Raw genomic sequence first — 57,671 nt, 5'->3', positions numbered from 1 at the left:
AGGGCGAGGACCTCCAGGAGCAGATCCAGCACTTCATGGATGACACGATCGACGCGTACGTCGCCGCCGAGACCGCCGAGGGCTTCCCCGAGGACTGGGACCTGGACCGGTTGTGGGGCGCCTTCCGGCAGCTGTACCCGGTGAAGATCACCGTCGACGAGCTGGAGGAGGCGGCCGGCGACCGCGCGGGCCTGACCGCCGAGTTCCTCTCGGAGTCCATCAAGGAGGACATCCACGAGCAGTACGCCTCCCGTGAGGCGCAGCTCGGCTCCGAGATCATGCGGGAGCTGGAGCGCCGGGTCGTGCTGTCGGTCCTGGACCGCAAGTGGCGCGAGCACCTCTACGAGATGGACTACCTCCAGGAGGGCATCGGTCTGCGCGCGATGGCGCAGAAGGACCCCCTGGTCGAGTACCAGCGCGAGGGCTTCGACATGTTCACCGCCATGATGGAGGGCATCAAGGAGGAGTCCGTCGGCTACCTGTTCAACCTGGAGGTCCAGGTCGAGCAGCAGGTCGAGGAGGTCCCGGTCGAGGAGCCCCTGCCGGTCGGCGAGGGCGTGCACGACACGGTGCCGGCGCAGGCGGGCGCGCGTCCCGAGATCCGCGCGAAGGGGCTGGACGTTCCGCAGCGGCGGGAGCTGCACTTCTCCGCGCCGACCGTGGACGGTGAGGGCGGCATCGTCGAGCGTGACCTGGAGGACGAGGAGCCGGTGCGGTCCGAGTCGGACGGGCTCACCCGCGCCGAGCGCCGCCGGCAGGCCAAGGGCGGACGCCGCCGCAAGAAGTGACGCCGATTGCTCGAAGCGGGCCGGATCCCTCCGGGGGTCCGGCCCTTCGCGTTGCCGCGCGGGTACGAGGGTGAGGGAGCGTGGGGGTGGGTGTCGGGTGCGGGTGCGTGGGGGTTGAGCGCGCGGTTCCCCGCGCCCCCGGGGGATCGCGGTCGACGTCGTCCCCATACAGCTGGGCTCGGCTGTGGCCCCCAGGGGCGCGGGGAACCGCGCGACCGGCCCACCGCACCCGCACCCGCACAACGACCCCCCGCCCCCCCGCAGGGCTACCGCGGGCCCGTTTCCACGGCTGTGCAGCGCCAGCGGAGGTCCTTGCCCCGTTCCAGGCGGAAGGCCAGGGCGCGGAACCGGTCCCCGGCGCTGACGCGGGCGAAGACCTCGAGCGCGCCTTCGCTGGGGACGTAGTAACCGATGTCGTGGACGACCGGGCGGGGGCCGAGCGTGCGCAGGGGGCTGTGTTCGGCGAGGCGGGCGAGGTCGTCGTAGGCGCGGCCCGCTGTGTGGCGCAGCATCCAGTGGACGGGCCGCTGACCGCTCAGGACGGCCAGCAGACGGTCGGCGAAGAGGTCCGTCGGGCGAGGGGGCCGTACGGTCGGCACCGGCCCGACGGGAGGCTCCTGCGGGACGGTGAGGGCGGCTGCCGGCCGGCTGGGCGTGCGGGGCGGCGCACCCCCGGGGCGGCGGGAGTCGCGGCGGTTCGGCGGGCGGTGCCGCGGCCGGGGCTGGGCGGCGGCGCGGTTCATGACCTTGTTCATGGGGGTCCCCGTTCGGCGGGCCGGTTGATACCGGGCGGTAACTAGCTGGTGGGGATCTTGTACGGGCCGCGGCGGGCACGGGCAAGGAAGTGGCGGCGGGCGGGGCGGGGGCCGCGAGGTTCACCTATCCGAGGGAGGCGAGGGGCCGCGCACCGCGTCGGGACGCAGCGGGGGAGGGTGAACCGGCGGACGGGAGTGGACGCTCCGGCGGTGTCGGGCAGGGGCCCGAAAGGGGACCGGGCGCACGTATCCTGAAGGCCCGCCGGGAGGCGCGCCAGCCGCTTCCTCCCGGGGCCCAGCGGAGCCTTTGACCAGGAAAGAGCGGCCAGCATGCGCGTCTACGTCCCCCTGACCCTCACCGCTCTCGCCGAGGCGCACAAGACGGGTGAGCTGGGCAGCGGGCCCCTCGTGGCGTACGCCGTCACCCCCGCGCTGCGCGAGTGGTACCTCTCCGACGACATCGAGGAGCTGGAGTACGCGGCGCTCGGCCGGGCCGCCGCCGCCTCGCTGCGGCTGCTGGCGGCCGATCCGGGCGCGGTGCGGCGCCGGGTCGTCGTCGCCGTGGACGTGCCCGACGGCGCCGCGAGCGCCGACCCCGACCGCGGGCTCGACCCGGCCGCCCTGGGCGAGGTGACGGTGCGGACGGCGGTGCCGCTGGCGAAGGCCGCCGCCGTGCACCTCGACGCGGACGACGCGGAGCGGGACGTGCGCGCGGCGGCGGACGCGCTCGCGGCGGCGGACGGCGGCGACGACGACGCGCGGTTCGTGGTGGACGGCGCGGACGACCACGAGCTGCTGTGGTACGCCACGCAGGAGATCCCCAACCTGGTCGGACGGGGCTGACCTGGGCAGGAGCCGTGGCTGTCAGTGGCGGCGGGTACGGTTTTCGACATGGGGACGCAGGCAAGCGCGCACATCGTCTGGGACTGGAACGGAACGCTGTTCCACGACAACGACGCGATCATCGGGGCGACGAACGCGGCCTTCGCCGAGCTGGGCCTCGCGCCGATCACGCTGGAGCAGTACCGCTCGCTGTACTGCGTGCCGGTGCCGAAGTTCTACGAGCGGCTGCTCGGCCGGCTGCCGACGGGTGCCGAGTGGGAGCTGATGGACGCGGTCTTCCACCGGCACTACGCCGAGCACCGGGTGCGGTGCGTGCTCACCGAGGGCGCGGCGGAGCTGCTCGCCGGGTGGCGGTCGGCGGGACACAGCCAGTCGCTGCTGAGCATGTACGGGCACGAGGACCTGGTGCCGTTGGTGCGGGGCTTCGGGATCGAGGCGCACTTCCTCCGGGTCGACGGGCGTAGGGGTCCGTCCGGTGGCAGCAAGGCCGAGCACATGGTGCGGCATCTGGAGGCGCTGACGGGGCGGGTGGCGCCGGAGCGGACCGTGGTGATCGGGGACGCGGCGGACGACGCGGTCGCCGCGCTGCACGTGGGTGCGCGGGCCGTGCTGTACACCGGGGGCTCGCACAGCCGGGCCGGTCTGGAGGCCGTCGGGGTGCCGGTGGTGGACACGCTGGCCGAGGCCGTGGCGGAGGCGCGGAGGATATCGGCGTAGCCGGGCGGTGGCACCGGTGGCACCGGTGGCCCGGAGCCGGGCCGCTCCGGGCCGTATGCGGTGCCGTCGGTCACGCCGGCGTGGCCGGTGCCTTCGTGCGCAGGATCTTCAGGAACTCCCGCATCCACGCCGGGTGGTCCGGCCACGCGCGGGCGGAGACCAGCGTGCCGTCCACGACCGCCTCGGTGTCCTGGAAACCCGCGGCGGCGGCCTGCATGTCGGGTTCCAGCGCGGGGTAGGCCGTGACCCGGCGGCCCTGGAGGGAGTCGATCGCGGCGGTGAGCAGCGGGCCGTGGCAGATCTGGGCGACCGGCTTGTCCGCGTCGAAGAAGGCCTTGAGGATCTTGCGGAGCTCGGGGTCGTTGCGCAGGTACTCGGGGGCCCGGCCGCCGGGGATGACCAGGGCCGCGTACCGGCCGGGGTCGACCTCGGCGAAGGCCAGGTCGGCGGGCCAGGTGTACCCGGGCTTCTCGGTGTAGGTGTCGTAGCCGGGTTCGAAGTCGTGGACGACGAAGCGGAGGGTCTTGCGGGTGGGGGCCGCGATGTGGACGTCGTAGCCTTCCTCGCGCAGCCGCTGGTAGGGGTAGAGGACCTCCAGGGACTCCGCCGCGTCGCCGGTGACGATCAGGATCTGGGTGGGCATGGTCGGCTCCTCCGGGCAGACTCCGGGCACACCGGGCAGCGTCCCCCCGCCGGAGGCGCTTGCCAAGGGGGCCCGGTGTCTCTCAGGGTGCGTCCGCGGGAGCGGGGGCGCGACCGGATCGCCGGTTACGCCACCTGGACGGATACCGCCGCTGTGCAGAACGTCAAACTTCACCCCTCGGTTTTGTACACATACGGCTCATGACGGGTCCCGGGTGCGGGGCGATAGCCTTGTGGCGTGATCAGCGCGATATCCCGCGGGGGCGATGCCGCTCCTGCCCTGCGCCCGGGCCGCACGGAATACCTCCGTGACCGGGCGGCGATCGCCGATCTTCGCGGGCGGGACGGGGGCACCGGTGCCCCCAGGACGCCGAGGACGCTCCGGGACACGGCGGTGCCGAGAGCAGCGTCACAGTCGACGGGCGTGCCGGAAATGGCCGAATACCCCCCACGAATCTCACTTCGCGGCATAGCGTCGGAACGGACCGGAGACCCCGGGCCGTGGCGTCGAGCCGGGAGGAAAGAGACCGTACTTCCTTCTACGTCACGCAACGGCGCGCGACAGGAGCCAGAGGACAATGCAGACCAAGCTGGACGAAGCCAAGGCCGAGCTGCTCGAACGGGCCGCCCGGGTAGCTGAGAACAGCCCGGTCGGGGGGCACCTACCGACCGGGACGACGAGCGAGGGCGGCTCCGGCACCCCGGACGGCGAATCCCTGCTCACGTTCCTCCAGCGCTACTACCTGCACACCGCGCCGGAAGACCTCGCCGACCGCGACCCGGTCGACGTCTTCGGCGCCGCGGTCTCGCACCACCGTCTCGCCGAGACCCGCCCGCAGGGCACCGCGAACGTCCGGGTGCACACCCCGTCCGTGGAGGAGAACGGGTGGACCTGTAGCCACACCGTCGTCGAGGTCGTCACCGACGACATGCCCTTCCTCGTCGACTCGGTCACCAACGAGCTGACCCGGCAGGGACGCGGCATCCACGTCGTCATCCACCCGCAGTTCGTGGTCCGCCGGGACGTGACCGGCAAGCTGATCGAGGTGCTGGCCGGCCCGCCCGTCGGCGACCTCCCGCACGACGCGCACGTCGAGTCCTGGATCCACGTCGAGATCGACCGGGAGACCGACCGCGCCGACCTCAAGCAGATCACCGCCGATCTGCTGCGCGTCCTGTCCGACGTCCGTGAGGCCGTCGAGGACTGGGAGAAGATGCGGGACACCGCGGTCCGCATCGCCGACGGCCTGGTGGGCGAGCCCGCCCCCGCCGACCTGGCGAAGCCCGAGATCGAGGAGGCCCGCGAGCTGCTGCGCTGGCTGGCCGACGACCACTTCACCTTCCTCGGCTACCGCGAGTACCAGCTGCGCGACGACGACACGCTCGCCGCCGTGCCCGGCACCGGTCTGGGAATACTGCGTTCCGACCCGCACCACGCCGAGGAGGACCGGCACCCGGTCAGCCCCTCCTTCGAGCGGCTCCCGGCCGACGCCCGGGCCAAGGCCCGCGAGCACAAGCTGCTGGTGCTGACCAAGGCCAACAGCCGGGCCACGGTGCACCGGCCGTCGTACCTGGACTACATCGGCGTCAAGAAGTTCGACGCGGACGGCAACGTCGTCGGCGAGCGCCGCTTCCTCGGCCTGTTCTCCTCCGCCGCCTACACCGAGTCCGTGCGCCGCGTCCCGGTGATCCGCCGCAAGGTCGAGGAGGTGCTGGCGCGCGCCGGGTTCTCGCCGCACAGCCACGACGGCCGCGACCTGCTCCAGATCCTGGAGACCTACCCGCGCGACGAGCTGTTCCAGACGCCGGTCGCCGAACTCCAGGCCATCGTGACCAGCGTGCTCTACCTCCAGGAGCGCCGCCGGCTGCGGCTGTACCTGCGCCAGGACGAGTACGGCCGCTACTACTCGGCCCTCGTCTACCTCCCGCGCGACCGCTACACCACCGGCGTCCGCCTCAGGATCATCGACATCCTGAAGGAGGAGCTGGGCGGCATCAGCGTCGACTTCACCGCCTGGAACACCGAGTCGATCCTGTCCCGGCTGCACTTCGTGGTCCGGGTACCGCAGGGCACCGAGCTGTCCGAGCTGTCGGACGCCGACAAGGAGCGCATCGAGGCCCGTCTGGTCGCGGCGGCCCGTTCCTGGGCCGACGCGTTCGCGGAGGCGCTGACCGCCGAGTGCGGCGAGGAGAGCGCGGCCGAGGTGCTGCGCCGCTACAACAACGCCTTCCCCGAGGGGTACAAGGCCGACCACCCGCCGCGTGCGGCGGTCGCCGACCTGGTGCACCTGGAGCAGCTGGGCGAGGACAAGATCTTCTCGCTGAGCCTGTACGAGCCGGTGGGCGCGGCTCCCGAGGAACGCCGCTTCAAGATCTACCAGAAGGGCGGTTCGGTCTCCCTGTCCCAGGTGCTGCCCGTGCTCAGCCGCCTGGGCGTCGAGGTCACGGACGAGCGGCCGTACGAGCTGCGCTGCGCCGACCGCACCACGGCCTGGATCTACGACTTCGGTCTGCGCATGCCCAAGTCGCTCGGCGGCTCCGCCGGCGACTACCTGGGCGGCGACGCCCGTGAGCGGTTCCAGGACGCGTTCGCCGCGACCTGGACCGGCAAGGCCGAGAACGACGGCTTCAACGCCCTCGTGCTGAGCGCCGGGCTCACCTGGCGCCAGGCGATGGTGCTGCGCGCCTACGCCAAGTACCTGCGGCAGGCCGGTGCGACCTTCTCGCAGGACTACATGGAGGACACCCTCCGCAACAACGTCCACACCACCCGGCTGCTCGTCTCCCTGTTCGAGGCGCGAATGTCGCCGGAGCGGCAGCAGGCGGGCCTGGAGATCACCGACGCCCTGCTGGAGGAGCTGGACGCGGCCCTGGAGCAGGTGGCCAGCCTGGACGAGGACCGCATCCTGCGGTCGTTCCTGACCGTCATCAAGGCGACCCTGCGCACGAACTTCTTCCAGGAGGCGCTCGGCGGCGAGCCGCACGCGTACGTGTCCATGAAGTTCGACCCGCAGGCCATCCCGGACCTGCCCGCGCCCCGCCCGGCGTACGAGATCTGGGTGTACTCGCCGCGTGTGGAGGGCGTGCACCTGCGGTTCGGCAAGGTCGCGCGCGGTGGTCTGCGCTGGTCCGACCGGCGGGAGGACTTCCGGACGGAGATCCTCGGCCTGGTCAAGGCGCAGATGGTGAAGAACACCGTCATCGTGCCGGTGGGCGCCAAGGGCGGCTTCGTCGCCAAGCAGCTGCCCGACCCGGCCGAGGACCGGGACGCGTGGCTCGCCGAGGGCATCGCCAGCTACAAGACGTTCATCTCGGCGCTGCTCGACATCACCGACAACATGGTCGCCGGTGAGGTCGTGCCGCCGCAGGACGTGGTCCGGCACGACGGGGACGACACCTATCTGGTGGTCGCGGCCGACAAGGGCACCGCGACGTTCTCGGACATCGCCAACCAGGTCGCCGAGACGTACAACTTCTGGCTCGGTGACGCCTTCGCCTCCGGCGGCTCGGCCGGGTACGACCACAAGGGCATGGGCATCACCGCGCGCGGCGCCTGGGAGTCCGTGAAGCGGCACTTCCGCGAGCTGGGCGTGGACACGCAGTCCGAGGACTTCACGGTCGTCGGCATCGGTGACATGTCCGGTGACGTGTTCGGCAACGGCATGCTGCTGAGCGAGCACATCCGCCTGGTCGCCGCCTTCGACCACCGGCACATCTTCATCGACCCCACCCCGGACGCGGCCGTCTCCTACGCCGAGCGCCGCCGCCTGTTCGAGCTGACCCGCTCCAGCTGGGCCGACTACGACACCAAGCTGCTGTCGGCGGGCGGCGGGATCTTCCCGCGCAGCGCCAAGTCGATCACGCTCAACAGCCACATCCGGCAGGCACTGGGCATCGAGGAGAAGATCTCCAAGATGACCCCGGCCGACCTGATGAAGACGATCCTTCGGGCGCCGGTGGACCTGCTGTGGAACGGCGGCATCGGCACGTACGTGAAGTCGTCGGCGGAGTCCAACGCCGATGTCGGCGACAAGGCCAACGACGCCATCCGCGTCGACGGCGCCGACCTGCGCGTCAAGGTCGTCGGCGAGGGCGGCAACCTGGGCCTGACCCAGCTCGGCCGCATCGAGTTCGCCCTGCACGGCGGCCGGATCAACACCGACGCGATCGACAACAGCGCCGGCGTGGACACCTCCGACCACGAGGTGAACATCAAGATTCTGCTGAACAGCCTGGTCACGGACGGCGACATGACCGTCAAGCAGCGCAACAAGCTGCTCGCCGAGATGACCGACGAGGTCGGTGTCCTGGTGCTGCGCAACAACTACGCGCAGAACACCGCCCTCGCCAACGCCCTGTCCCAGGCCAAGGACATGCTCCACGCCCAGCAGCGGTTCATCCGCCACCTGGTGCGCGAGGGCCACCTGGACCGGGCGCTGGAGTTCCTGCCCACCGACCGCCAGATCCGCGAGCGTCTCGGCCAGGGCCAGGGCCTGACCGGCCCGGAGACGGCCGTGGTGCTGGCGTACACGAAGATCACGGTCGCCGATGAACTGCTGCACACCTCGCTGCCGGACGACCCGTACCTGCGCGCGCTGCTGCACGCGTACTTCCCGACGGCCCTGCGCGAGCGCTTCGCCGACGCGATCGACAACCACCCGCTGCGCCGCGAGATCACCACGACCGTGCTGGTCAACGACACGGTCAACACGGGCGGTACGACGTATCTGCACCGTCTGCGCGAGGAGACCGGCGCCTCGCTCGAGGAGATCGTGCGCGCCCAGACCGTGGCCCGCAGGATCTTCAGCTCGGCGGCGGTGTGGGACGAGGTGGAGGCCCTGGACAACCGGGTCGAGGCCGGCGTCCAGACCCGCATCCGGCTGCACTCGCGGCGCCTGATCGAGCGCGGCACCCGCTGGCTGCTCAACAACCGGCCGCAGCCGCTCCAGCTCGCCGAGACGGTGGAGTTCTTCGCCGAGCGGGTCGAGCGGGTCTGGCAGGAGCTGCCGAAGCTGCTGCGCGGCGCGGACCTGGAGTGGTACCAGCACGTGTACGACGAGCTGTCCGAGGCCGGTGTCCCGGACGAGCTCGCCACCCGGGTGGCCGGCTTCTCCTCCGCCTTCCCGGCGCTGGACATCGTCTCGGTGGCCGACCGCATGGGCAAGGAGCCGCTGGACGTCGCCGAGATCTACTACGACCTCGCCGACCGGCTCGGCATCACGCAGCTGATGGACCGCATCATCGAGCTGCCCCGCGCCGACCGCTGGCAGTCCATGGCCCGCGCCTCCATCCGCGAGGACCTGTACGCGGCCCACGCGGCGCTCACCGCGGACGTCCTCGCGGCGGGCGACGGCACCTCGACGCCGGAGCAGCGGTTCACGGCGTGGGAGCAGAAGAACACCGCGATCCTGGGCCGTGCCCGCACCACCCTGGAGGAGATCCGCGGCTCGGACTCCTTCGACCTCGCCAACCTGTCGGTGGCGATGCGCACGATGCGGACGCTGCTGCGGACGCACTCGTAGCCGTACGGCGGTGAGGGCGCCCCGGGCCGGTGACGGCCCGGGGCGCCCTCACCTTTCCCGCCGGGCCCGGGACGCAGGGGTCAGGTGGCGCAGCCGGCCGGTTCCCCGGTGGTCCGGTCGCCGCCGGGGGCGGTGGGTGCCGTGCCTCCTCGCCGCCACAGCCGTTCCAGGGCGAGGGGCAGGCCGATCACTGGGATGAGCCAGACCTGGACGTAGAGCCGGTCCTGTTCCACGGCCAGCGGATGCGCGGCCATGGTCGCGAATCCGGTCAGGCCGGTCGCGAGGACGCACAGGGCCACCGGCACCGAGCGTTTCCACAGCCCCCACGCGCCGGCCGCGACGAGGGTGAGCAGCAGCGGGGCGAGGGCCTCCTGCTGGAGCCACTGCCACCAGTAGGAGACGTTCAGCCGGAGCAGGGACCGCCACGGGCCGGCGACCTCGGGATAGGTCCAGTGCAGGGTGAACATGTCCTGCAACGAGTCGGTCATGCCGGGCAGCCCGAACGCCCTGCTGACGACGAGCAGGGCCACGGTGCCGGCCGTCGAGAGCCCGGCCAGCACCCAGGTGCCGCGATGCCGTGCGCGCCGGACCAGGACCAGCACCGTGCAAGCGGCCGCCGCCAGGAACGGCCCCACGATCAGGAAGCTGGAGTACTTGACGGCGGACCCCAGGGCGAAGGCGCAGGCGAAGAGCACCGCGCCCCGTGTGACCCGGCCGCGCAGCAGCCAGACCGCGGCGAGCAGCAGGGCCGTCATCATGGCGATCACCGGCCCTTCGGACAGGGGGCGCCCGCCCCACCGCGCGAGCGGCGTGACGTAGTACAGGACCTGGCCGAGGACGGCGGCCGGCGGCGGGGAGCGCAGCGCGCGCAGCAGCAGGTACACGAGCCATCCGGCGGCCGTGGTGAAGGCGAGCGCCACCGCGGTCAGGCCCGCCTTGGTGCCGAGCAGTGCCACGAACGGGGCGGCCATCAGCGGGTAGCCGGGCCGGGTGCGGAAGATCCGCTCGTACTTCGGGCTGGTGGGGGTGAGGCCGTCGCGGTACTTCGTCTCGCAGGTGTGCCGGTACGCCGCCTCCCGTCCCGGCCCGCGGAACTTTCGCTGGTCCAGCAGCCGGTTGCGGTGCACGAGCCGGGCGGTGTCCGCGCAGTAGGCGGCGACGGCCTTCTGCCTCGCCTGCCGGGGGGAGTCGCCGAGGAACCGGTAGGCCTCGCGGGCGTAGCGGTAGGAGTCGTTGGAGAACCGGGTCGCCGGATAGGCGAAGACGTGCAGGACGAGGAAGACCACGGCGGCGAGCAGGGGCAGCGCCCGCAGGCGGGCGAGGTGAGCCGTTCCGCCGTCCAAGGGTCCCTCCAGTCCGGTCGGTGCGGGAACAGGAATCGGCAGGGCCGAGCGTGACGATCCAGCGTATAGCGGGATGTTGTCGGCGTACCGGACGTCAGGGGGCGGGCCGGAACAGCGCGAGCAGCCCGGCCCCGTACCAGCCGGCGAACACCGTGCCGCTCCCGTACACCATCCAGCGCACCTCCCGCCGGGCCCGGGCCAGGGCGGGCGCCGGCGACAGCAGCAGGACGGGCAGGAACGGCAGCATGAAGCGGGGCTTGGAGAACGGCGCGCCGTTCACGCCGACCATCAGCAGCCAGGCGCCCGCCACGAGCAGCACCAGAGGCCAGGGCACCCGCCGGTCCAGCGCCAGGGCGACGGTCCCGACGGCGACGGCGGCGATCGCCGTCAGCACGGCCACGTACCGCATGTCGGAGGAGTGGTGCCCGGCCGCGTGGCGCAGGAAGTGGAGGGTGCCCCGGCCGAGGTCGAAGGACTGGCCCCAGGCCTGCTGCGCCTCGAACCAGCCCGCGACCGAGCCGATCCGGCTGCCGAGGTACAGCCAGCTGCCGACCAGGCCGAGCGGCGCCAGCACCGTCGCGGTCAGGGGCCGCAGGCCGTCACGGCGGCCGGCCAGCGCCGCCAGCCCCGTCAGGGCGGTGACCGCGACCAGTACCGACGCGGTGGGACGGACCGTCCCGGCCAGCGCGCACAGGAGCCCCGCCGTCACCCACCTGCGGGCGAGCAGGGCCACGAGCGCCCACATCAGCACGGCGGTGAACACGGCCTCGGAGTACGGGATCCAGAGCACGAACGCGTACGGCGAGCACGCCCACAGTCCCACGCAGACGAGGGCGGCGCGGTGGCCGACGACGGCCCGCGCCAGGGTGTGCGCCCCGCTCGCCGCGACCGCTCCGGCCACCCAGGAGACCAGCACACCGGCGTGGGCGAACGTCAGCCCGGTCACCGCGTGCACGGCGCGGATCAGCCCGGGGAGCAGGGGGAAGAAGGCGAGCGTGCTGTAGCCGGGCACCCCGTCGGCCCGGAAGGGGAGCCGGTCGGGGTAGCCGTGCGCGGCCACGGACAGGTAGTGGGCCGCGTCCCAGCGGCTGAATACACCCGTCACGCCGTGGCCGAGATGCCGGTTCAGCACCAGCAGCACGGCGAATCCGAGGAGGGACAGCGTCAGCTGGAGGGCGACGGCACGGTAGGTCTCGCGCGGGACGAACGCGACGTGCACGGGCTGCCGGCGCACCGCCTCGCGCAGCCGGGCCCGCAGGCTGCCGGGCGCGCCGGGCGGCCGGCCGGAGGCGACGGCCGACGGAGGGACCAGTTGGGCCACGGTGACTCCACGGGGATGCGGTGCGGGTACGGCTCGGCGGAACGGCGCCCTGCACCCGACTCACCTCAGCAGGCTCGCCACCAGCCGGGCGGCGCTGCGGACCCGCGGCCGGGCCACGTGCCGCACCACCGGCCCGATCACCCGCGCCGTCACCCCCACCGGGCGCCAGCACAGCTGGAGACGGCCGGGGTCGCGGCCCTCCGGTTCGAGGACGATCTCGTGCGGGGTGACGCCGGAGCGGTAGGGCACGCGGATCCGGTGCGCGGGGAAGTCCAGCGGAGCCAGCAGCAGCCCGGTGTGGGACAGGCCCTGCTGGTCCAGGCGGACCAGCGGGTGCCGTACGCCCTCGAAGCCGGGGAGGGGCAGCCGGGCGGCGGCCAGGTCGAGGCGGACGGTGCCTTCGAACACGCCGGGCCGGACCGGGTCCAGCCGGAAGGGGACCGTGAGGCGGTGCCCGCTGGGGGAGAGCACCAGGCAGGCGCGCTGCGGGCCGACCGGGAGGCGCAGTCCGGGGTCGTAGGTGCGCACGGTGAGGGCCAGGGACGCCCCGGGGCCGGGGGCCAGTGCCGTGATCTCGTGGCGGAACTGGGCCGTGGGGAAGGGCCGGGTGTCCAGCTCCAGCTCGGACAGGTCCAGTTCACGGCGGGCACGGTCGGTGGCGGGGACGGTGTCGCCCCAGTACGGGCCGCCCGCCGCGTCGGCGGTGACCCGCCTCGGCGCCACTCCGTGCCCCAGTCCGCGCGCCGCCAGCCGGACCTCGGGCAGCCGGCCGTCGCGCAGCAGCTCCAGCACCACCCGCTCGGCGCGGGGCAGCCGGGCGTACGCCTCGGGGGCCAGCGTGTCCAGGTAGGGGTTCACGAGGCCGGCGAAGGACGTCAGCCACTCCTCGTCGCGGTACGGCAGGTCGCCGGCGTACATCCGGAAGTCGTGCTTGAGGAACTTGTAGTCCTTGTCCGCCCGCAGCCCGGCGTGCCCGCTGCTCACCAGGAAGTCGTCGATGAGGTGCTGGACGTGGACCCGGTCGCGGACGTTGGCGATGCGGTGCCGCTGGTTGGAGATGGAGGCGGAGGCCGCGTCGGCGAACGGCTCGATGTACCAGACGTACACCGGGTCGGGGATGATCGTGAACGCCGTCGCCAGGCAGTACGCCTGCGCCGAGAACAGCTGGTCCTCGTAGTGGATGCCCTCGGGGAAGCGGAGCCGGTGGCGGTCCAGGAAGGAGCGGGCGTACATCTTGCCGGTCGACAGGTGTTCGAAGAACAGCCGCGGGTCCGCCGCGATGCCCTCCACCGTGCGGCGCTCGGCGACCAGGTGCGGCATCCACGTCGACTCCTGGCCGGTGTCCACCCGGATCCGGCGGACCGCGCCCATGGTGAAGTCGACGTCCCGTTCGCGGTGGGCCGCGAGCAGCGACTCGACCGACCGCGGCGGGAGTTCGTCGTCGCTGTCCAGGAACATCAGGTACGGCGCCCGGGCGATGTCCACGGCCCGGTTGCGCGGGGCGCTGCACCCGCCGCTGTTGCGGGGCAGGCGGAGGTAGCGGATGCGGTGGTCGCGGGCCGCCAGCTGACGGGCCACGGCCGGGGTGTCGTCCTCGGAGTGGTCGTCGCTGATGACGATCTCGATGCCGGGGTGGGTCTGCGCGCGCACCGACTCGACCGCGCGGGGGAGGCGGGCGGCGTCGTTGTAGACGATGACCGTGACCGTGACGTCGGGGCGGGTCATGCCGTGGCCTCCTCGGGGGTCGGGGCGGGGGTGCGGTCCTCGAGCGGGAGCACCGGCGGCAGCGACTCCTCCGGTTCGCCCAGGAACACCCGCCGTACGACCCGCTCGGCGGCGCGTCCGTCGTCGTACTCGCAGAACCGGCGCCGGAACGCCGCCCGCGCCTTCGCCGCGCTCTCGTCGCGCCAGGCACCGGAGGCGAAGATCTCGGCCAGTTCCTCCTGGGTGCGGGCGACCTGGCCGGGGTGTTCGGCCATCAGGTCGAAGTAGACGCCCCGGGTGGTCCGGTACGTCTCCCAGTCGTCGGCGTGGATCACGATCGGGCGGTCCAGGTTGGCGTAGTCGAACATGATCGAGGAGTAGTCCGTGACCAGCACGTCGGCGGCCAGGCACAGTTCCTCGACGGGGTCGTAGGAGGAGACGTCGATGATCCGGCCGGAGCGGCGCAGGCCGGTCAGCGGGGAGGCCGCGCCGCCGTAGAAGTAGTGGGCGCGCACGAGGAGGACCGTGTCGTCGCCGAGGCGGTCGGCGAGGGCGGCGAGATCCAGGCGGGGGGTGAAACCGGCCTCGTAGTCGCGGTGGGTGGGGGCGTACAGGACGGCCGTGGTGCCGGGCGCGATGCCGAGGCGGGCGCGGGCCGCGCGGACGTCGGCCGCCGTGGCCGCGTAGTAGACGTCGTTGCGCGGATAGCCGTGGTCCAGGGACGTGTAGCGGGCCGGGTAGGCGCGCTCCCACATGCGGGTGGAGTGGCTGTTGGCGCTGACGCTGTAGTCCCACCTGTCGATCCGGGCCAGCAGGGCGGCGAAGTCCAGGCCCTTCGCGGCGGCCGGATGGTCCATCTGGTCCAGGCCCATGCGCTTGAGCGGGGTGCCGTGGTGGGTCTGGAGGTGGATCTGGCCGGGGTGTTTGACGACCGCGTTGGGGAAGTTGACGTTGTTCGTCAGATACGTGGCGGTGGCCAGGGTCTCCCAGTAGCGGCGGGTGCCGGGGACGACGTGGTCGGTGCCGGGCGGCAGCAGGGCCGCGTTCCGGCCGGTCACCACCCACACGGGGTGGATGTGCGGGGCGAGTTCGGCGAGTTTCGCGGCGATCGCGGCCGGGTTGCAGGCGACCCCGCGGTCCCAGTACGCGGCGAACACGGCGAGGTCGGGGCGCAGCGGGCGGCTCAGGGCGCGGCGGTACTGGTGGTCGCGGACCTTCGCGCCCAGCCGCCGCTTGTGCGTCCGTACCGCCTTGCGGGCCGCGCGGCGGGTGCGGTTGGCGGCCTGGAACGCCCGGTACCGGTGGTACGCGCCCTCCTCCAGCAGCGCATGCCGGACGCCCTCCAGGCCCGCCGGCCGCTGACGGCCCTCGGGGCGCCAGCGGAGCGCCGCCAGGGAGGCGCGCCGGAAGAACTCGCGGGCCACGGGGTCGGGCAGGTCCTCGCGGGCGAAGGTGCGCAGCAGGTCACGCACCATCAGGTCGTACAGCACCGTGCGGACGGCGCGGCGCTCCCCGGTGAGCGGGAGCAGCGACTCGTAGCGGTCGACGAGCGCGAGCCGGTCCTCGGGGGCGTGCGGCGGCAGGCTCTCGGGGCGCAGCACCCGGTTCTCGTACGCCGCCTGGTTCAGGCAGGCGACGCGGCCGGCGCACAGCAGGGCCGCGTGGGCGGCGCGCGGCTCGTCGTCGGTGGTGAGCCGCTCCTCGTGCGCCCGCCAGAACGCGGCGCGCAGCGCGCGGTCGCCGAGCAGCGGGGTGAGGCGCAGCAGATGGGGGGCTCCGGCCAGGAGCAGGGGGGCGCGGCCGACGGCGGCGAGGTGGCGGCCGTCCCGGGAGGGGGTGGCGGCGGTCTGCCAGGTCGTGGTGACGTGGTCGAAGAGCAGCACGTCGACGGGGGTGTCCGGGTCACCGGGAGCACCGGGGACGGCACCGGTGGCGTCCAGCTCGGCGGTCCGTTCGGCGATCAGGCGGGGCGCGCCGGCGGGCAGGCCGTCCTTGGCGTGCACGAAGTGCAGCCAGCGGCCGGACGCGCGGGCGGCGCCGGCCGCCCGCGCCGCCGCGTCACCGGTGCCCTCCGGCAGGGCGACGGTGACCGTGTCCGGGGCGTGGTGCTCGGCCGTCTCCCGCGCCCACGCGCCGACCGCGACGACGATCACCTCGGCGTCGGTGAGCGGGTGGGCCTCCAGCGAGTCGAGGAGTTCGGTCAGATGCCCCTGGGTGTTCGGCCCGTAGACGATCACGCTCAACTGGGGCATCGCGGTGGACTCCTTCGGCTCGATGTCTCCGGGCACACCCTCCATAACATACTGTCATTAAACAGATAAAAGGGATGAGTGTGCCCGGTGTAGGAGCCCGTCCGGGGCCGGTCAGCTCTTGGCAGCCGGTTTGGCAGCCGGTTTGGCGGCCGGCTTCTTCTCGCCGGTGAAGGCCTCGTACTCCTTCATGACCTCCTCCGTCGGCCCGTCCATGCGCAGCTCGCCGCGCTCCAGCCACAGGACCCGTTCGCAGGTGTCACGGATCGACTTGTTGTTGTGGCTGACCAGGAACACCGTGCCCGCGTGCTGCCGCAGCTCGCGGATCCGCTGCTCGGAACGCTTCTGGAAGGAGCGGTCACCGGTGGCCAGCGCCTCGTCGATCAGCAGGACGTCGTGGTCCTTGGCGGCGGCGATGGAGAACCGCAGCCGGGCGGCCATGCCGGAGGAGTACGTGCGCATCGGCAGGGTGATGAAATCGCCCTTCTCGTTGATCCCGGAGAAGTCGACGATGTCCTGGTAGCGCTCCTTGACCTGCTCCCGGGACATGCCCATCGCGAGGCCGCCGAGGTGGACGTTGCGCTCGCCGGTGAGGTCGTTCATCAGGGCCGCGTTGACGCCGAGCAGGGAGGGCTGGCCGTCGGTGAAGATCTGGCCGTTCTCCACCGGCAGCAGCCCGGCGACCGCCTTGAGCAAGGTGGACTTGCCCGAACCGTTGGTGCCGATGAGCCCGATCGCCTCGCCCTTGTACGCGACGAACGACACCTTGCGCACCGCGTGCACCCGGCGCACACCGGCCGCCTGCTCGGTCTGCCGGCGGCGCAGAATGCGGTTGAGGGCGGCGGTGGCGGAGCCGCGCCCCGCGCCGGTGCCGTTGACCCGGTAGACGATGTCGACGCGGTCGGCGACGACGGTGGGAACCTTCCCGGCCGCCCCGCCGGTCCCGGTCGTCCCGGCGGTCTCGATGGTCCCGGTCGTCCCGGGGGTCTGCTCAGCCACGGCCGTACGTCTCCTCAGCCTTCCAGAAGTAGATGAAACCGCCGATGCCGGCGAGCAGGGCCCAGCCGGTGGCCGCCGCCCACACGTGCGGGGGCAGGGACCTGGCGTGGAAACTGTCGATCAGGGCGAACCGCATCAGGTCGATGTAGACGGCGGCCGGGTTGATCTGGAGCAGGACGGTCACGACGTGCGGCAGGTGGTCATGCTTGGTGATCTTGTCGATGCTCCACATCACGCCGGACACGTACATCCACGTGCGCAGCAGGAAGGGCATCAGCTGGGCGATGTCCGGCGTCTTGGCACCCATCCGGGCCACGATCATCGACACGCCGGCGTTGAACGTGAACTGGAGCACGAGCGCCGGGATCGCCAGCAGCCAGGAGACGGAGACCGGTACGCCGAAGCAGAGCAGGATGACGACCAGCGCGGCCATGGAGAACAGCAGCTGCTGGAGCTGCTGGAGCGCGAAGGAGATCGGCAGCGCGGCGCGCGGGAAGTGCAGGGCGCGGACCAGGCCCAGGTTGCCGGAGATCGCCCGGGTGCCCGCCATGATCGAACTCTGTGTGAAGGTCCAGATGAACACGCCCGTGACCAGGAAGGGCACGTAGTCGGGCACGTGCTGCTTGGTGTTCAGCAGGACACCGAAGATGAAGTAGTAGACCGCCGCGTTCAGCAGCGGGTTCATGACCTGCCACACCTGGCCGAGCTTCGCCTGGCTGTACTGCGCGGTGAGCTTGGCGGTGGCGAACGCGCCGATGAAGTGGCGCCGCGCCCACAGCTGGCGGACGTACTCCGGCAGGGTGGGGCGGGCGCCGCTGACCGACAGGCCGTGCCGGGCGGCCAGGGCCGCGAGGTCGTCGTCGGTCCGGGCCCGGGTGGGGGGCGGTGTGTGGAGGACCTGGCTCACATCCGCTGCTTTCGCTCGGGGGGGGAGGGGGCTGCTGCGTCCGGCTGCCGCCGGGGTCGCCGCGTCCGTGTCCGTGTCCCGTCGTCCGGCGTTTCCCCGCGTTTCTCTTTACGTTCTTTACGTCGGGACGGGACCGTATCGTCGCAACGCGAGCGTAGGCCCAATCCACGTCGGAACGCAACCGTTTCGTCGCTACGGCCTATGCTGTGCGGCATGACGACGAACGCCGTGCCCGCCGACGAGCCGCCGGCGCGTCCGCGCCGCCGGGCCCCCGCCGGGGCCGCCGTCCTCCGCGAGGACGTGACCGAGGCCATCCGCGCGGCCGTCTTCGAGGAACTGGCGGCGGCCGGGTACGCGCGCATGTCCATCGAGGGCATCGCGCGGCGGGCGGGCGTGGGCAAGACGGCGGTGTACCGGCGCTGGCGTTCCAAGCTCCACCTGGTCCTGGACGTCGTCTCGGCCATGGCGGTGACGGGCTTCCCGGTCCCCGACACCGGCTCCCTGGAGGGCGACCTGCACCTGCTGTACGAGGTCACCTCCCGCGCCCTGCGGCACCCGGTCGCCTCGCAGGTCATCCCCGACCTCCAGGCCGAGGCCGCCCGCAACCCCGACCTCGCCGAGGCGTTCCAGAAGGCGCTGCGGGACGGCCAGGAGGGCGTGGCCAGCAGGATCGTCGCGGCGGCGGCGCAACGCGGCGAACTCCGCGCCGACGTCGATCCCGACCTCGCCCTCGACCTGATCTCCGGCCCCCTGTACTGGCGCTCGGTCGTCATCCGCTCCCCGAAGCCCCCCAAGGGCTATCTGGCGAAGCTGGCACGGGCCACAGCGGCGGCGCTCAGGGCGCTGTGAGTCCGTGCCCCGGCCGGCGCGCCCGGCCGGGGGCCGCGTTCCCTACGAGCGCGCCGCCTCCGGATGGCTGCGGACCCAGCCCTCCCACGCGGAGGTGATCATGTCCTGGACGTCGTACTTGGCCTGCCAGCCCAGTTCCGTGGCGATGCGGGCGGCGGAGGCGACCACGCGGGCGGGGTCGCCGGGGCGGCGGGCGGTGACGGTCGGGGGGCGGTCGTAGCCCGTGACCGCGTTGACGCGGTCGATCATCTCCCGGACGGAGACCCCCTCGCCGCGGCCGATGTTGAGCGTCAGGCCGGTGCCTGGCGCGGAGGCGAGGGCGCGGGCGACGGTCACGTGGGCCTCGGCCAGGTCGGCCACGTGGATGTAGTCGCGGACGCAGGTGCCGTCGGGGGTCGGGTAGTCGTCGCCGAAGATACGGGGCCGCGCGCCCTCGGTGAGCCGCTCGAAGACCATCGGGACCAGGTTGGACACGCTCGTGTCGGCCAGTTCGGGCGTGGCCGCGCCCGCCACGTTGAAGTAGCGCAGCGAGGCGGTGGCGAGGCCGGTCGCCCGGCCCGTGGCGCGCACCAGCCATTCGCCGGCCAGTTTGGTCTCGCCGTAGGGGGAGAGGGGGCGGCAGGGGGTCTCCTCCGTGACCAGGTCGACGTCGGGCATGCCGTAGACGGCCGCCGAGGAGGAGAAGAGGAAGGAGGGGATCTCCGCCGCCGTCACCGCCGCCAGGAGGACGCGCAGGCCCTCGACGTTCTCCCGGTAGTACTCCAGCGGCCGGTCCACCGACTCGCCCACCTGCTTCTTCGCCGCCAGATGGACGACCCCCGTGACCCCGTGCGCGGCGAGCGTGCGGGCCAGCAGTTCCCCGTCCAGGGTGGAGCCGCGCACCAGCGGCACCTCGTCCGGCACCCGCTCGGCGAGCCCCGTGGACAGGTCGTCGTAGACGACCGCCCCCTCGCCCGCCTCGGTCATCGCCCGGACGACGTGCGCCCCGATGTATCCGGCACCGCCGGTGATCAGCCAGGTCATGTGCGGCCGTCCCCTCGTCAGCTCGTCGGTTGGCCCGGGTCCCAGTGAAGCAGGCGGCGGCGGAGCCGGCCGCGGGCCACGGCGAGTACGCCGCGCGCACCGCTCGCCACGCGCACTGCCAGTGCGCCGGAGTGCGTGGCGTACGGGTGCGCCAGGAGTACGCCGTGTGCGGCGCTCGGCAGGGCGCGTCGGCGCAGTCGGCCGGCGCCCGTCCGGGCGTGCGCCGTGACCGTCCGCCGCCCGCCGTCCGCGAAACGGAGGGTCAGGCGCAGGTCCCAGACGCCGGAGCCGAGTCCGGCCAGGTCCACGGGCACCTCTGCCGACCAGACGGCGGGCCCGGAGGGCGTGAGCGCGGCCCTCGTGCGCCCGCGCGCGCGGCCGTCCTCGCGCCCGTGCCAGGCCACGTCCACCTCGACCGGGGCCGCCGCGGCCACCCTGCCGTACAGCTCGTGCAGCCGCAGACGCAGCGGCGAGGCACGCGCGCGCGGGCGCAGCTCCGCGTCCACCGCGAGGGGGAGCACGGGGACGGGGCGGGTCAGGAGCGGGCCCAGGGATACCTGGGGGAGGTCGGGGGACCAGACCGGGACGCCGTCGGCGGTGCGGGCGTAGGGCGGGAGCAGGCGCGCCGGGCGGGCGGCGAGTTCCCTCAGACGGGGCAGGTCGCGGGGCTCGGGGGACGCCAGCAGGACCCGCGCGAGCAGCCGGCCGGGGGCGACGGCGTCCGGCTCCCGGTCGGCGTCGTCGTAGCGCGCCAGGTACTGCCGGGTGAGCGTCCACCACGCGCGCCGGTGGTCCGCGTCGCGCAGGCCCAGCTCGCGCGCGTACATGCGCAGGTCGTGGTCGAGGAACTTGGCACGCGCCGCCCGGGCCAGTTCCTTCTGCCCGGCGCCCAGCAGGATGTCGTACGCCAGCGCGCAGGCCTCGACGCGCGCCGCCCAGTTCTCGACGCGCTCCCGGTCCAGCGAGAGCGACAGCCGCCCGGCCGACCGGCGCACCTGCCACACGTACACCCGGTCCGGTACGAGCACGACGCGCGGGCTCGCGGCCAGGACGCGCGCGGTGAAGACGAAGTCCTCGTAGCGGAAGCGGCCCTCGGGGAAGCGGATGCCGTGGTCGCGCAGGAAGCCGGTGCGGTACAGCTTGTTGACGCACAGGGTGTCGTGGACCAGCCGGGGGAGCCGGTCGGGGCGGTCGAGGACGCGGTGCGCCGGGTAGAGGAACGCCTGCCACGGCTGTTCGCGTCCCGACGGCTGTTCCCGGCGCACGCACAACCCGCTCGCGACCTCTGCGTGCGCCCCGGTGGCCGCCGCGAGCAGCGCCTCCACCGCACCGGGCGGCAGCACGTCGTCGCTGTCCAGGAACATCACGTACGGCGCCGTCACCGCGTCGATCCCGGCGTTGCGCGGGCTGCCGCAGCCGCCGCTGTTCACCTCCCGGCGCACCACCCGCAGCCGCGGCTCCCGGCCGGCCAGCCGGGCGAGCAGTCCGGCGCTGCCGTCGGTGGAGCCGTCGTCCACGGCGATGACCTCGGCGACCGCGGGCCCCTGGGCCAGGGCCGAGCGCACGGCGTCGGCCACATGGGCGCGGTCGTCGTAGCCGATGACGACGACGGCGGCCTGAGGTGCCGGGTGCGGGTCTCGCGGTTCTGGGGGCATGGGGTCCACGGGCCGGACGTGCGGGAATGCACCCCATTATCCCGTTACGGGGCGCTGAACGCCCGGGCGGGGATGCGGTCGGAACCGGGCCGGGGCTCCACCGGCGCCGCGGGCTCCCCGGCCGGTGGCCGCGCGTCCCGCCACAGCCGCACGAAGGACAGCACGGCGGCGGCGGCCAGCAGCCCGTTGCGGGCCAGCATCAGCAGACAGCCGGCCCAGGTGCCGTCGATCACCTCGCGGTAGTACATGGGGAACACGACGGTGCTCAGCGCGGACGCCGCGAGGATCAGCACCGCCACCGGGCGCTGGCCGGTGCGGCGCGAGGTCAGGCACACGGCGGCGAGCCCGATCAGCCAGATCATGTACTGGGGGCTGATGACCCGGCTGGTGACCGTGAACAGCAGCACCGCGCTCAGCGCCGCGTCGTACGGCGTGGCCTCGCTCCAGTGCCGCGCCCGCAGCCGCCACAGCAGCAGCAGTGCGAACGCGAGCGCGGTGAGCGCGAGCGAGGCCGTGGCGACGGCGTGCACGTGCGGGCCGGTGAGTTCGATGGCGCCGTACTGGTAGCGGGTGCGGCCCGGCCAGCCGGCGTGCCGGGCCAGGTTCAGCGCCGTGCCGCCGAGCGACTCGATCTGCACGCCCCGGCCGCTCTGTTCCCGCAGGAAGGACAGCGGATGGGCGAGGAAGGCCGCGAGCAGCCCGAAGCACACGGCCCCGGTCGCCGCCGCCCACGTCCACGCCGTACGCGTGGGCCGCCCGCGGGGCGTGCCCAGCAGCACCAGCGCCGGCCACACCTTCACCAGGGCGCCCAGGGCCCCGAACACCCCTCCCGCGCGCGGGGAGCGCGCCGACGCCAGCAGGGACAGCACGGCCAGGGCGGTGACCTCGGCGTCGTACCGGGCGAGCGGCAGGTGCAGCAGCAGCGGCAGCCCGCCGGTCCACACGGCAGCGCCGAGCAGGCTGCGCCCGGGCCGGGTGCCCGCGCGGACCAGCGCCGCCGCGGTCACCGCGTCCACGGCCAGCGTCAGCAGCACGAACGCCTGGAAGTACGTCAGCCCGGGCAGCAGGCCCGGTGCCAGGAGCACCGCGCCCGCGCCGGGCGGGTACTGCCACAGCGTGTCGTGCACGGGGAAGGAGCCGTGCGCGAGGACGCCGTACCAGTGGTGGTACAGCCGCCACACCTCCCTGGCCACCGAGCCCCCGCCCAGCAGTGGGGAGGTGCTGTGCGTGAGCAGCCACAGCATGAGGGCACGGGTGGCGAGCCACAGGACGGTGAGGACGAGGACCGGGCCGGGGGTGACACGGAGACGGTTCATCACATGGGAGCGTAAGCCGAGCGGATGGGGTATCCATGCCGATACGCCGTCAATGACCTACAAAGGTTGGCTAATCGCAAAAGATCGGGCCATGGTGAACGTCGGGCTTCCTGTGCAACCGCAGTCGCGTCGGGCGGCTGGAGCGGCCGGCGCCGCGCCGGCCGGTGCGACGGGCCACGCGCGACGCGGGGTGCCCGGGTGTTCCCGGGAGCGGCTGGGCCGCGCTGCCGCGGTGGGCGTGCCCGCGCTGGTGATGGCGGCGCTCGGGCTGTGGGGGCTCGACCGGGGCGGCATGTGGCGCGACGAGGCCGTCAGCTTCCAGGTCGGGCGCCGCACGGTACCGCAGATCTGGCGGCTGCTGCATGGCGTCGACGCGGTGCACGGCCTCTACTACCTGTTCGTGCACGCCGTCCTCGCCGTGCACCCCGGCGAGGTCGTCCTGCGGCTGCCGTCGGTGTGCGCGGCGGCCGTCACGGCGGGCCTGGTGGCCGCGCTCGGCTGCCGGCTGGCCCGGCCGCGGGTCGGCCTGTGGGCCGGCCTGCTCTACGCGGTCGCCCCGATGGCCGGCCACTACGCGCAGGAGGGCCGCTCCTACGCGCTCGTCGCGGCCGGCGCCACCTGCGCGACACTGCTGTTCGCCCGGGCCGTGCAGGGCGGTTCGTGGTGGCCGTACGGCGTCGTCCTCGGACTCACCTGCTGGCTGCACGAGTTCGCGGTCCTGCTGCCGTTCGCGCACGCGGTGTCGCTGGCGCTCGCCCGGGCCGGAGCGCGGACGTGGCGGCGGTTCGGGGTCGCGGCCGGTGCGGCGGGCCTCGCGCTGCTGCCGATGGTGGTGGTGTCGCGGGGGCAGGCGGCGCAGGTGGCGTGGCTGCGGTCGCCCACGGCGGAAACGGCGGGAGGGCTGCTGCGCGGATTCCTCGGGCCGGGCGACGAGGTGTACTGGGTGTGCCTCGGGCTGGCCCTGCTCGGGCTGGCCGGGCTGGCGGGGCGGCGGGGCGAACTGACCTGTGCGGGCGTGGGGTTGCCGGTGGCGGTGGTGCCGCCGGCCCTGCTGATGCTGGCCTCGCAGGTCTCACCGCTGTACGTCGACCGGTACGTGCTGTACGCGCTCTCGGGGGCGCCGCTGGTGGTGGCCGCGGGGGCCGAGCGGCTGGCGGGGGCGCTGGAACGCCCGCGGCGGGGCCGGCGAGGGCCGCGTGCCCTGCCCGGGGTCCCGGCCGCGCGGCCCCGGCTGCTCGCCCTCACCGGCGTCCTGGCCGTCGCCCTCTCCCTGCTCCACCAGTTCCCCCTCCTCCAGCAGGACCGTGATCCCGCCCGCCGGCCCGACGACCTCGCCGCGGTCTCCCGGGTGGCCGCGCGAGAGGTGGGTCCCGGTGAGCCGGTGCTGTTCCTGCCGGCGCAGACGCGGAACGCGGCGCTCACCTATCCACGGGCGTTCCGGGGGACGCGCGACCTGGCACTCGTGGCGGGGGCGGCCGGGTCGGGCACCCTGTACGGGCGGGAGGCCGGGCCCGGTGAGCTGCGCCGCAGGCTGGCGGGGCTGGACCGGGTGTGGGTGGTGGCGGACCGGCGGCTGCTCGCCGGCCGCTGGATTCCGCGCGACCCCACGGAGCGGACCAAACTGACCGTCCTGTGGCAGGAGTTCGCCGGGGACCGGGAGTCCGTCCGGGGCCTGCTGACCGTGCGGCTCTACGTCCGCCCGACCGGCCCGGGTTCTGGGAGCCGGGCCGGTGCGGGCCCTGGGGCTGCGGCCGGTGCGGTGCCCGGGATTCCGGCCGACGCGTCTCCCGGAATTTCGGCCGGCGTGCGCCCGGGCACCCCGGCCGGCGTGCACTCCGGCGCCGGGGCTGGCGCGGGCCCTGGGACCCCGGTCGGCGTGCACTCCGGCGGCTGGGCTGGCGCGGACGCCGGGGCTCCGCTCGGTGCGCGCTCCGGGACTTCGCTCGGCGCGCCCCCAGGGGGCCCGGCCGGCGTGCGTCCCGGGACTGTGCTCGGCGTGCGCCCCGGGACCCCGGCTGGCGTGCGCCCCGGCACCTCGGCTGGCGCGGACGCCGGGGCTCCGCTCGGTGCGCCCTGAGGGAGCCTGGCCGGCGTGCGTCCCGGGACCCCGGCTGGCGTGCGTCCCGGCACCCCTGCTGGCGTGCACTACGGCGCCTGGGCTGGCGCGGGCCCTGGGACCCTGGCTGGCGCGCGCCCCGCCACCCGCGCTGGCGTGCACCCCGGCGCCTCGGCCGACGCGCGCCCCGGGTCCCTGCCGGCGTGCACCCCGGAACCCCGCTCCGTGCGCGCCCCGCGACCCCGCTCCGTGCGCGCCCCGCGACTGCGCCCCGCGCGGCCTCAGGGGCTGTGGTCAGAGGGCGCCCCGGGACTCCGCCCGGGCCGCCGTGTCCAGGGCGGTGGTGAGCTGGTCCAGGCGGGCGCGCAGACCGGCGATCTCCGCCAGGTCGAAGCCGGTCGCCGTCATGATCCGGCGCGGCACCTCCAGGGCCCGCTCGCGCAGGGCCGCGCCCTCGCCGGTGAGCCGGACCCGTACCGAACGCTCGTCCTCCGCGCTGCGCTCGCGCCGGACCAGGCCCGCTCCCTCCAGCCGTTTGACCAGCGGGGACAGCGTGCCCGAGTCGAGACGCAACTGCTCGCCGAGCGCCTTGACCGGCAGGTCGTCCTGCTCCCAGAGCACGAGGAGCACGAGGTACTGCGGGTAGGTGAGCCCGAGGTCCTTGAGGATCACGCGGTAGACGCCGTTGAAGGCGCGGGACGCGGCGTGCAGCGAGAAGCAGATCTGGCGGTCGAGGCGGAGCCAGTCGGCGTCGGGCGTGGTGGTCATGGATCCAGGATAGCTCTTGCGGGCCATTTGGTTGTGCGCAACTTAATTGTGTGCTCTACTTGGCGTCGTCGCGATCCCCGGCGGATCCGGCAACGCACCCCACATCGAGAGGGATGGTCTTCCATGGACGCGCTCTACACCGCTGTCGCCACCGCAACCCACGGCCGCGAGGGCCGCGCCGTCTCGTCCGACGGCAGGATCGACCTCGCCCTCGCCATGCCGGCGGAGCTGGGCGGCAACGGCCAGGGCACCAACCCGGAGCAGCTCTTCGCCGCCGGGTACGCCGCCTGCTTCGGCAGTGCCCTCGGGCTCGTCGGCCGCCAGGCCAAGGTCGACGTCAGCGACGCCTCGGTGACCGCCGAGGTCGGCATAGGCAAGCAGGGCGAGGGCTTCGGCCTGAAGGTCACCCTGCGCGTCGAGCTGCCCGGCACCGTGGACGAGGCGACCGGCCGCAAGCTGGTCGAGAGCGCCCACCAGGTCTGCCCGTACTCCAACGCCACCCGCGGCAACATCGACGTCGACCTCGTCATCGAGTAGGCACGCCGCCCCGCGCAGGGGGCCGGTCCCGGCCGGGACCGGCCCCCTCCGCGCGCGCCGGTCAGGCAGACGTCAGCGCGTCCGGGGCCGCCGCCTGTCCCGGGATCCGCGCGGACTCCGCGTCCGGCATCGACTCGCCCAGCAGCAGGGTCCGTACGACCCGTTCGGCGGCCCGCCCGTCGTCGAACTCGCAGAACCGGGCCCGGAAACCCGCCCGCAGCCGCGCCGACTCCTCGTCCCGCCACGCGCCCGATGAGAACAGCCCGGCCAGCTCGCGGTAGGAGGACGAGACGTGGCCCGGCGGCTCGGCGGTGATGTCGAGATAGGTGCCCCGGCTCGCGGTGTACGCGGGCCGGTCGTCGGCGTGCACCACGATCGGCCGGTCGAGGTTGGCGTAGTCGAACATCACGCCCGAGTAGTCGGTGACCAGCACGTCCGCGGCGAGCAGCACGTCGGCCACCCGGAGTTCACCGGTCGCGTCGACCACGATGCCGCGCCGGTCCAGCTCGGTGAGGCCCAGACCCCGCGCCGGACCGTTCGCCAGGGACGGGTGCAGCCGGACGACGAGCGTGTGCCCCTCCCCGAGGTCGGCCGCGAACCGGGCCAGGTCGATGCGGTCCACGTGCCCGCTGCGGCGGTAGTCCCGCCGGGTCGGCGCGTACAGCACGACCGTGTGGTCCGCCGGGATGCCGTGCCGCTCCCGGAAGTCGCCGGTGCCGCCGTTCACCAGGACGTCGTTGCGCGGGCTGCCGGTGCGCACCGAGGCGAAGTGGCAGGGGAAGGCCCGTTCCCAGACCAGTTCGGAGTGCCGGTTGGCGACCAGGCTGTAGTCCCAGCGGTCGGCCCGGCGCAGCATCTGCGGCACGTCGAAGCCGAGCCGGGCACCCGGCTTGTCCAGCAGGTCGGCGCCCAGGTACTTCAGCGGGGTGCTCTGGTGGGTGTGGATGTGCACGCTGCCGGGCCGCTTGACCAGGGTGCCGGGCCAGTTCACGTCGTTGACGAAGAACGCGGCGCGCGCGGTGACCTCCAGATAGCGCCGGGAGCCGACGATCACGTGCTCCACACCGGCCGGCAGCCGCGCCGCCGTCTCCGCGTCCCGCACCACCCACACCCCGCGCAGCTGCGGGGCGATCTCGCGGGCGGCGGCGTAGACGGCCGCCGGGTCGCCGAGCAGGCCCTGGTGCGAGGACGCCGAGTAGACCACGAGGTGCGGGTCGAGCGGCCGGCGGGAATGCAGGGACGCCCAGCCCGCGCGGGCCCGGACGCCGGCCGCCCGGCGCGCCTGGACCGCCCGCCGCGCCGCCTCCCGGCCGGCCCGCGCCGTCTGCCGCCGCAGCCGGTACCCGGTCCAGGAGCCCTCCAGCACGGCGACCTCACCGGCCACCCGGGCACCCTCCGGCCGGTGCCGGCGGAACAGCTCCGCCGTGCGCCGGAAGAACTCGGCCTTGTCGGCGGGCGGCAGCCGGTCGGGTTTGGCGAGGATGTCCAGGCAGTGCTCGCCCATCTTGCGGTGCAGGTACGGCCGCCAGCCGGCCAGCTCCGGGTGCTGCCCGACGAAGGCGAAGACCCGCTCGTACTGGTCGTGGATGTCGAAGTGCTTGCGGCTGGTGGTGGACAGGATGTTGCCCTGCCGGCGCTGGCGGTAGTTCAGGCAGATCCGGTCCAGCGCGGCGATCCGGCGGGCGCTGAGCAGGACCGGGAACGTCCAGGGGGTGTCCTCGTAGTAGCCGGGCGGGAACGCGAAGCCGTTCTCGGTGACGAACTCCCGCCGGTAGACCTTGTTCCACACCACCATCAGCAGGTCCAGGATCTCCGGGCGCCCGGCCGCCGTGAAGGTCTCCGCCCCCGCCTCGGTGAGGATGTGCGAAAGGACGTTGCGGCGGGTGCCGCCCCACCAGTACGTGCGCGCGTAGTCGAAGACGAGCACATCCGGGTCGGCGGACTCCGCGAGCCGGTCGGCGATGGCCCCCAGCGCGCCGGGGGTGAGGGTGTCGTCGCTGTCCAGGAAGAACAGGTAGTCGCCGGTGGCGTGCGGGATGCCCGCGTTGCGGGCGCGGCCGAGGCCGGCGTTCTCCGGCAGGTGCAGCACCGTCACCCGCGGGTCGCGCGCGGCGTACTCGTCCAGGATCGCGCCGCAGCCGTCCGGGGAGCAGTCGTCCACGGCGATCAGCTCGAAGTCCCCGAAGGACTGCTGGAGCACCGAGTCCAGGCACTCGGGCAGGAAGGCCTGCACGCGGTAGCAGGGCACGATCACACTGAAGCGGGGCACGGCGGGTCAGCTCCTCACGAGGGTCGCGGCGGCGGGGGCGGGGACGCGTTCCGCCAGCGGGATCACGGGCGGCACGGCCTCGGGCGGTTCGCCGAGCAGCACCCGCCGGACGACCCGCTCGGCGGCCCGCCCGTCGTCGAACTCGCAGAACCGCTCCCGGAACGCGGCCCGCAGCGCCCCGGCCTCCGGGCCCGCGTACGACCCGTCACGGAAGACGGCGGCCAGCTCGTCGGGGGTCCGGGCGACCGCGCCGGGCGGCTCGGCCATCAGGTCGAAGTAGACGCCCCGGGTCTCTCGGTAGACGTCCCAGTCATCGGCGTACACCACGATCGGCCGGTCGAGGTTGGCGTAGTCGAACATGATCGACGAGTAGTCGGTGATCAGCGCGTCCGCGGCCAGGCAGACGTCCTCGGAGGAGCGGTGCGCGGTCACGTCGATGATCCGCTCCGAGCCCCGGGAACGGCCCCGGTCGTAGAAGTAGTGTGCGCGCAGCAGGACGACGACGTCCTCGCCGGCCGCCTCGCAGAACGCCTCCAGGTCCAGGCCGGGCGCGAAGGCGCTGTGGTGGTCGCGGTGGGTCGGCGCGTACAGCACGGCCGTGCGGCCCTCCGGGACGCCCAGGTCCCGCCGGATCCGCGTTACGTCCTCGGCGGTCGCCGTGCAGTAGACGTCGTTGCGCGGATAGCCGTACTCCAGGTGCTCGTACGAGCCGGGGAAGGCGCGCTCCCACATCCGGGTCGAGTGGCGGTTGGACGACAGGTTGAAGTCCCAGCGGTCGACCCGGCCCAGCAGCTTCGCGAAACTGCCGGACTGCGCGGCCACCACCGGATACGCCGACTGGTCCACGCCCATCGTCTTCAGCGGGGTGCCGTGCTGGGTCTGGAGATGCACGCTGCCCGGCCGTTTGACGACGCCCTCGGCGAAGTTGGCGTTGTTCACCAGGTACGTCGCGCGGGCCAGCACCTCCCAGTAGCGGCGGGAGCCGATCACCGCGTGTTCCACGTCCTCGGGCAGCGTGTGCTCCTGGCCGGCCTCGACCAGGAACACCGAACGCAGGTGCGGGGCGAGTTCGCGGGCCTTGGCGTGGATCGCGGCCGGGTTGCAGGCGTAGCCGCGGCCCCAGTAGGCGCAGTACACGACGAGGTCCGGATCGAGCGGGCGGCGCAGGTCGCGGGCGTAGCGCAGGCGGGTGCGCAGCAGGTGCGGGCGGGGCAGGGCCTCGGCGGAGCGGGCGGCCACCTGGTTGGCGCCGCGCAGGGCACGGAACGCGCTGTACGCCCCCGCCGCCAGCAGCCGGTGCTGCACGCCGAGGCTGCCGCCCGGTGTGCGGTGGCCGGCCGGCCGGTGCCGCCGGTGCAGGCGGCCCGCGCGGCGGAAGAACGCCCGGTGCCCGGAGGGCAGCCGCTCCGGCCGGGACGCCGTCTTCAGCACCACCGCGAACAGCTGGTCGAACAGCGGGCCGGTGCGTTCGGCGGGCAGGCCGCGCTCGGCCGCCACCGTCAGGACCCGCTCCACCTGGTCCAGCAGGGCGTGCTGATGCGGGCCGGGCAGGTTGAGCCGGCTGCCCTGGCGGCGCAGCCGGTGCCGGACGACGGCCTGGCGCAGCACCGCGATCCGCTCGGCGGCGACGGTGACCAGCCCGCCCCAGCCGAGGTCGGTGAAGTGGCTGTCGGGGAAGGTGAGGTCCCGCTCGGCGAGGAAGTCGCGGCGGTAGGCGGCGCTCCACGCCGGCAGCTGCACGCCGGTCAGCTCCGGCAGCCCGGCGGGGGCGAAGACGCCCTTCGGGGCCTTCGCGAGCAGGGGGGCGGCCGGGTCGGTGGGCTCGCCCTCCCACCAGGGGACGCGCTCGTGCCCGGCGTAGAGCACGTCCACCTCGCCGGTCTCGGTCAGCCGGGCGTCCAGCGTCGCGAGCGCGCCCGGCAGCAGCAGGTCGTCGCCGTCCAGGAACAGCAGGTACGTGCCGGTCGCCGCCCGCATCCCGGCGTTGCGCGCCCCGCCCAGGCCGTCGGACGGCGGCGAGTGGACCGGGGTGACCCGGGAGTCCCGCCCGGCGTACCCGGCGGCCACCGTCGCGGCCGGGGCGCCGGGGCCGTCGCAGACGGGGATCAGCTGGAGGTCGCCGAAGGACTGGCCGAGGACCGAGTCCAGCGCCTGGGACAGCCGGCCGGCGACCCCGTGGGAGGGGACGATGATGCTGAAGCGGGGCATTCTGTTCTTTCTGTCGTCGTGCGGACGCGGCCGGGCCGGCCCGCCGGACGCCAGGTGGACGGCCGGCTCGGAGTGGGCCGCGTCGAGCCGAGGGGCATGGGAACTCCCGGAAGGACCAACGGTGTTCAGCGGCCCTCGGTGACGGGGAGGAGGCCGGAAGGTTGCGTCGCGGTGACCGCCGGGACGTGCGCGCCGCCCGCCGGCACCGGAGTGCGCTCCCCGGGCGGCACCACCGGCGGCAGGTCCGTCTCGCCCAGCACCACCCGCCGTACGACCCGTTCGGCGGCACGCCCGTCGTCCCACGGGCAGAACCGCTCCCGGAACACCGCCCGCAGTCCCGCCGCGCGCGTGCCGCACCACAGCCCGGTGGCGAAGACGTCGGTCAGCTCGTCGTCGCTGCGCGCCACCGGACCGGGCGGGCAGGCCCCCAGGTCGAGGTAGGTGCCGTGGACCGCCTCGTACGCCTCCCGGTCCGGGGTGTGCAGCACGATCGGCCGGTCCAGGTTGGCGTAGTCGAACATGACCGGTGCGTGGTCGGTGAGCAGCGCGTCCGAGGCCAGGCACAGGCCGGCCGGGTCCGGGTGGCCGGAGACGTCGATGATCCCGTTGCCCCGGACGGGCAGGTGGGTGCGGGCCAGGACCACGAAGCGCAGGCCCAGCCGGCGCAGCAGCCGCTCCAGGTCGAGCGGCGGGCGCTGGGTGCGCAGGTGTGCGCGGTGGGCGGGCGCGTACAGGATCGCGACCGCGTCCTGCGGGACGCCCAGTGACGCCCGCAGCCCGGCCACGTCCGCGGCCGTCGCCCGCTGCAGGACGTCGTTGCGGGGCAGGCCGTACTCCAGCGTGGTGTAGCGGCCCGGGTGCGTCCGCTCCCAGGTCAGCGTGGTGTGCCGGTTGCCGGACAGGACGTGGTCCCACCGGTCGACGTCCCGCAGCAGCTCCGCGAAGTCCGTGCCGCGGGCCGCCGCCGGACGCTCCAGCAGGTCGAGGCCCGTGTGGGCCAGCGGGGTGCCCTGCCCGGTCCGCACGAAGACCTGTCCGGGCCGCTTCCGCATCCGCGCGCCGAAGCCGGCGTCACCGACCAGGTACCGGGAGCGGGCCAGCGCCGTCCAGCAGGCGGCCGTGCCGGGCCTCAGCGGGCGCGGACCCGGTGGGGCCGCCCGCTCCTGCCCGGGGCGGACGAGCCACGCGGTCCGCACCTGCGGGGCGTGCACGCGGAACGCCGCCTCCAGCGCGGCCGGGTCACCGCCGTACCCCTCGTGCGCGGTGAACACCGCCCGGTCGGCACGCAGCGGCAGGCACAGCTGGACGCGGTAGTGCAGCCGGAGCGCGGCGGTGCGCAGCCCGCGGGCCCACCTCCCCCCGGCCCGCCTCGCGCGCCGGCGCAGGGCGGCGGCCAGCCGCAGCGCCCGGAACGTGCGGTGCAGCCCGAAGCGGACCAGGGCGTGCCGCGGCTCCAGCCGCACCCCGGGCACCCGGTGGCGGCGGCACTGGGCGCGGGCCCGGCGCAGGTACGCGCCGTGGCTGCCGCGCGGCAGCCGGCCGCGCCTGCTGAACACCACGGCGTGGTGGTCGAGCATCCGGCGGTACAGCTCCGGTTTCCAACGGGCCAGTTCGGGATGCCCGTCGACGTACGCGAACACCCGGTCGTACTGCTCGAACAGGTCGAAGTGCTTGTGGCTCGTGGTGCCGAGGATGCTGCCCTGCCGGCGCTGGCGGTAGTGCACGCACACCCGATCCAGGGTGGCGAGCGACCCCGCGGTCATCAGCACCGGGAACGTCCAGGGAGTGTCCTCGTAGTAGCCCGGCGGGAACCGGAAGGCGTGCCGCGCGACGAACTCCCGCCGGTAGGCCTTGTTCCACGCCACCATCAGCACCCCGAGCAGCCCCGGCCGGTCCGCCAGCCGGAACGGCGCCGGGCCCTGCTCGGTGAGCCGGCCGGCGAGCTGGTTCCGCACCGTGCGGCCGTCCCAGTACGTGCGCGCGTAGTCGAAGACCAGGACGTCCGGGTCACCGGTCTCCTTGAGCCGGTCGGCGACCGCCCGCAGTGCGTCCGGGGTGAGGGTGTCGTCGCTGTCCAGGAACACCAGGTAGTCGCCGGCCGCCTCCGCCATACCCGCGTTGCGGGCCCCGCCCAGGCCCTGGTTGGCGGCCAGGTGCACGGCTTTCACGCGCGCGTCCCGGGCGGCGTACTCGTCGATGATCGCGCCGCAGGCGTCGGGTGAGCAGTCGTCCACGGCGATCAGTTCCAGATCGGGGAAGGACTGCGAGAGCACCGAGTCCAGGCACTCGGAGAGGTACGCCTGGACCTTGTACGCGGGGACGATGACACTGAACCTGGGCAAGGGACATCCATGGGTCGGACGGCACGGGCGTTCTGCCCGGCAACGGCCGACGGAGTGACTTGGTTACGCCCCGTACGGCATTCGGGCTACACCGGCCCGCGGTGCCGACCGATGGACCCGCCCCCGAAAACCCGTGAAGGGGCGGGCCGTTGCCGGCCCGCCCCCGCCACGATGCCCGGCCCTGCGGCTACTTGACCGCCCCGGCCATCACCCCGGACACGAACTGCCGCTGGAACGCGAAGAACACGGCCAGCGGAATCACCATCGACAGGAAGGCGCCGGGCGCCAGCACGTCGATGTTGTTGCCGAACTGCCGTACCTGCGTCTGGAGGGCGACCGTGATGGGCTGGGTCCCCGACTTGGTGAACACCAGCGCCACCAGCATGTCGTTCCACACCCACAGGAACTGGAAGATGCCCAGCGAGGCGATGGCCGGGCCGCCCAGCGGCAGCACCACCCGCGCGAACAGGCGCAGTTCACCCGCGCCGTCCAGCCGGGCCGCCTCCAGCAGCTCCCGCGGGATCTCCGCGAAGAAGTTCCGCAGCAGGAACACCGCGAACGGCAGACCGAACCCGGTGTGGAACAGGATCACCCCGAAGATCGTCCCGAACAGCCCGATCTTCCCGAACAGTTCGGCGATCGGGATCAGCGCCACCTGCACGGGCACCACCAGCAGGCTCACCACGCCCAGGAACCACCAGTCGCGGCCCGGGAACTCCATCCAGGCGAACGCGTACCCGGCCAGCGCGCCGATCATGACGACCAGCAGGGTCGCCGGGACGGTGATCAGCACGGTGTTCACCAGCGAGTGGGTGATGTCACCGTTCTCCAGCAGCTTCCGGTAGCTGTCCACGGTCAGCCGGGACGGCTTGCTGAGCACCGTCCACCAGCCGCTCGCACTCATGTCCTCCGGAGTGCGCAGCGAGGAGATGAGCAGGCCGATGGTCGGCACCAGCCAGAACAGGCCGACCACGATCAGGAACGCCTGGACGAGCCCGCCGCTCAGTTTCTGGGCGATCCTGCCGCCGAGCGACCGGCGGCCCGTCACCGGCGCCCCCGCGGAGGCCGTCTTGCCGATGCTGTCGGCGGTCGCCGTCATCGCCGTACCTCCCGCCTCAGCCTGCGCATGTTGAACAGCATCACCGGGATCACCAGCAGCAGCAGGAACACCGCGATCGCGCTCGCCACGCCCGGCCGTCCCTCCGCGAAGCCCTTGCGGTACAGCTCCAGCGCCAGCACGTTCGCGTCGTCCTGCGAGGAGCCCGGCGCGATGATGAACACCAGGTCGAACACCTTCAGCACGTTGATCATCAGCGTGACGGTGACCACCGCCAGGACCGGGGCCAGCAGCGGCACGGTGACCCTGCGGAACACCTGCCACTCGCTGGCGCCGTCGACCCGCGCCGCCTCCAGCAGCTCCCGGGGCACGCCCGCGAGCCCGGCGGCGATCAGCACCATCGCGAAGCCCGCCCACATCCACACGTACGATCCGATGATCGCCGGGGTCACCAGCGCCGGGCCGAGCCATCCGACCCCGCCGTACGGCTCGCGGAAGTTGTCCGCGGGCAGCCGCAGCCGGGCCCCGTCGGCCGACGCCGGCAGGGTGAACGTGCCGTCGCCGGACGCCCGCGCGGTGGCGACCACCTTGCCGCCCTTCACGGCCTCGACGCGCATCCCCGCGTACCCCAGCTCGCCCGGGTCCGGCGCGCCCAGCCGTCCCACACCCTTGCCGCGGGTGAAGTCCTGCCAGGTGGTGCCGGTGATCCTGCCCGGTTCCGCCGGCGCGGCGGCGGCCTTCTTCGCCCCGTCCGGCATCTGGTCCGGGGCGACACCGACGAGCGGCAGGGCGACCGGCCGCCCGGCGTGGACGGCGTCCTTCGTGACGAACCCGCCGCCCTCGGCGGCGAGCGGCGACTCGCGCCCCGGATGGGCCTTGGGGAACGCCGACGACTGCGCGAACGTGTCGTGCACCCCCACCCACACGGCGTTCGCCACACCCTTGTCCGGGTCCTGGTCGTACACCAGCCGGAAGATGATCCCGGCGGCCAGCATCGAGATCGCCATCGGCATGAAGACGACCAGTTTGAACGCTGTGCCCCAGCGGATCCGCTCGGTCAGCACCGCGAAGATCAGTCCCAGCGCGGTGGAGACCGTCGGCGCGAACACCACCCAGATCACGTTGTTCTTCAGCGCCGTACGGATGCCGTCGTCGGTGAACAGCGTCCGGTAGTTGTCCACACCCGTGAAGCGGTCACCGGAGGAGTCGAAGAAGCTCCGGACGACCGAGTACCCGATCGGGTAGACCACGAGCGCGCCCAGCAGCACCAGGGCGGGCAGCAGGAACAGCACTGCCACGGCCCTGCGGGTGCCGGTCACGCTTCCGCGACCGCGGGGTGCGGCGGGGCCCGGTGGGGCCCCGGCCGCCGCTGCCGACGCCATCGCCGGATCAGCTCCCGCTTCCGTACGCCGCCGCCGCGTCCTTCTCCAGCCGCGCCTGGGCGCCCGCGACGTCGGCCGGGTTCTTCAGGAAGTCCTGGAGGTCCTTCCACTCGCCCTTGCCGGGGGTGCCGCCGAAGGCCTGCGGGGCCTGGTCGGACATGTCGAAGCGGAAGTCGTCACCGGACGCGATCAGCGCCTTGGCGATCTTCTGCTGCACCGGGTTCGGGTACGCCGACACCGGCACGTTCTTGTTCGGGGAGAGGTAACCGCCGAGCTTCGCCTGGATCGTGGCCGCGTCCGGCGAGGCGAGGAAGGTGGCCAGGGCCTGCGCCGCCTTGGAGTCCTTCAGGATCACCGCCGCGTCGCCGCCGGAGACCACGGGCGCCGTGGAGCCGACGGCCGGGAACGGGAACACCTTGGCGTCCGTGCCCACCTTCGCCTTGGTCTCACCGATGTTGACCTGCACGAAGTCACCCTCGTAGACCATCGCCGACTTCGGCTGGTCGCCGCCGGTGAACGTCTGGGTGACCGACTGGGGGAACTCCGTCTGGAGCGCGCCGCTCTGGCCGCCCGCCAGGTAGTCCTTCTTGCCCCAGATCTGGGCGAGGGTGGTCAGCGCCCGCTTCACGGACGGATCCGTCCACTTGATCTTGTGCTGGGCGAGCTGGTCGTACTTCTCCGGACCCGCCTGGGACAGATAGACGTTCTCGAACCAGTCGGTCAGCGGCCAGCCGTCCGCGCCCGCCACCGAGAAGGGCGTGACCCCCGAGTCGTACACCGCCCGGGAGGCGGTCAGCAGGTCCTGCCAGGTCTTGGGCTCCTTGGCGCCCGCGTTGCCGAAGGCGGTGGCGTTGTACCAGATCAGCGACTTGTTGGCGGCCTTGTAGTAGACGCCGTACGGCTTGCCGTCGACCGAGCCGATGTCCTGCCAGCCCTGCGAGTAGTTCTTCCGCAGCTCCTGCGCGGCCTCCGCTCCCAGCGGCTTGGCCCAGCCCTTCTGCACGGCCTGCCTGATCGCACCGGGCTGCGGCAGCATCGCCACGTCCGGCGGCTGACCGCCCGCGATCTTGGAACCGAGGAAGTTGATGATCGGGTCCTGCGCGGGCACGAAGGTCACCTTCGCGCCCGTCCGCTTCTCGAACTCGGCCAGGACCCGCTTGAAGTTCTTCTGCTCCTGGCCGGTCCAGACGGCGGCGATCTCCAGATTCGCGCCGTCCAGCTTCGGCAGGGTGACGGTGGAACCGGTGGCCGAGCCGGTCTTCTCCCCGCTGCCCTTCTTGTCGTTGTCACCGCTGGAACAGGCGGTGAGCGCCAGGGCTCCCGCGAGCAGTGCGGCGAGCGCGGTGGCGGGCCGGTGGATCCGGACGGTGCTGCTCTTGCTGCGCATCAATGCCCCGTTCGTCGTTCTCCGTTGAACGTCGGTGTCCAGGAACGGCTCTTGAACGTCATAAGACTGTCCCGTGCGCTCCGGTGTACGCCGGGCCGCTCCGGGCGGGCAAGACCGCCTGCCCGGTCGACCCGCTCATCGTGACCCGCTCGTGACCAGGGACGTATGCGCCACGCTTCCGGCTACAGCAGCGAGGGCACCTCCGCCGCCCCCACCTCGCGGGCCGCCCGCTCCACCGCGCTCGCCAGCAGGGCCAGGTCCGTCGGGCCGTTGCCCAGCTCCCGCACCGGACGGCGGGCCGGCGGATCGCCCATGCGCTGCCAGTCCAGCGGGACCACCGTCGGCCGCTGCGTCGCCGTCCGCGGGATACGGCCCGTCACCCGGCCGCCCTGGAAGCCGACGGCCCGCCCGTCCGCGTACTCCACCGTGCCCCGCCCCGGCGCCGGCTGCTCCGGCCCCGCCTGCGGCGCGTCCAGCGTGACCCGCAGGGCCGCCCGGCGTGCCGGTTCCGACTCCGCGGTACGGCCACCGGTCCCGGCCGCCGCCACCAGGTGCACACCGAGCCGCTCACCCTCCCGGACCACCGCCTCCAGTGCCCGCATCACCGACCCGGCGGCGGGCCGGCCCGGCGAGCCGAGCGGGGGAGTCACCAGCGCGTCCAGGTCGTCCACGACCACCACCAGCCGGGGCAGCGCCACCACCCCGGTCCGCCGCCGCGCCGCCGCACCGGGCCGCAGCCGCAGCGTGGCGCTGGACGTGCTCTCGATGTCTCCGGCGGCCGGACCGCGCTGCGCGGCGGCGGACGCCCGGTGCGCGGCGGCGTCCTGGTGGGCCGACGCGCGCGGTGCGGCGTCCGCGCGGACCGGCGCCCGCTGGGTGACCAGCCGGCCCGACACCTCCCGGCCCGTGTGCCACTGCGCGAAGTCCGTACGGCCCAGCAGCTCCGCCCGCCGCTTCAGCTCGGCGGCCAGCGCCTGTGCGAACTCCCGCATGCGCACGGGGTCGTTGGCGATGAGGTGCGTGGTGACGTGCGGTATGTCGGTGCAGACCCGCAGGCCCTCGCCGCGCCCCGCGCCGGTGCCGATCCCGTCCCGGCCGTCGAGCAGGACCACCGCCAGCCGGTCCGGCCGCTCGGCGGCGGCCAGCGAGGCCACCACGGCCCGCAGCAGCTCGGTACGGCCGCTGCCGTCCGGTCCCTCGATCAGCAGATGCGGCCCGTCGGCCACCAGGTCCGCACCGACCGGCCCGTGCGGCCCGGCACCCAGCACCGCCCGCGCCCGCCCGCCCGGCGAACCGGTGTCGTCGGCCGCGTCGGCCCAGCGCGCCATCAGGGACGCCGGGGTGGCCCGGGCCAGCCCCAGCTCGTCCAGCAGCCGGGCGGACTGCGGCAGCGGTACGGCCACGCGCGCGTGCCCCTCACCGGCCGGACCGTCCGGCCGCAGCGGCGCCAGCGCCCGCGCGAACCGCTCCGCCCAGGCGGCGGAGACGGCGTCGACCCCGGCGAGCGTGCCCGGGCCGACGGGGCCGCTCGGCGCGACCCGCAGCAGATGCAGCGCGGCGGCGACGTCCCCGCCGAGCAGGGCCACGGCACCGCAGTGCCGGAACGTCGGCGTCACCGCGCAGGCGTCCTCGTACGTGCTGGTCACCGGGGAGGCGGGCGAGGCGGGCTCGGTCTCGGCGAGGCACACCACGTGTATCCCGGCCCGCGGACCGGCCACGGCCAGCCGGGCGAGGGAGTCCCGCAGCGCCGAACCGCCGGGGTCACCGTCCACGACGACGACGGTGTACGGCCCCGGGAACCCGCCGACGCCGACCGGCCCGGCCCCGTCCTGGGCCCAGGACGGGCGACGGGCGCCGGTGCCCTGAGACGCGGGGGCGGGAGTACGGGGGGAAGCGGCCGGCGTGGTCCCGGTGGGCGGTATGGACATGCCGTGCGGGTCATCGGGCGTGCCGTACGGCGTGGTCCCTCCCGGGGCGCCGGACGCCGCGGCGGCCGTGGGGCGCGCGGGGCCGGGGTGGGCGGCGGTCCGGCCCGACGCCGCGTGGTCCTCCACCCGGCGCAGCAGCTCCTCCGTGCGGGCCGCCGCCTGCTCACGGTCGTAGGCCAGCAGCAGGCGGCAGTCCTGCCCGTGGCCCGGCCGGACATGCGGGAGCCAGCCCAGCCAGGCCCACTCGGCCGTCCGGTCCACCACCGGACGGGACCGGTCGGCGCTGATCAGCACGATCTCCAGCAGATCGGGGGAGTGCAGGGCGGCGAGCTGCGCCAGCACCGCGCGGGCCAGGCCGGACAGCCGGGGCCGGGGACCGGCCAGCCCGAGCGCCCCCGCCTCACGCAGCGCGGCGGTCACCGGCACCGCGGGCAGCAGGCCCGAACCGTCGGGCGCCCTCCGGTCGGCCGTGCCGAGCCGCACGGTCAGCGCCTCGGGGTGACCCGGCCCGCGCTCCCACAGCCGGGGGCCCGGGCCGAGCGCGGTCAGCAGCAGGGCGGCGGGGTCCGGCCACGCCTCCGGTCGCTGCGGGGCACCGGCCGGCCCGGCCTCGCCCGGGACCGCGGCCGTACCGGCGTACGTCTCCCGGTCGTCCGGCTGCTCCGCGCGCCCACCGGCCAGGCGTCGCGCCCAGGCACCGAGGCCGCGCCGCCGGCCGGCCGGCGCGGCCGTATCGCCGTACGGGGCCCCGTTCGGACCGCCGGGCCCGACGACACCGAACCGCCCGGCGTGGGTGTCCCCACCGTCCCCGCCCGGACGACCCCCGCGAGACCCGGTCCCGGCCGGCTCCCCGCCCCCGTAGCCGTGATACGCCCCACCGGCCGAGGAGCCCCCCGCACCGCGCAGATCCCCCGACGCCCCGACACCGCCCCCACCGACCGGGCCCGCCGCGGACGACACGCCTCCACCGGACCCACCAGCACCCGGGAACGCCGACGCGCCCGCTCCGGTCCGGCCGGACGCCGGTGACGCGTCCGTACCGCTCCCGCCGGCCGACGGGAGCGTGCCCGCACCGACACCGCCGATTCCGCCACCACCCGGAGGCGAGACCCCGGCACCGGTCCCCCCGGCGCCGCCGCCCGCGCCGAACGAGGGCGAGCCACCCGCACCGGACCCCCCGGCCCGCACAGCCGAACCCGCGCCCGCCGACGGGGACGGCATCCCACCGGAGCCACCCGCGTCAGCACCCGGACCCGACCCCGTACCCGCCGACGGCGAGAAACCCTCACCAGGGCCACCCACATCCGCCGACGGCGCGACACCCCCGCCGACACCCCCCGCGGCCTCCCCGCCCACGGCAACCCGCACGCACCCCTCCCCGTCAGGCACCGCGGGAACCCGGGCCGCAGGAGCCGGCCCCCCCGCTCCCCCCGACGGAGCGAGCCGCAACGCGGACTCCCCGATCCGCAGCAACCCCCCGGCAGGGACCCGCACCGGCTGTTCCCCCACCCGGACCCCGTCGAGCGACGTACCGTTCGTGGAGCCGAGGTCGGCGACCGAGACGCGGCCGTCCGCGCCGACGGTGACCGCGCAGTGCAGGCGGGAGACGTCCGGGTCGTCGAGCGGGACGTCCGCCTCGGCGGAACGGCCGACGGTGATCCGGCCGCCGTGCAGCAGATGGACCCCGCCCGCGTCCGGTCCGGCGACCACGTGCAGCTGGGTGGGAGCGTCGGCCGGCTCGGGATGCGGCTCCGGGGCGACCGGCGCGCCCAGGGACAGCACGGCTCCGTCGACCAGCGGGGGCTCGCCGAGGGTGGCGCGGCGCGGGTCCAGCCGCTCGGTGCCCGCGTAGAGGACGACAGCGGCGCTGCCGCCGTCGCGGCCGGCGCCGGGGCCGTTCTCCCCGGTGACCGCCCCGGCCAGCGCCGAGGCGACCGCGGCCAGCTCCGTGCCCACGGGCGCCGTGACCAGCACGTCACGGCTCGCGGCGCGGCCCCGCTGCGGGGAAGGGCCCAGCGGATCTACGACGGTCAGCCGGATCTGCATCGGCGTCAGCGGTCCCTTCTGCGCGGGTCTGCGCGGGCGCGGACTTCCCCCCACCCCACACGAGCACGTCGGCCAGTAACTGCTGGACGCATCTTCGCACCTGCCACTGACAACGCGCCCCGGACCCGGTGTGAAGTGATCTTGATTGGTCGGCTCTGCCCCCAAAAGTGCCTGACCGGTGTCCCGCCCGCGATCAGTTGAGATCGGTCACGTCCACCTCTGGCAACCACCGGACCGGACCCAGCGTCTTTCCTTCGAACATGCCCGGGAACGCGTACGTAGTGCCTTGAGGGGCCGCACTACAGTGGTCCGGGACACCGGAACGCAGGCGAGCGACAGCGAGCCACAGCAATCAGCAGGGAGCGCGTGACGTGCGGCCAGTCGGCAGCAAGTACCTGCTTGAGGAGCCGCTCGGACGCGGCGCCACAGGCACCGTCTGGCGTGCCCGCCAGCGCGAGACCGCGGGCGCCGAGGCGGCCGTGCCCGGTCAGCCCGGCGAGACCGTCGCGATCAAGGTCCTCAAGGAGGAGCTGGCGAGCGACCCGGACATCGTGATGCGCTTCCTGCGTGAGCGCTCCGTCCTGCTCCGGCTCACCCACCCGAACATCGTCCGGGTCCGCGACCTGGTCGTCGAGGGCGACCTGCTGGCCCTCGTCATGGACCTCGTCGACGGCCCCGACCTGCACCGCTATCTGCGCGAGAACGGCCCCCTCACGCCGGTCGCCGCAGCGCTGCTGACGGCGCAGATCGCCGACGCGCTCGCCGCGAGCCACGCCGACGGGGTCGTCCACCGTGACCTGAAGCCCGCGAACGTCCTGCTCAAGCAGTACGACGGGCAGATGCACCCGATGCTGACGGACTTCGGCATCGCCCGCCTCGCCGACTCCCCGGGCCTGACCCGTACCCACGAGTTCGTCGGCACGCCCGCGTACGTGGCGCCGGAGTCCGCCGAGGGCCGTCCGCAGACCTCGGCCGTCGACGTCTACGGTGCCGGCATCCTGCTGTACGAGCTGGTCACCGGCCGTCCGCCGTTCGGCGGCGGCACCGCGCTGGAGGTGCTGCACCAGCATCTGAGCGCCGAGCCGCGCCGCCCGTCCACCGTGCCCGACCCGCTGTGGACGGTCATCGAGCGCTGCCTGCGCAAGAACCCCGACGAGCGGCCCAGCGCGGAGAACCTCGCGCGCGGGCTGCGGGTCGTCTCCGAGGGCGTCGGCGTGCACGCGAACGCCGCGCAGATCGCCGCCGCCGAGGGTGTCGGCGCGCTGCTGGCCCCGGACCCGGCGCCGGCCGCCGTCCCGGGTGTGCCCGGCGCCGCCGACGCCACCCAGGTCCTGTCGGCGAACGGGCCGCAGGGGGCGTACGACCCGAACGGCGCGACCAGCGTGCTGCCGCACACCGGCGGCCCGGCGGGCGCCGCCGACCCCACGGCCGTGCTGCCGAGCACCGGCGCCGCGGACCCGACGGCCGTCCTGCCGCCCGTCCCGCCGGGCCAGTACGGCGGGCAGGACCCGTACGGTCAGGAAGGTCAGCAGGGGCAGCCCGAGCAGCCGCATCCCTGGCAGACGCAGCTGCGGGCCGCCCGCGACCGCAACGACCAGACGCAGATCCAGTACCTCGGCCCGGACGAGGACCCGCTGCGCCGCCGCCCCCAGCGGCAGGTGGCCCGGCCCCAGCAGCAGCCGCGCCCGGCACCGCAGGCCCGCCCGCAGCAGCCGCAGCCGCGCGGCCGGCAGCGCGGGCAGGGCGGCCCGGCCGGGCAGGGCGGGCAGGGCGCCGGGTACGGCTACCCGCAGCAGCAGCCCCAGCGGTACGCCACGCCGCAGCCCCAGCAGTACGCGCCGCCGGCCCGGCCGGAGCCGCAGCGGCCCGCGCGGGAGCCCCGGGCGCCGCGGCAGCGCGGCGCCAACCCGATGAAGATCCCCGGGCTCGGCTGCCTGAAGGGCTGCCTGTTCACGATCGTCATCCTGGTGGTGGCGAGCTGGCTGGTGTGGGAGCTGACCCCCCTGCACACCTGGATCGGCCAGGGCAAGGGGTACTGGCATCAGCTGAGCGACTGGATCAGCACGGCGAGCGGCTGGGTGAAGGACCTGAGCGGCTCGTCCGGCGGCGGAAACTGATCACCGGCCTGGAGATTTGTCGACATCTGCCGGGTGATTTCCGTCTCCGCGGTGAAGGTTGGCTCGCCGGACGCGTAGTTTTAACGACAACACGCGTCTGTAGGAGCAGTCTTGGCACGGAAGATCGGCAGCCGGTACACCGCCCACCAGATCCTGGGGCGGGGCAGCGCCGGCACGGTGTGGCTGGGCGAGGGACCGGAAGGCCCCGTCGCCGTCAAGCTGCTGCGTGAGGACCTCGCCTCCGACCAGGAGCTCGTCGGACGCTTCGTCCAGGAGCGGACCGCGCTGCTCGGCCTGGAACACCCGCACATCGTCACCGTGCGGGACCTCGTGGTCGACGGCAACGACCTGGCCCTGGTCATGGACCTCGTGCGCGGCACCGACCTGCGCACCCGCCTGGAGCGGGAGCGGCGGCTCGCCCCCGAGGCGGCCGTGGCGATCGTCGCGGACGTCGCCGACGCCCTGGCGGCGGCCCACGCGGCCGGGATCGTCCACCGGGACGTCAAGCCGGAGAACGTCCTGCTCGACATGCAGGGCCCGCTGGGGCCGGGCGGCGCCCACCCCGCCCTGCTCACCGACTTCGGCGTCGCCAAGCTGATCGACTCGCCGAAGCGGACCCGCGCCACGAAGATCATCGGCACACCGGACTACCTCGCCCCCGAGATCGTCGAGGGCCTGCCGCCCCGGGCCGCCGTGGACATCTACGCGCTGGCGACCGTCCTGTACGAGCTGCTGGCCGGCTTCACGCCCTTCGGCGGCGGGCACCCGGGCGCGGTCCTGCGGCGGCACGTCACCGAGACCGTCGTACCGCTGCCCGGCATCCCCGAGGAGCTGTGGCAGCTGCTGGTGCAGTGCCTGGCCAAGGCGCCCGCCTCCCGGCTGCGGGCCTCGGAGCTGGCGGCCCGGCTGCGCGAGCAGCTGCCGACGCTGGCCGGGATACCGCCGCTGGACGTGGACGAGCCGGATCCGGCCGACGAGGAGGCGGCGGAGCCGGTGCCGGCGTCCCCGGGCGCGACCGAGCCGGTGCGGCGCAAGGGCGCCGTGCCCCTGGTTCCCGGTGCCAGGCCGGACTCCAACCGCGACACGCACACCTCGATGCGGGTGCCCGCGCCGGACGAGCTGGCCGGCGGGGCCCACGGGACCGCGCGCGTCCCCAGGGCCGCCGGCGCGCCCAGGCCGGGTTCCGCACGGCACCGCGCCGCCGTGCGCCGGCGCCGGATCACGCTGGGCGTGGCCGGAGCGGTCCTGGCGGCGGTCGCCGGCGTCGGCGTGTGGCTGGCCTCGGCCGACGGGGACGACCCGCCGCCCCGGCCCTCCCACAGCACGACGGCCCCCTGACGGCCGCGAGCGGACCCCCGCGCGCTCCGTCCCGCCCGCCTCCCGCGCCCTCCGGCCGGGAGGCGGGCGGGACCGCTTGCCGCAGCCGTTACGCTGGAGGCGTGGCAGTCGTCGATGTATCCGAAGAGCTGAAGTCCCTCTCCTCGACCATGGAGTCGATCGAGGCCGTCCTGGACCTCGATACGATGAGGGCACAAATCGCCGCGCTCGAGGAGCAGGCGGCGGCCCCGTCCCTGTGGGACAACCCGGACGAGGCGCAGAAGGTCACCAGCAAGCTCTCCCACCTCCAGGCAGAGGTGCGGAAGGCGGAGGCGCTGCGCGGCCGGATCGACGACCTCGCGGTCCTCTTCGAGATGGCCGAGGAGGAGGACGACCCGGACACCCGTGCCGAGGCCGAGTCCGAGCTGACCTCGGTGCGCAAGGCGCTGGACGAGATGGAGGTCCGTACCCTCCTGTCCGGCGAGTACGACGCCCGTGAGGCACTCGTCAACATCCGTGCCGAGGCCGGTGGCGTCGACGCCGCCGACTTCGCCGAGAAGCTCCAGCGCATGTACCTGCGCTGGGCCGAGCAGCGCGGCTACAAGACCGAGATCTACGAGACGTCGTACGCGGAGGAGGCCGGCATCAAGTCGACCACCTTCGCCGTGCAGGCGCCGTACGCCTACGGCACGCTCTCCGTCGAGCAGGGCACCCACCGCCTCGTGCGCATCTCGCCGTACGACAACCAGGGCCGCCGCCAGACCTCGTTCGCGGGCGTCGAGATCCTTCCGGTGGTCGAGCAGACCGACCACATCGAGATCGACGAGTCCGAACTGCGGGTGGACGTCTACCGCTCCTCCGGCCCCGGCGGCCAGGGCGTGAACACCACCGACTCCGCGGTGCGGCTCACCCACCTGCCCACCGGCATCGTGGTCTCCTGTCAGAACGAGCGGTCGCAGATCCAGAACAAGGCGACCGCGATGAACGTCCTCCAGGCCAAGCTGCTGGAGCGGCGCCGCCAGGAGGAGCAGGAGAAGATGAACGCCCTCAAGGGCGACGGCGGCAACTCCTGGGGCAACCAGATGCGTTCCTACGTGCTGCACCCGTACCAGATGGTCAAGGACCTGCGCACCGAGCACGAGGTGGGCAACCCCGAGGCCGTGTTCAACGGTGAGATCGACGGCTTCCTGGAGGCCGGCATTCGCTGGCGCAAGCAGCAGGAGAAGTAAGCTTGTCGACATGACAACTGCCGCCCCTAGGGCGGCAGTTGTCTTTTGTCTGGGTTTTACATCACACTCACAGGCGCCATCTCCCCCCAAACGCCGCCCCGCTGGACATCGCGCCCGCAACGGCCTTGACGTTGCTTTGAAAAATCGGAAGGGTGAGCCGCGGCATGCGTACAGTCTGGGGCGCATGTGAACCGGGGGAATGAGTTGACGCGGTCTTCGTCACCGGCTGCCTCCGTCGATCACGGCCTGCCCCACACGCCGCCTCACTGACGATCAGCTACTGGGGGTAGCAACCACATGACGAAGAAGACGCGGATCCGGGTCGCGCGGATAGCCGCCGGCGCCGTGATCGCGGCCGGTGCGTCGCTGACCGCCGCCGGCGCGGCGTCCGCTCTGGACCTCGATGTCCAGGCGGGCCCGATCAGCCTGGGCGTGAGCGGCGTCGGCGCCTCCGACGGCGGCACCGACGGCGAGACCGACGGCGGCTGCCCGATCGGCATCTGCACCGACGGCGGGACCACCACCGACGGCGGCACGACCGACGGCGGCACGACCGACGGCGGCACGACCGACGGCGGGACCACCATCGGCGGCACCGTCACCACCGGGGGGACCACCGACGGCGGTTCGACCGACGGCGGGACCACCGATGGGGGGACCACCGACGGCGGCACCGACACCGCCGGCGGTTCGACCGACGGTGGCAGCGCCGACGGTGGCAGCACCGACGGCGGTACGACCGACGGCGGCACGGTCACCACCGGTGGTTCGACCAACGGCGGTTCGACCGACGGTGGTTCGACCACGGGCGGTTCCACCGACGGCGGTTCGACCACCGGCGGTTCGACCAACGGTGGTTCGGCCACGGGCGGTTCCACCGACGGCGGTTCGACCACCGGCGGTTCCACCGACGGCGGCACCTCCGGCGGCGACAGCGGCACCTCCGGCGGCTCGGGCAGCACGGGCGGCTCGGGCAGCACCGGCGGTTCCGGTGACGGCGGGAGCGGCACCGGCGGCAACCACACCATCCCCGACGGCGGCAACCACGACGTCCCGCAGGACGAGGGCTCCGCGACCCTCACCGACACCGGCTCCGACACCACGGTCCAGGGCGGTGACAAGCAGCTCGCCGAGACCGGTGCCGGTCAGACCGCGTTCCTGCTCGTCGGCGCCGCGACGATGATCGCCGGTGGTATCGGCTTCCGCGTCCTGCCGCGCCTGGTCAGCGGCCGGGGCGGCGCCACCGCCTGACCGTAGCCACGCGGTCACCCACCGCACGCACGGCACGCACGTAAGGGCCCGGAGCCAGGCGCTCCGGGCCCTTACGACGCTTGCGCGCCCTCCGGCGTCTCCCACGCGTCCGCGCCCCCGCCGGGCGCTCCCGCGGGCTTCCTACGCGGTCTGGTGCGCCAGCAGCGCCACCGCGGCGATGAGCACCGCCAGCAGCGCTATCAGCGCCATCGGGTTCAGCCCCGCGAGGAAACCCTCCTGCTGGAGACGCTCGCGGTTGGCACGGCACACCGGGCACCGGCCCTCGCTCACGGGCGCCGCACAATTCGCGCACACCAACCGGTCGTACGTCATGCGCTCGCCCTCCTTGCACCGGCCATCACATGTAGAACGCTGACGGGAACGGATACGTTCCCCTTCGTTCCCCATCCACTGTGCCAGGTTCCCGCGCGGCGTGCGCGGGGCCCCGGGAAGCGGCCGCGGGGAAACGGCGCGCGCGGGCAGCCGGTACAAAAACGTACATCTCTTGCCCAACCTCAGCCTGCGACTGCACTTGCACACCGGGTTCGCGTATGGTCACGCTCATCTACCCCCGGCGACCCGTGGTGCATCCGTGATCCGATTCGACAACGTCTCCAAGGTCTACCCCAAGCAGACCCACCCCGCACTCAGGGATGTCTCCCTGGAGGTGGAGAAGGGCGAGTTCGTCTTCCTCGTGGGGTCCTCCGGCTCCGGGAAGTCGACCTTCCTGCGGCTCGTCCTGCGCGAGGAGCGGTGCAGCCACGGCCAGGTGCACGTGTTGGGCAAGGACCTCGCGCGCCTGTCCAACTGGAAGGTGCCGCAGATGCGCCGCCAGCTGGGCACGGTCTTCCAGGACTTCCGGCTGCTGCCCAACAAGACGGTCGCGGAGAACGTGGCCTTCGCGCAGGAGGTCATCGGCAAGTCACGCGGCGAGATCCGCAAATCCGTGCCGCAGGTCCTCGACCTGGTCGGGCTCGGCGGCAAGGAGGACCGCAGACCGGGCGAGCTGTCCGGTGGCGAGCAGCAGCGCGTGGCCATCGCGCGCGCGTTCGTCAACCGGCCGAAGCTGCTGATCGCCGACGAACCCACCGGCAACCTCGACCCGCAGACCTCCGTCGGCATCATGAAGCTGCTCGACCGGATCAACCGGACGGGCACCACCGTCATCATGGCGACGCACGACCAGAACATCGTGGACCAGATGCGCAAGCGCGTCATCGAGCTGGAGAAGGGCCGCCTCGTCCGCGACCAGGCCCGCGGCGTCTACGGCTACCAGCACTGACCGCCCCCAGTTCCCGAAAGGCCTGAAGAACCCGCCATGCGCGCCCAGTTCGTCCTGTCGGAGATCGGTGTCGGTCTCCGCCGCAACCTGACGATGACCTTCGCCGTCATCGTCTCCGTCGCCCTCTCCCTGGCCCTCTTCGGCGGCTCGCTGCTGATGAGCGACCAGGTCAGCACCATGAAGGGCTACTGGTACGACAAGGTCAACGTCTCGATCTTCCTGTGCAACAAGCACGACGCGGAGAACGACGTGCACTGCGCCAAGGGCGCCGTCACCGAGGACCAGAAGAAGCAGATCCTCGTGGACCTGAAGAAGATGCCCGTCGTCGAGAACGTGACCCACGAGTCGCAGGACGAGGCGTACAAGCACTACAAGGAGCAGTTCGGCAACTCCCCGCTGGCCGGCTCGCTCACGCCGGACCAGATGCAGGAGTCGTACCGGATCAAGCTCAAGGACCCGCAGAAGTACCAGGTGATCGCCACCGCGTTCAACGGGCGGGACGGCGTGCAGTCGGTGCAGGACCAGAAGGGCATCCTGGACAACCTCTTCCAGCTGCTCAACCTGATGAACCGCGGCGCGCTCGGGGTGATGGCGATGATGCTGATCGTCGCCCTGCTGCTGATCGTCAACACCGTGCGCGTCTCCGCGTTCAGCCGTCGGCGCGAGACCGGCATCATGCGCCTGGTCGGCGCCTCTGGCTTCTACATCCAGGCGCCCTTCATCGCCGAGGCCGCGGTCGCCGGCCTCATCGGCGGCGGCCTCGCCTGTGTCGGCCTCGTGGTCGGCCGGTACTTCACCATCGACCACGGCATGGACCTCTCCCACAAGCTCACGCTCATCAACTTCGTCGGCTGGGACGCGGTGTTGACCAAGCTGCCGCTGATCCTCGCGACCAGCGTGCTGATGCCGTCACTTGCGGCGTTCTTCGCCCTGCGCAAGTACCTGAAGGTGTGACGCATGCCAAGAAGGGCCGTACGGGCATCCGCCCGTACGGCCCTTCGCGTTGTCCTAGACTCACCGCCATGTCAGGCCGTGACCCGTTCTGTCAGCCCCGCCGCAGGCGCCGCGGGGCCGCCCTGGCATTGGTCTTCACCGGCGTCCTGGCCGCCTGCGCCGCCACCGGCTCCTTCCCGGAGGCCGGTCCCGCGCACCGGCCCGCCGCCGGGCCGGCGGGACCGGCCACCCGGCACGAGGCCGTCCAGCGGGCCGCCGCCGAGGCGATGGCCGACGGCAAGTCCCCGATGGAGGCCGCCGAACGCGCCGTGAGCCGCAGCGGGGACCGGTGGGGCGCGGTCTACTCCGAGGGCGAGTACGAGGAGTTCCAGGAGGCCCTCGACGGCCGCTACACCGGTGTGGGGCTGTCCGCGCGGCGGGAGCCCGACGGCCGGATCGAGGTGACCGGGGTGCAGCCCGGCTCGCCCGCCTCCGAGGCCGGGATCCACGCCGGCGACCGGCTGCGCAGCGTCGACGGCAGCAGGGTCGACGGCCGGCCGGTCACCGAGGTGGTCTCCCTGCTGCGCGGGGACGCCCCGGCCGCGCACGCGCAGGACGCCCCGGCCGGTACGACGGTCAGGCTCGGCCTCCAGCGGGGCGCGCGCGCGTGGACCGAGTCCCTGCGCCGGGCCCGGCTGTCCACCCGCTCCGTGACCGCGCGCCGGTTGCCCGGCGGGGTCACCGTCGTCCGGATCGCCGCGTTCACCAAGGGCTCCGCCGACGCGGTCCAAGAGGCCCTGCGCGCCGCCCCGGCCGACGGCGGGACCATCCTCGACCTGCGGGGCAACTCCGGCGGCCTGGTCACCGAGGCGGTGGACACCGCCTCCGGTTTCCTGGACGGCGGCCTGGTCGCCACCTACGACGTCGACGGCGTCCAGCGCGCCCTGCACGCCCGCACCGGCGGCGACACCGCCCGGCCCCTGGTCGTCCTCGTCGACGGCGGCACCATGAGCGCGGCCGAGCTGCTCACCGGCGCCCTCCAGGACCGGGGCCGCGCGGTCGTGATCGGCTCCCGCACCTTCGGCAAGGGCTCCGTGCAGATGCCGACCGAGCTGCCCGACGGCTCGGTGGCCGAGCTGACCGTCGGCCACTACCGCACTCCCTCGGGACACGCCGTCGACGGCCGGGGCATCACCCCGGACCTGGAGGCGGGCCCGGAGGCCCTCGGGCGGGCGGAGACGGTCCTCACCGGCCTGGGCGACCCGTCGTAGCCACGCGGGGCGGCCCGGGCTGCGCGGCCACCTGTAATCGGCTGTACTCACACCCCCTGGGTGGTGCGAAAATGGGCGGCACTATGAGCAAGGGAATGTACGTACCGAAGGAGTCCCAGCCCAAGCAGGGCGGCGGGGCCGCCAAGGCCAGGGACGGCGAGAAGGGCGGCAAGCGCAAGATCGTCGCCCAGAACAAGAAGGCCAGGCACGACTACGCGATCATCGACACCTTCGAGGCCGGGATCGTGCTCATGGGCACGGAGGTCAAGTCGCTGCGCGAAGGACGAAGCTCGCTGACCGACGGCTTCGTCCAGGTCGACCGGGGTGAGGCGTGGCTCCACAACGCCCACATCCCCGAGTATCACCAGGGCAGCTGGACCAACCACTCCGCGCGCCGCAAGCGCAAGCTGCTCCTGCACCGTGAGGAGATCGACAAGCTGGAGTCGAAGTCCCAGGAGACGGGACACACGATCGTGCCGCTCGCCATCTACTTCAAGGACGGCCGGGCGAAGGCCGAGATCGCTCTCGCGCGGGGCAAGAAGGAGTACGACAAGCGGCAGACGCTGCGGGAGCAGCAGGACCGGCGGGAGTCGGACCGGGCGATCGCGGCGGCGAAGCGCAGGCAGCGCGGCGTCTAGCCGGCCGGCCGCCGGGAATGGGCTGGCATCGTCGGGCGTTGGTCACGTACGATGGCAGTGCACTCCACAGAGGGTGCGCGAACCCCTCCTCGGAGGGGATTGAAAAAACAACATGGGGATGATCGGTTTCGACAGCGGCTGTCGAAGCAGGGGAAGCGTGTCGAGGAAGCGGCAATGATCTCGTAAACCATATGTCGCAAAAAATAATCGCCAACACCAAGCGCGATTCCTTCGCCCTCGCTGCCTAAGTAGCGATTCGCGAAGTGTCAGCCCGGGGCTGTTCCCGACCCGGATCCTGGCATCAGCTAGGGAACTAAACCTTGATCCCGGTCACGGGGTGAAGAGGGAAACCAAACAGTGACTGAGCCCGTCGGAGACTTGTCCGCGTGATCTCCGGGGCCGAGAAAATCGCAGCGGACTGCACACGGAGAAGCCCTGATTCCGCACCGTTGGACGCGGGTTCGATTCCCGCCATCTCCACGCGATCGGGAGGCCCCCGGGCCTCCCACCTCCCATGTGGGCGAAGGCCCCGCCGCATCAGCGGCGGGGCCTTCGTCTTGCCCGCCCGCGCCGGGCGGAACGGGCGTCCCGCTCAGGCCGGCGGCGTCTCCTCCCAGCCCCCGTCCCCGCCCGCGGTCTCGCCGAGGAGACCCGGATCGGGCAGCTCGCCCTCGACGGGGACGACGGTCATGAAGTGCGTTCCGATGCTGAGCCGCAGCCGTGGGCTGAGCTCCACCGTCACGAGCGACTTGGTGCGCTCCACCACGCCGCGGAACGCCTCCAGCGCGGGCTGGGGCACGACCAGGCGCTCGCCGTGCTGCGGGACGGAGAAGGTCTCGGTCCCGGGCGACAGCCGGCCGCGTGTCCCGCCGGAGCGGTGGGGGGAGCGCAGCGGCCGGCGGACCCCCGGGTACAGGGCGGCGTACAGGCCGGCGAAGGTGTTGAGGTGTCCCAGCCCGGCCGCCGTCAGCCGGCAGACGCAGACGCCGTCGATCTGCCGCTGCTCGACCAGATGCGGCGGCAGGCGCGCGGCGTCGGCGGCCAGCAGCCTCGTCACCGCCCACAGCCCGCCCTCGGCGCGGGACGCGTACGCCTCCACGTTGAGCAGGTCCACGAGCAACTGCCAGTACGTGGACGGCTGGGCGTTGCGGTGGAACTGTTCCAGCCGGGGGGCTATGCGGCCCAGCTCCCGGGCGTAGACCTGGTTCCAGCGGGCGAGGGCCAGCTGGGCGTTGGCCTGCCGGTCCCGGTCGGTGTCGAAGTCGGCGATGACCCGTTCCCGCTCCGCCCGTACGTGCGTCTGCCGCAGCTCGCCCAGCTCGTAGGTCAGGACGCGTCGGGTGCGCTGTACGGGCCGGCCGTAGGCGGTGGCCAGCTCGATCAGGTCCGGGTCGTCGGGCGCCGGTCCCTTCCACGGCCCCGGGGCGGGCACGTACCGCTCGGCGAGGGTCTCGATCAGCTCAGCGGCCCGCTCCTGGCGCCGGCGGACCGCCGGGGTGCGGTTGACCGCGCGCTCCAGGGTGGCCCGCGAGATGGCGAACAGGGCCGCCACCTGGTCGAGGAAGCGGGGGCGCCGGCTGGGCACGATGCCCTCGTTCTCGAACCGCCGGTAGTTCTTGGGCGACACCCCGAGCTGCTCCACCACGTCCCGAGCCCGCAGACCGCAGGCGCGCCGCACGTCGGCGATGTCCCAGGACGCGTGGCGCTGGTGGTTCATCAGCGTGGAGGGGTGGGTGCCCAGCGCCCGGGCGAGAGCGCGCACCCGGGGCGGATCTGGCACTCGGTGCCCGTTCTCGTAGGCGAGGATCTGCGCCTTGGTGGTGCCGACCTCCCGTGCCAGCTCCTCCGCCGTCAGGGCGACCGCGCCGGGACGCGCGTAGATGTTCATGCGGAGCGCGCGCAGCTCCGATGGGCTGAAATCGGCCAGACCCCGTGCCATGAGCGTGCTCATCCTCCTCGGGAGGACCACTTTAGGGGTACCATTTCCGGGCCACGACCGTTTCACATCGTCAGGCGGCGGGCGCAACTCACCTGGGCCGCTTTGCTTTTAGGCGGCTGAACCGGTGGATGCGCGCGCCGAAATGCGCGAGGTTGGACGACGTCGGCCGCAGGTTGTCACTGTGGTCCACGTAGCTCGGTGGTGAAAGTGGCCCTGGCCCCCACGGTGTACACGCCGTTGGCGGGGGCACAGGGCCGGCGTGTGGGAGCGAGACTCCGAAGGTCCCCTGTTGGCGCAGGGGGCCTTTCGCCGTCAGAAGATGTTCTCCAGCTGGTGTCGCAGCCAGGCACCCAGTGCCTGGAGCGCCAGCCAACCGAAGATCTTCCGGGCGGTCTTCCGGTTGTCACGCCCGCCGCCATTGGGCGGGTCCTCCACGCGCACACCTCCTCTCGGTCGCGGGGCGATCGGCCCCGATCGGACGAGCCGATCGCGAAGTGCGCCGCGAGAGACGATGTTGGGATGAGCCTACCGGGTCACACGTGCGACACAGGCCCAGTTGTGGGCGCGTCGGACCCCAACTCCCTTCGTAAATGTCTACTTGACGATCAGTTGCTTGTTCGGCTGTCCTGCCGGACGGCGGGGTGGCCGGCCGACTCACCGGTAGGTCCCGTCGGTCGTTCACAGTTGTCGCAGTTCACAGCCGCTACGGGTGGGCCGGGGCGGTCTCGCCGGTAGGGACTGTGGCTACAGCGGCTTCGAGTTGCCTGTGTTTCCGGTCGTAGAAGAAAGCCGATCGTATGGGATCGGTCACATTCGTAACGATCCGCTTAACCCACATCGCCGACCGTAAATCGACGCTCAGGTGAGCGTCCGCCGGTCCGGGGCCCTGTCGCGGCGCGTGAGCCGGCCCGCCGCCTCCGTGCCCGTGCCGACGAACAGCGCCAGCGTGGCCGCCGCTGCCGGCACGGTGAAGGCGGTGACGGGGGAGAGGTGTTCCGCTGCCCAGCCGCCCGCGGCCGAACCGCAGGCGACACCGGTGAGCAGCCCGGTCACCATCAGGCTCATGCCCTCGTTGAGGCGGCCGGCCGGGGTGCGCCGCTGCACCAGCGTCATCGCCGTCACCATGGTCGGCGCGGTCGCCATGCCGGCCGGCAGCAGCGCCCCCGCCAGCACCGGCAGCGACCCGGTGAACGCGGCGGCCGACCACGGCAGGACCATCAGCGCGGCCATCGCCGCCAGGCACCGGGTCAGCCGCGGCACGGCCGGCTTCCGCGCCCCGTACACCAGCCCCGCCCCGCACGACCCCGCCGCCTGGAGCGCGAGCACGGCACCGGCCGCCGCGCGATGCCCCTGCGCGTCGGCGTACGCGATCGTGACGACCTCCATCGCGCCGAACACCGCGCCGGTGGCGGTGAAACAGACCAGCAGCGGCGCGATCCCCGGGCTGCGCAGCGGGGACGGCGCCCTGGACCGGCCCACCGGCGGCGGCTCGGTCGCCCGCTGCGCGGTGAACACCAGCATGCCGGCGAGGAGCAGCACCGCCCCGGCGAGCGTGCCCGCCTCAGGGAAGAACGTGCCGGTCAGAAAGGAGGCCAGCACCGGGCCGAGCATGAAGCACAGCTCGTCGGCGGCCTGTTCGAAGGAGTTCGCGGTATGCAGCGCGTCCGGTTCGTCGCGCAGCAGATGGGCCCAGCGGGCGCGGGACAGGCCGCCGATGTTCGGGGTGGCCGCGGTGCCGGCGTAGGCGGCGAACAGGGTCCAGTCGGGGGCGTCACAGCGGACGCACAGCAGCAGGGCGAGGCTGGCGAGCACGGAGACGAGCGTGGCCGGCAGCGCGGTACGGGCCTGCCCGTACCGGTCGACGAGCCGGGCGAGCCAGGGCCCGGCCAGCCCGGTCGCCGCGAGACCGGTGGCGGTGACGGCGCCGGCGAGGGCGTACGAACCCCGGGAACCGGCGATCATCACGACCGCGCTCACGCTGAACATGCCCATGGGAAGGCGGGCGAGCAGGTTCCCGGCGGTGAAGGCGCGGGCACCGGGGAGGGCGAGGAGACGGCGGTATCCGGTGGGCGGCGGCCCCTCCCGGCGTATCCGGCCGTCGACGGTGGTCTGTTGCGGCATGCCACCACGGTCGCCCCGGAGCGGAGCAGCGGTCCAACACCTTCCGGGTGCCGATTCACGCACCGGCGTTGTAGGTTCCGCCCATGCCCGCCCCCGCTCCCGCAGACCCGCGCCTGCTGCGTTCCTTCGTCGCCGTCGCCGAGGAACTGCATTTCACCCGGGCCGCTGCCCGCCTCTACGTCGCCCAGCAGGCGCTGAGCCGGGACGTACGGCGGCTGGAACGGGAGCTGGGCGCCGAGCTGTTCGTGCGGACCACCCGGCAGGTCACGCTGACCGCGGACGGCGAGCGCCTGCTGCCGCTCGCGCGCCGCGTCCTCGCCGCCCAGGACGACCTGCTGGCCGCGTTCGCCCCCGGCCAGGCCCGCCCGCTGCTCGTCGACCTCAACAGCCCCGGCCTGGTCACCGGCCGCCGGGTGCTGCACCGGGCCAGGCAACTCGCCCCCGACTGCGAACTGATGGCCCGCTACGAGAGCGGCCTCACGGGCGCCGCCGCCGATCTGCTGGCCGGCCGGCTGGACGTGTCCTTCGGCCGGTTCGCGGGGCTGGACCCGGCGCTGCGGGCCGGCCTGGAGCAGCAGCCGGTGCGGTACGAGCCGATGGCCGTCGTCCTGCCCGTCGATCACCCGCTGGCCGCGCTGGCCCGGGTGCCGGTGGGCGCGCTGGCCGGGGAGGCGGTGTACGCCGGTGCCGGGAACCCGCGCACCCGGGAGTGGACCGACCTGGCCCGGCAGCTCTTCGAGGGCCGGGGGATCCGGCTCGCCCCGCCCCTCCCGCTGGCCGTCGGCGACGAGGAGTTCGGGCGGATCATGGCCAAGACCCGCGCCCCGGTGCTGGCCGTCCTGGACTTCCCGCCCATGCCCGGCACGGTACGGCGGCCCCTCGTCGGCCCCGTCCCGTTGTCGCCCGTCTCCCTGGTCTGGCGCAGGGGGCTGGTGCATCCCGCACTGGCCGCGCTGCGCCGGGCGGGGGCCGAGATCGCCCGGGCCGAGGGCTGGCTGCGGCGTCCCGGCGACGGCTGGATCCCCACCGCCGACGAGGACGTGATGAACGCCCGCCCCTGACGGCCCCGCGCCGTGGGACGGCTCGCGGGCCGCCCTACTCCGGGTGGGCCACCGCCTCCTTCTGGAGCTGGACCGCCGTCAGCAGGCTCAGCTGCGGCTCGGCCCGGCGCAGCGCCTTCAGCGCGGCGATCGAGGCGATGTCGCCGGTGAAGCCGGCGTCCGCCAGCCGGGAGCGGACCCAGCGGGCCCGCACCTGCCCCTCGGTGGCATCGGCGGTTGCGGCGACGGCGGCGAGCGCGCGTTCCAGCCCCGGGCGTTCCTCGGGCGACGCCCCGGCCAGCGCCTCCCGCAGGGCCGCGGTGACGAGGTCCGAGTCCCGGATGACCAGCACGCCGTCTTGTTTCCTGTCGAATCCCGCGAATCCCATCATGAGGACGATGATGCGGGCACGGGCCGCGCTCCCCAAGCCACTTGAGCAGTTCCAGAGCCTGGACGCCGGTCTCCGGACCCTCGGCCCGCCGCGCACGGTGCCTACGCGTCCGCGTACTTCGCGTCCGCCGCCGGGTCCAGTGCCAGGCGGTAGCCCCGCTTCACCACCGTCTGGATCAGCTTCGGCGCGCCCAGGGCCGTGCGCAGGCGGGCCATGGCCGTCTCCACGGCGTGTTCGTCGCGGCCCGTGCCGGGCAGGGCGCGCAGCAGGTCGGCGCGCGGGACCACCCAGCCGGGGCGGCGGGCCAGGGCGCGCAGCAGGGACATGCCGGCCGGGGGTACGGGCCGCAGGTCGCCGTCAACCAGGACCGCATGGCCGCGGATCTCCACCCGGTGGCCGGCCACGGGCAACGCGCGGGCGCGGGAGGGGAGTTCCTGGCACAGCAGCTGGACGAGGGGGCCGAGGCGGAAACGCTCCGGCTGGACCGTGTCCACTCCGTGGGCCTGGAGGGGGATCGCGGTGACCGGGCCCACACAGGCCGGCAGGACATCGTGGGCCAGGGCCGCCAGCAGCTCGTCCAGCAGGCCGCGGTCCTCCGCGCGGGAGAGGAGGGAGGCCGCGGCGGGGGCGCTGGTGAAGGTCAGGGCGTCCACACCGCGGGTGACGGCCGCGTCCAGGAGGCGGTCCAGGGGGCTGATGTCCTCGGGGGGCATCCAGCGGTACACCGGGACCGGGACCACGTCCGCACCCGCGGCGCGCAGCGACTCCACGAAGCCGGGCAGCGGCTCCCCGTGCAGCTGTACGGCGACCCGGTGCCCGTCGACGCCCTCCTCCAGGAGGCGGTCGAGCACCTCGGCCAGGGACTCCGAGGAGGGCGACCACTCCTCCGTGAGACCGGCCGCCCGGATGGCCCCCTTGACCTTGGGGCCGCGGGCCAGCAGCCGTACCCCGCGCAGCCGGCCGAGGAGCTGTTCTCCCAGGCCCCAGCCGTCGGCGGCCTCGACCCAGCCGCGGAAGCCGATCGCGGTGGTGGCCACCACCACGTCCGGCGCGTGGCCGATGATCTCCTTCGTGGCGGCGAGCAGTTCGCCGTCGTCGGCGAGCGGCACGATCCGCAGGGCGGGGGCGTGCACGACGGCGGCGCCGCGCCGCCGGAGCAGGGCGCCCAGCTCGTCGGCGCGGCGCGCGGCGGTGACGCCCACGGTGAACCCGGCGAGGGGACCGTGCTCGGATTGCTGCTCTTCGTCGTCCATGGGGCTCTCCTAGCTGACCGGCACGCCGACCGAGCCTGTCAACGGTGCGTGACGGGCTCGGTTCGGCTCCGTGTCGCCGGTGTTACGTCACACCTCGGCGTAGCCGAGCTGGGCCTTCTCCGGTGAAGCCGCTGCCGTCGCCGGAACCTGCCCGGCCGTGCGTCGAAGGTATACGGCCCAGGTGAGTGCGAAGCAGGCGCCGTAGAAGACGAGGAAGGCGACGAACGCGCCGGTGCCGGAGCCGGAGGAGAGGAAGGACTGCCGGAAGGCGAGGTT

Annotated in this window: 42 protein-coding genes and 1 other RNA gene (2 of these 43 only partly in view); 17 read left to right on the top strand and 26 right to left on the bottom strand. The window is 73.5% G+C overall.

Annotated features, from left to right (window positions below; translation table 11 throughout):
- Positions 1-788: the 3' end of a preprotein translocase subunit SecA gene (gene secA, locus AB0F03_RS14815; protein ID WP_361990781.1), read on the top strand. 2,023 nt of this gene lie to the left of the window's left edge; only the last 788 of its 2,811 coding nucleotides appear in the window; its start codon lies beyond the left edge, outside the window; it ends in the stop codon at positions 786-788.
- Between the two features lie 266 nt (positions 789-1,054).
- On the opposite strand, the gene AB0F03_RS14810 is transcribed toward secA, so the two are convergent.
- The gene (locus AB0F03_RS14810) at positions 1,055-1,543 is read right to left on the bottom strand and encodes an Rv3235 family protein (protein ID WP_361990778.1); all 489 of its coding nucleotides are present in this window, start codon (positions 1,541-1,543) and stop codon (positions 1,055-1,057) included.
- A gap of 330 nt (positions 1,544-1,873) precedes the next feature.
- Here AB0F03_RS14810 and AB0F03_RS14805 point away from each other — a divergent pair, with 330 nt between their 5' ends.
- On the top strand, positions 1,874-2,386 hold the full coding sequence (locus AB0F03_RS14805) for a hypothetical protein (RefSeq protein ID WP_361990775.1): 513 nt from the start codon (positions 1,874-1,876) through the stop codon (positions 2,384-2,386).
- Positions 2,387-2,434: 48 nt separating this feature from the next.
- Positions 2,435-3,103 (top strand): HAD family hydrolase, encoded by a 669-nt coding sequence (locus AB0F03_RS14800; RefSeq protein WP_361990772.1) that lies wholly within the window; start codon positions 2,435-2,437, stop codon positions 3,101-3,103.
- Between the two features lie 70 nt (positions 3,104-3,173).
- Here the strand turns inward: AB0F03_RS14800 and AB0F03_RS14795 are convergent, their stop codons facing one another.
- On the bottom strand, positions 3,174-3,746 hold the full coding sequence (locus tag AB0F03_RS14795; protein WP_361990769.1) for a DJ-1/PfpI family protein: 573 nt from the start codon (positions 3,744-3,746) through the stop codon (positions 3,174-3,176).
- Between the two features lie 577 nt (positions 3,747-4,323).
- On the opposite strand from AB0F03_RS14795, the gene AB0F03_RS14790 reads away from it, so the two are divergent.
- Positions 4,324-9,267, top strand: a complete 4,944-nt coding sequence (locus AB0F03_RS14790; protein ID WP_361990767.1) for an NAD-glutamate dehydrogenase — start codon at positions 4,324-4,326, stop codon at positions 9,265-9,267.
- Between the two features lie 80 nt (positions 9,268-9,347).
- Here the strand turns inward: AB0F03_RS14790 and AB0F03_RS14785 are convergent, their stop codons facing one another.
- From AB0F03_RS14785 to AB0F03_RS14760, 6 genes are all read right to left on the bottom strand, one after another.
- The gene (locus AB0F03_RS14785) at positions 9,348-10,610 is read right to left on the bottom strand and encodes a hypothetical protein (protein ID WP_361990764.1); all 1,263 of its coding nucleotides are present in this window, start codon (positions 10,608-10,610) and stop codon (positions 9,348-9,350) included.
- Between the two features lie 94 nt (positions 10,611-10,704).
- Positions 10,705-11,931 carry a hypothetical protein gene (locus tag AB0F03_RS14780; RefSeq protein WP_361990761.1) on the bottom strand — a complete coding sequence of 409 codons (1,227 nt, stop codon included), beginning with the start codon at positions 11,929-11,931 and terminating at the stop codon, positions 10,705-10,707.
- A gap of 60 nt (positions 11,932-11,991) precedes the next feature.
- On the bottom strand, positions 11,992-13,656 hold the full coding sequence (locus tag AB0F03_RS14775) for a glycosyltransferase family 2 protein (RefSeq protein WP_361990759.1): 1,665 nt from the start codon (positions 13,654-13,656) through the stop codon (positions 11,992-11,994).
- Entirely contained in the window at positions 13,653-15,887 is a 2,235-nt protein-coding gene (locus AB0F03_RS14770; RefSeq protein ID WP_361990756.1) for a CDP-glycerol glycerophosphotransferase family protein, read from the bottom strand. Before AB0F03_RS14770 ends, AB0F03_RS14775 begins: the two co-directional genes overlap by 4 nt.
- Before the next feature lie 111 nt (positions 15,888-15,998).
- Positions 15,999-16,850: an ABC transporter ATP-binding protein gene (locus AB0F03_RS14765; protein ID WP_361990859.1), complete on the bottom strand. Its 852-nt coding sequence runs from the start codon at positions 16,848-16,850 to the stop codon at positions 15,999-16,001.
- A 25-nt stretch (positions 16,851-16,875) separates the two neighbouring features.
- A complete protein-coding gene (locus AB0F03_RS14760) occupies positions 16,876-17,790 on the bottom strand; it encodes an ABC transporter permease (RefSeq protein WP_361990753.1) in 915 nt (304 codons plus the stop codon).
- Between the two features lie 213 nt (positions 17,791-18,003).
- Between AB0F03_RS14760 and AB0F03_RS14755 the strand changes: the two genes are divergently transcribed.
- Positions 18,004-18,639: a TetR/AcrR family transcriptional regulator gene (locus AB0F03_RS14755; RefSeq protein WP_361990750.1), complete on the top strand. Its 636-nt coding sequence runs from the start codon at positions 18,004-18,006 to the stop codon at positions 18,637-18,639.
- Positions 18,640-18,681: 42 nt separating this feature from the next.
- Here the strand turns inward: AB0F03_RS14755 and galE are convergent, their stop codons facing one another.
- From galE to AB0F03_RS14740, 3 genes are read right to left on the bottom strand one after another with little or no spacing between them, the layout of a single operon-like run.
- Positions 18,682-19,662, bottom strand: a complete 981-nt coding sequence (galE, locus tag AB0F03_RS14750) for a UDP-glucose 4-epimerase GalE (protein ID WP_361990747.1) — start codon at positions 19,660-19,662, stop codon at positions 18,682-18,684.
- 17 nt (positions 19,663-19,679) lie between these two features.
- Positions 19,680-21,317: a glycosyltransferase family 2 protein gene (locus AB0F03_RS14745; protein ID WP_361990744.1), complete on the bottom strand. Its 1,638-nt coding sequence runs from the start codon at positions 21,315-21,317 to the stop codon at positions 19,680-19,682.
- A gap of 44 nt (positions 21,318-21,361) precedes the next feature.
- Positions 21,362-22,633 carry a glycosyltransferase 87 family protein gene (locus tag AB0F03_RS14740; protein WP_361990741.1) on the bottom strand — a complete coding sequence of 424 codons (1,272 nt, stop codon included), beginning with the start codon at positions 22,631-22,633 and terminating at the stop codon, positions 21,362-21,364.
- A gap of 232 nt (positions 22,634-22,865) precedes the next feature.
- Between AB0F03_RS14740 and AB0F03_RS14735 the strand changes: the two genes are divergently transcribed.
- On the top strand, positions 22,866-24,710 hold the full coding sequence (locus tag AB0F03_RS14735; protein ID WP_361990738.1) for a glycosyltransferase family 39 protein: 1,845 nt from the start codon (positions 22,866-22,868) through the stop codon (positions 24,708-24,710).
- A gap of 273 nt (positions 24,711-24,983) precedes the next feature.
- On the opposite strand, the gene AB0F03_RS14730 is transcribed toward AB0F03_RS14735, so the two are convergent.
- Positions 24,984-25,457 (bottom strand): MarR family transcriptional regulator, encoded by a 474-nt coding sequence (locus AB0F03_RS14730; RefSeq protein WP_361990735.1) that lies wholly within the window; start codon positions 25,455-25,457, stop codon positions 24,984-24,986.
- A 123-nt stretch (positions 25,458-25,580) separates the two neighbouring features.
- Here AB0F03_RS14730 and AB0F03_RS14725 point away from each other — a divergent pair, with 123 nt between their 5' ends.
- On the top strand, positions 25,581-25,994 hold the full coding sequence (locus tag AB0F03_RS14725) for an organic hydroperoxide resistance protein (protein ID WP_356823923.1): 414 nt from the start codon (positions 25,581-25,583) through the stop codon (positions 25,992-25,994).
- A gap of 61 nt (positions 25,995-26,055) precedes the next feature.
- On the opposite strand, the gene AB0F03_RS14720 is transcribed toward AB0F03_RS14725, so the two are convergent.
- The 7 genes from AB0F03_RS14720 to AB0F03_RS14690 all read right to left on the bottom strand — a co-directional run bounded on the left by AB0F03_RS14720 (position 26,056) and on the right by AB0F03_RS14690 (position 40,613).
- Positions 26,056-28,263 (bottom strand): CDP-glycerol glycerophosphotransferase family protein, encoded by a 2,208-nt coding sequence (locus AB0F03_RS14720; protein ID WP_361990732.1) that lies wholly within the window; start codon positions 28,261-28,263, stop codon positions 26,056-26,058.
- Positions 28,264-28,269: 6 nt separating this feature from the next.
- Positions 28,270-30,471, bottom strand: coding sequence for a CDP-glycerol glycerophosphotransferase family protein (locus tag AB0F03_RS14715; protein WP_361990729.1), 2,202 nt, complete (start codon positions 30,469-30,471; stop codon positions 28,270-28,272).
- A gap of 125 nt (positions 30,472-30,596) precedes the next feature.
- Positions 30,597-32,813, bottom strand: a complete 2,217-nt coding sequence (locus AB0F03_RS14710; RefSeq protein WP_361990727.1) for a CDP-glycerol glycerophosphotransferase family protein — start codon at positions 32,811-32,813, stop codon at positions 30,597-30,599.
- A gap of 187 nt (positions 32,814-33,000) precedes the next feature.
- On the bottom strand, positions 33,001-33,912 hold the full coding sequence (locus AB0F03_RS14705) for a carbohydrate ABC transporter permease (protein WP_361990725.1): 912 nt from the start codon (positions 33,910-33,912) through the stop codon (positions 33,001-33,003).
- Positions 33,909-35,189 carry a sugar ABC transporter permease gene (locus AB0F03_RS14700; RefSeq protein ID WP_361990722.1) on the bottom strand — a complete coding sequence of 427 codons (1,281 nt, stop codon included), beginning with the start codon at positions 35,187-35,189 and terminating at the stop codon, positions 33,909-33,911. Before AB0F03_RS14700 ends, AB0F03_RS14705 begins: the two co-directional genes overlap by 4 nt.
- A 70-nt stretch (positions 35,190-35,259) precedes the next feature.
- Positions 35,260-36,639 carry an ABC transporter substrate-binding protein gene (locus AB0F03_RS14695; protein WP_361990719.1) on the bottom strand — a complete coding sequence of 460 codons (1,380 nt, stop codon included), beginning with the start codon at positions 36,637-36,639 and terminating at the stop codon, positions 35,260-35,262.
- 182 nt (positions 36,640-36,821) lie between these two features.
- Positions 36,822-40,613, bottom strand: a complete 3,792-nt coding sequence (locus AB0F03_RS14690) for an FHA domain-containing protein (protein ID WP_361990716.1) — start codon at positions 40,611-40,613, stop codon at positions 36,822-36,824.
- A gap of 371 nt (positions 40,614-40,984) precedes the next feature.
- Between AB0F03_RS14690 and AB0F03_RS14685 the strand changes: the two genes are divergently transcribed.
- The 4 genes from AB0F03_RS14685 (at position 40,985) to AB0F03_RS14670 (ending at position 46,527) form a co-directional block, all read left to right on the top strand.
- Complete coding sequence (locus AB0F03_RS14685; protein WP_361990713.1) at positions 40,985-42,730, top strand: serine/threonine-protein kinase; 1,746 nt, start codon at positions 40,985-40,987, stop codon at positions 42,728-42,730.
- Between the two features lie 111 nt (positions 42,731-42,841).
- Positions 42,842-44,068, top strand: coding sequence for a protein kinase (locus AB0F03_RS14680; protein ID WP_361990710.1), 1,227 nt, complete (start codon positions 42,842-42,844; stop codon positions 44,066-44,068).
- Between the two features lie 101 nt (positions 44,069-44,169).
- Positions 44,170-45,276, top strand: a complete 1,107-nt coding sequence (gene prfB, locus AB0F03_RS14675; protein ID WP_361990707.1) for a peptide chain release factor 2 — start codon at positions 44,170-44,172, stop codon at positions 45,274-45,276.
- A 297-nt stretch (positions 45,277-45,573) separates the two neighbouring features.
- On the top strand, positions 45,574-46,527 hold the full coding sequence (locus AB0F03_RS14670; RefSeq protein ID WP_361990704.1) for a hypothetical protein: 954 nt from the start codon (positions 45,574-45,576) through the stop codon (positions 46,525-46,527).
- A gap of 141 nt (positions 46,528-46,668) precedes the next feature.
- Here the strand turns inward: AB0F03_RS14670 and AB0F03_RS14665 are convergent, their stop codons facing one another.
- Positions 46,669-46,860, bottom strand: coding sequence for a hypothetical protein (locus tag AB0F03_RS14665; protein WP_100826534.1), 192 nt, complete (start codon positions 46,858-46,860; stop codon positions 46,669-46,671).
- A 259-nt stretch (positions 46,861-47,119) separates the two neighbouring features.
- Here AB0F03_RS14665 and ftsE point away from each other — a divergent pair, with 259 nt between their 5' ends.
- From ftsE to ssrA, 5 genes are all read left to right on the top strand, one after another.
- Positions 47,120-47,809 (top strand): cell division ATP-binding protein FtsE, encoded by a 690-nt coding sequence (ftsE, locus tag AB0F03_RS14660; RefSeq protein ID WP_121788490.1) that lies wholly within the window; start codon positions 47,120-47,122, stop codon positions 47,807-47,809.
- A 36-nt stretch (positions 47,810-47,845) separates the two neighbouring features.
- Positions 47,846-48,763 (top strand): permease-like cell division protein FtsX, encoded by a 918-nt coding sequence (gene ftsX / locus AB0F03_RS14655; RefSeq protein ID WP_356823910.1) that lies wholly within the window; start codon positions 47,846-47,848, stop codon positions 48,761-48,763.
- 68 nt (positions 48,764-48,831) lie between these two features.
- Positions 48,832-50,013 carry a S41 family peptidase gene (locus AB0F03_RS14650; RefSeq protein WP_361990699.1) on the top strand — a complete coding sequence of 394 codons (1,182 nt, stop codon included), beginning with the start codon at positions 48,832-48,834 and terminating at the stop codon, positions 50,011-50,013.
- 95 nt (positions 50,014-50,108) lie between these two features.
- Complete coding sequence (gene smpB, locus AB0F03_RS14645) at positions 50,109-50,651, top strand: SsrA-binding protein SmpB (protein WP_361990856.1); 543 nt, start codon at positions 50,109-50,111, stop codon at positions 50,649-50,651.
- 114 nt (positions 50,652-50,765) lie between these two features.
- Positions 50,766-51,134: a transfer-messenger RNA gene (ssrA, locus tag AB0F03_RS14640) on the top strand.
- A gap of 109 nt (positions 51,135-51,243) precedes the next feature.
- Here ssrA and AB0F03_RS14635 read toward each other — a convergent pair.
- From AB0F03_RS14635 to AB0F03_RS14625, 3 genes are all read right to left on the bottom strand, one after another.
- Positions 51,244-52,590: a helix-turn-helix transcriptional regulator gene (locus tag AB0F03_RS14635; protein WP_361990696.1), complete on the bottom strand. Its 1,347-nt coding sequence runs from the start codon at positions 52,588-52,590 to the stop codon at positions 51,244-51,246.
- Positions 52,591-52,902: 312 nt separating this feature from the next.
- Positions 52,903-53,025 carry a hypothetical protein gene (locus AB0F03_RS14630; protein ID WP_361990694.1) on the bottom strand — a complete coding sequence of 41 codons (123 nt, stop codon included), beginning with the start codon at positions 53,023-53,025 and terminating at the stop codon, positions 52,903-52,905.
- Positions 53,026-53,448: 423 nt separating this feature from the next.
- Positions 53,449-54,711 (bottom strand): MFS transporter, encoded by a 1,263-nt coding sequence (locus tag AB0F03_RS14625; protein WP_361990691.1) that lies wholly within the window; start codon positions 54,709-54,711, stop codon positions 53,449-53,451.
- Positions 54,712-54,794: 83 nt separating this feature from the next.
- On the opposite strand from AB0F03_RS14625, the gene AB0F03_RS14620 reads away from it, so the two are divergent.
- Positions 54,795-55,772 carry a LysR family transcriptional regulator gene (locus AB0F03_RS14620; protein WP_361990688.1) on the top strand — a complete coding sequence of 326 codons (978 nt, stop codon included), beginning with the start codon at positions 54,795-54,797 and terminating at the stop codon, positions 55,770-55,772.
- Positions 55,773-55,806: 34 nt separating this feature from the next.
- Here AB0F03_RS14620 and AB0F03_RS14615 read toward each other — a convergent pair whose 3' ends face one another.
- The 3 genes from AB0F03_RS14615 to AB0F03_RS14605 form a co-directional block, all read right to left on the bottom strand.
- The gene (locus AB0F03_RS14615; protein WP_361990685.1) at positions 55,807-56,142 is read right to left on the bottom strand and encodes a hypothetical protein; all 336 of its coding nucleotides are present in this window, start codon (positions 56,140-56,142) and stop codon (positions 55,807-55,809) included.
- A 101-nt stretch (positions 56,143-56,243) separates the two neighbouring features.
- Positions 56,244-57,395, bottom strand: a complete 1,152-nt coding sequence (locus tag AB0F03_RS14610) for a uroporphyrinogen-III synthase (protein WP_361990682.1) — start codon at positions 57,393-57,395, stop codon at positions 56,244-56,246.
- Positions 57,396-57,482: 87 nt separating this feature from the next.
- Positions 57,483-57,671: the 3' portion of a nitrate/nitrite transporter gene (locus AB0F03_RS14605; RefSeq protein ID WP_361990679.1), read on the bottom strand. 1,185 nt of this gene lie beyond the right edge of the window; the window shows 189 of its 1,374 coding nt (coding positions 1,186-1,374); its start codon lies beyond the right edge, outside the window — the gene reads right to left on this strand; it ends in the stop codon at positions 57,483-57,485.

Origin of the sequence: Streptomyces sp. NPDC028722 (genome assembly GCF_040637655.1) — a bacterium.
Taxonomy (GTDB): Bacteria; Actinomycetota; Actinomycetes; order Streptomycetales; family Streptomycetaceae; genus Streptomyces.
This window is presented reverse-complemented; position numbering and strand designations above follow the sequence as displayed.

Coding starts and splice junctions, on each gene's coding strand:
- AB0F03_RS14810 (WP_361990778.1), bottom strand. CDS start 1,543: ATGAACAAGGTCATGAACCGCGCCGCCGCCCAGCCCCGGCCGCGGCAC.
- AB0F03_RS14805 (WP_361990775.1), top strand. CDS start 1,874: ATGCGCGTCTACGTCCCCCTGACCCTCACCGCTCTCGCCGAGGCGCAC.
- AB0F03_RS14800 (WP_361990772.1), top strand. CDS start 2,435: ATGGGGACGCAGGCAAGCGCGCACATCGTCTGGGACTGGAACGGAACG.
- AB0F03_RS14795 (WP_361990769.1), bottom strand. CDS start 3,746: ATGCCCACCCAGATCCTGATCGTCACCGGCGACGCGGCGGAGTCCCTG.
- AB0F03_RS14790 (WP_361990767.1), top strand. CDS start 4,324: ATGCAGACCAAGCTGGACGAAGCCAAGGCCGAGCTGCTCGAACGGGCC.
- AB0F03_RS14775 (WP_361990759.1), bottom strand. CDS start 13,656: ATGACCCGCCCCGACGTCACGGTCACGGTCATCGTCTACAACGACGCC.
- AB0F03_RS14770 (WP_361990756.1), bottom strand. CDS start 15,887: ATGCCCCAGTTGAGCGTGATCGTCTACGGGCCGAACACCCAGGGGCAT.
- AB0F03_RS14755 (WP_361990750.1), top strand. CDS start 18,004: ATGACGACGAACGCCGTGCCCGCCGACGAGCCGCCGGCGCGTCCGCGC.
- galE (WP_361990747.1), bottom strand. CDS start 19,662: ATGACCTGGCTGATCACCGGCGGTGCCGGATACATCGGGGCGCACGTC.
- AB0F03_RS14745 (WP_361990744.1), bottom strand. CDS start 21,317: ATGCCCCCAGAACCGCGAGACCCGCACCCGGCACCTCAGGCCGCCGTC.
- AB0F03_RS14740 (WP_361990741.1), bottom strand. CDS start 22,633: ATGAACCGTCTCCGTGTCACCCCCGGCCCGGTCCTCGTCCTCACCGTC.
- AB0F03_RS14730 (WP_361990735.1), bottom strand. CDS start 25,457: ATGACCACCACGCCCGACGCCGACTGGCTCCGCCTCGACCGCCAGATC.
- AB0F03_RS14725 (WP_356823923.1), top strand. CDS start 25,581: ATGGACGCGCTCTACACCGCTGTCGCCACCGCAACCCACGGCCGCGAG.
- AB0F03_RS14715 (WP_361990729.1), bottom strand. CDS start 30,471: ATGCCCCGCTTCAGCATCATCGTCCCCTCCCACGGGGTCGCCGGCCGG.
- AB0F03_RS14705 (WP_361990725.1), bottom strand. CDS start 33,912: ATGACGGCGACCGCCGACAGCATCGGCAAGACGGCCTCCGCGGGGGCG.
- AB0F03_RS14695 (WP_361990719.1), bottom strand. CDS start 36,639: ATGCGCAGCAAGAGCAGCACCGTCCGGATCCACCGGCCCGCCACCGCG.
- AB0F03_RS14690 (WP_361990716.1), bottom strand. CDS start 40,613: ATGCAGATCCGGCTGACCGTCGTAGATCCGCTGGGCCCTTCCCCGCAG.
- AB0F03_RS14670 (WP_361990704.1), top strand. CDS start 45,574: ATGACGAAGAAGACGCGGATCCGGGTCGCGCGGATAGCCGCCGGCGCC.
- AB0F03_RS14665 (WP_100826534.1), bottom strand. CDS start 46,860: ATGACGTACGACCGGTTGGTGTGCGCGAATTGTGCGGCGCCCGTGAGC.
- ftsX (WP_356823910.1), top strand. CDS start 47,846: ATGCGCGCCCAGTTCGTCCTGTCGGAGATCGGTGTCGGTCTCCGCCGC.
- AB0F03_RS14650 (WP_361990699.1), top strand. CDS start 48,832: ATGTCAGGCCGTGACCCGTTCTGTCAGCCCCGCCGCAGGCGCCGCGGG.
- smpB (WP_361990856.1), top strand. CDS start 50,109: ATGTACGTACCGAAGGAGTCCCAGCCCAAGCAGGGCGGCGGGGCCGCC.
- AB0F03_RS14635 (WP_361990696.1), bottom strand. CDS start 52,590: ATGGCACGGGGTCTGGCCGATTTCAGCCCATCGGAGCTGCGCGCGCTC.
- AB0F03_RS14625 (WP_361990691.1), bottom strand. CDS start 54,711: ATGCCGCAACAGACCACCGTCGACGGCCGGATACGCCGGGAGGGGCCG.
- AB0F03_RS14620 (WP_361990688.1), top strand. CDS start 54,795: ATGCCCGCCCCCGCTCCCGCAGACCCGCGCCTGCTGCGTTCCTTCGTC.
- AB0F03_RS14615 (WP_361990685.1), bottom strand. CDS start 56,142: ATGATGGGATTCGCGGGATTCGACAGGAAACAAGACGGCGTGCTGGTC.
- AB0F03_RS14610 (WP_361990682.1), bottom strand. CDS start 57,395: ATGGACGACGAAGAGCAGCAATCCGAGCACGGTCCCCTCGCCGGGTTC.